Source organism: Onishia niordana, from assembly GCF_004798965.1.
Lineage (GTDB): Bacteria > Pseudomonadota > Gammaproteobacteria > Pseudomonadales > Halomonadaceae > Onishia > Onishia niordana.
In genome coordinates, this window is the sequence record NZ_SDSD01000006.1 from 1 (window position 1) to 54,575 (window position 54,575).

Consider the following 54,575-nt stretch of genomic DNA (forward strand, 5'->3'; position numbering starts at 1 on the left):
CAGCCTGATGGGCGGCTTAGTCCAACAGGCATTTATACGCCATGCTCCGCACGGCGAAGAAATGCTGAACAGTTAGGTTCTTTTCTATGAAACTAAGCGTCAGCAACGTCATTATTGGCCTGGGGGGCGGGCTTGCGGGTGTCGGTGGCATGGTAGGGGGAGTACTTGTTTTCGGCGAGTCCGAGGCCATCCGGGTGATTCAGGCGCTCGGTTCTCTTGCGGTCGCATGTAGTGCCGTGGTGGCTTACAGACTCTATGTAGCAAATACCAAACGTCACGAGCAAGAAGATGCGCGCGCTCATTCAGGGGCATTTCTTGAAGAGTCGAAACAGATTCTTGAGCGCGCCTATGAGGTTTTCTCTGGTTCGGGGAAGCTTGTGCCAGCCAACGATCGGCTCATTTGGCTATCGATTGCCAGAATGCTGCTGCGATACCAAGCCTTGAAGGTCCACATAACCGAGCTGGACCATAGGCAGATCATGGGAGAAAATGAAGAATATCAAAGACTACGCTTTTATGTGTTGCTAGATCGGTGCAAGGATGAGCTCGATCGAGACTATTTCCAAGGGCGAGAAGACCACCCGCATGGTGGTGAAGAAATTGATAAACGGTCTATAGCTATTATCTTTAACTTCACAAAATGGCCTGATGATCGGCCCGATCCAATAGATGATGTCGATGATATTGAATTGTTCGCTCAAGGCTCAGTTCCCATTGCTTTTCACGGTGTAGAGGCTCACTTGAGCCGGCGCCAAGAGTATTGGGAGGCTATTCAGGCCAGAAAACGTGAGCTTCGTGATGTGAGAACCTAACAAATCGCTGCAGTTGACCGTCCAAACCGCTGTCGCACTTCGGACGGCAACTTAGCTTAGGCGTTAAACGGATGAGGCTCGTGTCGAAGAAACTGCCAAGTTATAAAGGAAAGTTAAGTTTCTCGCAGATAGCCGAAGGCATGACTGCTGCGTCGGAAAATGCGGCGCGCTTGGCGCAAGATGCCAAGTTTCTTCTTGAAGCTGGACGGCTTCCGACAGCTTGTTCTCTAGCAGCCCTTTCTATCGAAGAGTCAGGAAAGGTCTCAATACTTCGTGCCATGTCGCTGGCGCGTGACGACAATGACCGCAAGGAAGAATGGAAGCGGTACCGCTCTCACACCAACAAGAATGTGCAGTGGATTTTTCCGCAGCTAGTGGCTGAAGGAGCAAGAAGGCTAGACGACTTTCGTCCACTATTCGATAAAGATGCGGAGCATCCATACCTTTTGGATCAGGTTAAGCAGCTCGGGTTTTATACGGACTGTCTTGGTAATAAGGGACATTGGTCAATTCCTGACGAAGTGATTGATGGTGAGTTGGCCGACCAGTTGGTTTCTACGGCCGAGCTGCTGTCTTCGGCGTCGCCTACGTCGGAGCGTGAGATTGAATTGTGGGTCGAGCATGTCGGTCCTGTCTGGAAAAAAGACCTGAACTGGATGAAGCGTGCAGTGGCAAATTGGTACGAAGCCATTCAGCGGGAAGGCTTAAAACCGGAAGGTGCAAGTAGTATGGAGAATTTTCTACATGGCGGGATTGATCCAGAAGACGTTTAACTAGGCGGTCAACCGGACCGCTTTTTCGCTGGCGCTACAAAGCGTCCGATTACCTCTGCTTTATGCAGATGCATAGGAGAATACATGGACAAAATGTTGGAAAAAGCCTTTGAGTCACTATCTGTTTCATGTAATAAGTCAGGATTGCATGCTTTAGACGAGGATAATATCAAGGTAACGTTGCGAACTCTTCAAAAAAACGGGGTGCCCATCGACATTAATTCTCTAGATTCTTGGTTGGTTGACAATAACTGGCAACAGACTCCTCGAAAAGCCATTGTTTTCTGGGCAAAAGCAGTTTCGAGAGGTGGTCGTGTCCAAGTAAAAAACAAAGAAAGTGCTCCCACGGAAAAAGAAGTTTGGGAACGGCTAAATGCATAACAAATGCAGGCATGGCGACGCCCATTACATTGCGCCTTCGGCTTCATTCCATGGGCGCGCATGCTGCAAGCGGTCGCCGTCACACTGGCAACATCATTGTTGATCAACGGAGTGCATCATGAGCAACGGACCCTTCTACCAGGGCGGCTGTGGCTGTGGCGCGGTGTCGCTGATGGCCACCGGCACGCCGCTTGGTACAGTGAATTGCGACTGTGGGGATTGCCGCAAGGCCGATGGTTCAGCCACAGCTTTGATGTTCTGGCCGGAGGTCGCCGTGCAGTTTGCCGCAGGGCTCGATGAGCTTGAGCGGCACCATGCGAGCCACGGCGGCGACCAGTATCGATGCAGGCACTGTGAAGAATGGGTGCTTACTGTCCACGAGCAGGCCTGCATCATGGAGCTGCCGCGCGAGGTGTTGCCCGAGGTGACCGAACCTGTGGTCGATGGTACGGCCTTGCTGGTTCGGCTCGGCCACCGTCGGGGTAAGCCTGCGGTCAACTAGCCCTGTGTGGCGCCGACGGCCTGACGCTCTAGCTCGGCGCTCATCTCGGCATCCAGCCCCAAGGCCGCGGCCAACTGATCGAGCCAGGCGCGCTCCATGGGGTTCTGGTCGTCGATGATCGCCACGCTGGCAAGATAGATCTCCCGGGCGGCCTGGGGCGAGTCGGCCTGCTGGGCCAGCGCTTCGGCATCCAGCGGGGCCTGAAACTGTCGTTCGACCCAGGCTTGCAGCTCAGCGTCGGCGCCCAGCGCTTCTATCTGTTCACTGATCTGGCTGCGTTCGGCCTCGTCGATATGACCATCGGCGCGGGCCGCCATGATCATTGCCTGCAGGATCTCCAGGCTGCGCTGTTCCTGGGCCCGGCCATCCAGGTCGTCGATGGGAGCGCCTTCTTGAGCGGCATCGCCACCGGCCTGGCGATTCTGCCACGCCTTCCAGGCGAGCACGCCGACGCCGGCAATGGCGCCGTACTTGAGTGCCTTGCCGCCCATCTTGCGGCCGCGTTTGGAACCGATCAGCGCGCCCATGGCGCCGCCACCGAGCAGGCTCTTGACGTCGAAGCCGCCGCTGGATGCGCCATCCTTGCCGCTATTGCCGCCGAACTGAGAGGACAGCCCCTTCACCAGTTGCTGGGCGTCGAAGCCACCGCCGCCGCTGGCGTTGCTCTGGCCGCCGGCCTGCTTCATCAGTTGATCGAGGATTCCCTTGGCATTCATGGTCGTCTCCATTTCCGAATGGGGCCAGCTCGGCCTGTGAGGCGAGGGCATCGTCATGTCTGAGCCGCAGACAGCAAGAAAGTTCGTGGCTCAGTAGTCGATGCCGCGACGCGCCTTTAGGCCTGCATTGAAGGCGTGGCGTGTCTCCTGCATCTCGGTAATCGTATCGGCCATCGCCACCACGTCGCGATTGGCGTTGCGCCCTGTGACGATCACCGTCTGCTCCGCTGGGCGGTTCTTGAGCGCGGTGATTACCTCGGCGACATCCAGATAGCCGAACTTGAGCATGTAGGTAATCTCGTCAAGGACGACCAGATAAACCTCGGGATCCTCGAGCATGCGCTTCGCTTCCTGCCAGACTTCCTGGCAGGCCTTCGTATCGCTCTCTCGGTTCTGCGTGTCCCAGGTGAAACCGGTGGCCATGATGGCGACTTCGAGGTTGGCATCGGCCTCAAGCCGCTCGCGCTCGCCACATTCCCACAGCCCCTTGATGAACTGGATCACACCGACCTTATACCCGTAGCCCAGCGCGCGGGTGACGGTCCCCCAGGCGGCTGTGGTCTTGCCTTTGCCGTTGCCGGTGAACACCAGCAAGAGGCCACGCTCTTCGGTCGCGCTGGCGACCTTGTCGTCCACATGGTCCTTGAGTTTCTGCATCGACTGCTGATGGCGCGTATCGCGATCGGTCATGAAGTCTCCGGCGGTAAAGGTAAGTCCTGAAGCTTACGCGAGCACTGACATGGCGTCAGCCGTCCCGTCTTCTAGCTGGCCCCGTCCTGATCGGTCTGGCATGCGTCGGTGTATGCCCTAGAATGGAGAATCCGGTGGATGCCGGTTGTCTTCCTTCACGGTCAGGAGTGCGCATGTCCAAGGAATCTGATGTCAGCGATACGATTGTTCTGGGGGCTGGCATGGTCGGGGTCTCGATTGCCTACCATCTGGCCAAGCGGGGGCGCTCAGTGGTGCTGGTCGACCGCCGGGAGCCGGGCCATGAGACCTCGTTCGGCAATGCCGGCATCATCCAGCGTGAAGCCGTGGCGCCTTATCCCTTCCCGCGTGACGCCAAGACCCTGATGCAGGTCGTGCCCAACCGGCGCGTGGACATTCGCTATCGGCCCACCGGCATGCTGGAGTCGGCCAGCGCGTTATTTCATTACTGGCAGAACTCGGCGCCTGCGCCTTACGCCCGCATCCTGCCGGAATATGCCTCCCTGATCGGATTGTCGACCCAGGAACATGCGCCGATGATCGCCGCGGCCGGGGCCGATGCCCTGGTCAGCCGTGATGGCTGGCTGGAACTCTATCGTACACACGAGGCCTTTGAGTCACGTCTGGCCAAGGTCGAGCCGCTCGCCAAGCGCTTTGGCCTCACCTATGAGCGGCTCGATCGGGCGGCACTCGTCGAGCAGGAGCCGGATCTTTCCCAGGATGCCATCGGCGCGATTCTGTGGCGGGATAGCTGGACCGTCGCCGACCCTGGTGGCTTGGTCGCCGCCTATGCCGAGGCCTTCAAGGCGTTAGGGGGCCGGGTCATCAAGGCTAGCGTCGAATCGGTCGAACAGAGCGCTGAAGGCTGGCAAGTGGAGACTGACGCTGGCTCCCTGGAGGCCGCTGAGCTGGTGATGGCGATGGGCCCCTGGTCGGGAGACTGGCTGAGTCGCCTGGGCTATCGGCTGCCACTGTTCGTCAAGCGCGGCTACCACATGCATTACGCGCTAAAGGAAGGGCACACACTCAAGCATTGGGTCATGGATGCCGAGGTCGGCTATCTGCTGGCGCCGATGCGTGCCGGCGTGCGCCTGACCACCGGCGCCGAGTTGGCGAACCGCGATGCGCCGCCGGATCTCGACCAGTTGGGCGCCGCCGAGGCCGTAGCCCGCCAGCTGGTGCCATTGGGAGAAAGGCGCGACGAGACGCCCTGGAAGGGCGCCCGGCCCTGTACCTCGGACATGAAGCCGGTGATCGGCCCGGCGCCGTCGCACAAGGGGCTGTGGTTCGCCTTCGGCCATGGGCATCAGGGCTTCACCCTGGGGCCAGCTACCGGGCGGCTGCTCGGCGAGATGATGGATGGTGAATCGCCGGCCATCGACATGGCGCCTTTTCGTGCGGATCGCTTCTAGAAGAATCGCTCGGCGAAGAAATGAGTACCCACTGAGCCGGGCGCTTCCGTTCCCGGTTTCCAGTTCCCCGTTATCTGCCGTCAGGCTCAGGGGTAGCCCAGTGCCGTCTTGATGGCCGCTTGATGACGGGCGACCCACTCGGGATCGATGGCGCCCCAGTCACGGATCACGTAGCGACCGATATTATGGCGCTCGCCTGCGCCTGGCTCGAACTGGCAGTCAATGTCCAGTTCGGCCAGGGCCGTAATGGTGTCCTGGGCCGTTCGCCTTGGCATGCCGGTGGCCTCGGTGAGGGCGGGTACGCTGGCGACGCCCTGGTCGATCAGGTAGGCCACGTAGAGGCGGCGATAGAAACTGGTCTTGGTCTTGCTTAGGGATGTGGCTGACATCGGTACTCCTGGCAACGAGTGGCTTGCTTATCCTACCCGAGGTGCTAAGCGCGTAAAGCGCTTCACTCGACGCACGGCGCTCTTCACTGAACTTACGTCTCTTGCGCTTCCCTCAGCCAACTGTCTTCGGCCACCTGACTCATGGTATGGGCGTGGGGCATCTGTCGCGTCGCGAGCGAGGGCGAGCGATCATGGATAGCCCTGCCTTGAGGTATGAGGAAGGGGCATGCTGGTGTCGCTCATTGCGGTAAGGAGGCCGCAATGAGCGACACCATGCTACCCGTCGGGCATCGTCGGCCTTGAGCACCGTGAATGCCGAGCGTGAGGGCGGCTCACAGATGCGCCGGGTTGTGCAGGTCCCGCTCATCAGCGGGCGGTGGCGTCCATTGATAGATCCAGGTCTCGGTCAGCGGCTGGCCATCGCCCTCCAGGTAGAGGCGCAGGTTGATGGGCTCGGTACCGTCATCCGGAGGCACGACATCGAACATGGCGCGGTAGCCCTGAATTTCCTCGAGAGGGCGCGCTGAGGTGATCTCGACACGCCCGGCTGAGGCTTCGATGACTGGCTCGACATTGATGTTGGCGTGCTCATCCAAGGGGAAGGGCCCGCCCTGGAATTCGACCACGAAGCGCCAGCTGAAGTATTCACGGGGCTGGCCAACGACGCCGCCCAGGCCGGTGCGGGTCGCGGTGCAGCGCGCCAGTGGTGACTGATGCGGAGGCAAAGGCTGCCAGTAGATGCGATATCCGAAGCGCATTTCCTGGCCGGGCTGTACGGGAGCTTCGGGATGCCAGAAGGCGGCGATGTTGTCGAAGGTTTCGTCGAGAGCCGGTATCTCGACCAGCTGCACTGAACCGGCTCCCCAGTCGCTCTTGGGCTCGATCCATACACTGGGGCGCCGGTTATAGAAGACCCCGTCGTCCTGGTAATGGTCGAAGTCATGATCACGTTGGACCAGCCCGAAGCCGCGGGGGTTAGCGTCGGCATAGGCGTTGAAGCGCAGCTGACGCGGGTTGGTCAGTGGGCGCCACAGCCATTCGCCTTCGCCGGTGTGTATCGCCAGCCCGTCTGAGTCGTGGATCTCGGGGCGCCAGTCCCAGCCAGCGTCACGGTCGTTCTCGCCGATCAGGTACATGCTGGTCAGCGGGGCGATGCCCAGGCGCTCGATGCCCTGTCGCGGATAGAGGGCGGCGTCCACGTCCATGACCACGCCGGCCTCCGGGTTACTGATGCGAAACCGGTAGGCGCCAGTGATGCTTTTGGACTCGAGTAGCGCATAGACATTGACGACGTCATCGTCCCCTTCGGGTTGCTCGAGCCAGAAGCGCGTGAAGTCCGGAAACTCCTCGGGGCGGTTCATGGCGGTATTGATCGCCAGGCCGCGCGCCGACATGCCGTACTGCAGAGAGTCGCTGACGGCACGGAAGTAGCTGGCGCCCAGGAAGGCCGCGATATCGCGCTTCCAGTTGTCACGGTGGTGGAGCCGAAAGCCGGCAAAGCCCAAGTCTTCGGACAGCGCATCGCTGTTGATGCCCGAGCCCTTGAACTCGAACATTTCTGGGTCATAGGAAATCTCCCGGGCCCGGCCATCGCGGAGGGTGTAGATCCTGACGGGTTTCTTGAAACCGCGCCCCAGATGGAAGAGTTGTGCCTGGAAGGTCGCGTCGTCGGTGTCGCTCCAGAGGGCCTTGTCTGGTCGAAAGCCGATGGCCTGGTACTGATCCCAGTTCAGGCCCTGAAGCGTGGTTGGCAACTCGGCCGTGGTGGTTCGCGGAGGCTGCTCGGCAAGGTGGCGGGCCAGGCCTTTTAGCCACGCATAGTCGAAGTTTTCCTCGGGGCCAAGGGAAGCACCACTTTGCTCGACGGCAGCGAACAGGGTAGATACGGGCAGAAAGGCGCCACCGAGTACGGTAGCGGTCTTCAAGAAATCGCGTCGGTTCATCCTCGTCTTCCTGAAAAGTCGTGAATTCCATTCGTCGCTAAGCGTTGCCGAGCGGACAGGGTCGCGGGGCAATGCTCCCATCCAACCGCCGGCAGTCTCAGTGACAGACGAATAAACGCTTGGGTTCCGCGCGGCGCTGGACGAATTCAGCGCCGCGCGGCAAGGAGCGGCTGATGAGGAAGGCCTGGGTAGCCGAATTTTCTTGTGATTATGTGGATCTTAAACAGAGTAGTGGCTGGCGAGCAGGCTGAGCGGACGGGCCGAGCCGGCAGGCCTCTGGTAAGATGCGGGGCCCGAAAAGGACGTCCGGAGATGCCCCGTGAATGATCTATCGCCGCTGATCCCGCCCCTCGACACGGCTTGTGCCGAGCGGGTCGGCCGCTATCTCGATACCCTCACCAAGCCCCCGGGGAGCCTTGGCCGTCTCGAGTCGCTGGCGGTCGAGCTGGCCGGCATGACCGGCGACGACTTTCCGAGCGTGACGCCACCCGGCGTGGTGGTCTTCGCCGCCGATCATGGTGTGGCGCATGAAGGCGTCTCGGCCTTTCCCCAGGCCGTGACCGCCCAGATGGTCGCCAACTTCGTCGCCGGCGGCGCGGCCATCAACGTCTTTGCGCGGCAGATCAGCGCCCGGCTCGAGGTGGTCGATGTCGGGGTGACGGAAGACCTGTCACACGTGACGTCCGAGGCGCTATCGGCGCCGAGCATCGTGCATGACAAGGTGCGCCCGGGAACCGGCAACCTGGCGCGTGAAGACGCCATGTCGCGCGACGAGGCGCGCTCGGCCATCGAGGTCGGCCGGCGCGCCGCCGAACGTGCCGTCCAGAGCGGCTGTCGCTGCCTGATCGTCGGCGAGATGGGCATCGCCAACACTACCGCCAGCAGCGCCATGCTGGCGGTCCTGAGTGGCCTGCCGGTGGCCGAGCTGGTGGGGCCGGGGACCGGCGTGGTTGGGAAGGCCCTGGCCCACAAGCGCTCGGTCATCGAGGCGGCGATCGTTGCCCGCGCTGCCGACCCCGACGATCCTCTGGACGTGCTGGCGCGCCTCGGCGGGCTCGAGATCGCGGCCATGGTGGGCGCCTACCTGGGCGCCGCCGCCAACCGCCTGCCGATCCTCGTCGATGGTTTCATCGCCACCGTCGCGGCCCTCACCGCCTGTCGCCTCGAGCCGGCATTGCGCCCCTACCTGATATTTGGCCACCGCTCCCACGAGCCCGGGCATGCGCTGGCGCTTGGGGCACTTGACGCCGAGCCGCTGCTGGACCTTTCCCTGCGGCTGGGCGAGGGCAGCGGCGCGGCCCTGGCGTTCCCCTTGCTCGAGGCGGCGAGCGCCATGCTCTGCGAGATGGCGACCTTCTCCGATGCTGGCGTCGATAACCGTGAGGCCCGCTGAGCCGATGGCGGCCGCGTGCCGCTCGCCCGGCTCGTGGCTGGAGGTGGGAGGCGGCCTCGCGCTTGCTCGAGATGCCGGCTGCGTGCACTTCCATCATGAGACGCCGCTGCGCACCCTGAGCAGTGCCCTGGTCGGGCTGGGACTCGGCTGGTCGCGAGACATCTGCAATTTTTACGTCGACAAGGACTATGCCGGTCAGGCGCCCCGGGCCGATTTGCAGGGCTGGCTGACCGCGCGTGGTCTTGAGGCCGAGGACTGCGTGGCGATGATGACCGCGGTACCCCTGGCGCATCTGGCCCTCGAGGAGGCCCACGCCGGCGAGCGACGGGTGCTGGTCGCGGTCACCGCGGGAGTCGGCAATGCCGTGGATATCACCGCCCCGGTGCGGGACGACCCGCGCCTGGTCGCCGGCACCATCAACATCCAGGTGTTCATCGATGGCCATCTCGACGATGGCGCCCTGGTCAATGCCGTCCAGTCGGCCAGCGAGGCCAAGGTGCGGGCCCTTGATGCGCTGGGCATCCGGGATCCGCTCTCAGATACGCCGGCCACCGGCACCTCCACCGATTGCCTGGTCATCGCCGCCACCCAGCGCGGGGGTGTGACGCCCTATGCGGGCTCGGGCACGCTGCTAGGGCGGGCCATCGGGGGCGGTGTGTTTCGGGCCATTCAGGCGTCTCTGGCCATGGCGGGGGAGGCCGCGCCATGAGCCTGGCGCTTCCGGCCTTCGAGCCCCTGTCCCAGGCTCTGCTGGCCCTTGTCATTGCGGCGATGCTGCTCGATCTGGTGCTTGGCGACCCTGCCTGGCTGCCGCATCCGGTGGTCGGTATCGGTCGGGTAATCGCTCGGCTCGAGCGGGCCTGGAACCACTGGCCCGCCGCCGATCGCCGGCGCCACGGCCGCTGGTTGACGGTGCTGGTGGTGGGCGGTACCTGGAGCATCACCTGGAGCCTGTTGGCGGCTCTCGCCTGGGCAAGCCCCTGGTTGGCCGTGGTCACGGAGCTTGGCCTCTTGGCCACGACCTTGGCGGCGAAGGGGCTCGCCCAGGCCGCCCGAGCGGTGGCCGAGCCCCTGACGCGGGGCGATATGGCCGCGGCCCGCCAGGCGCTTGCCATGATCGTCGGTCGCGATACGGCGACGCTCGACGAGAGCGAGCTTGCTCGGGGCGCGGTGGAGACCGTCGCCGAGAACACCGTGGATGGCATCACCGCGCCGCTGTTCTGGGCGCTGCTCGGCGGCGCGCCGCTGGCGCTTGCCTACAAGGCCACCAATACGCTGGATTCCATGGTTGGCTATCGCAACCCGCGCTTTGAAGATTTCGGCCGCGCCTCGGCCCGCCTCGACGATGCCGTCAACTGGCTGCCGGCCCGCCTGACAGTGCTGTCACTGTGGCTGGCCGCCTGGCTGATTCCCGGCAGCCGCCTGGCCGGGGCGCTGGCGACCACGCGTCGCGAGGCGCCACGCCACCCGAGCCCCAATGCGGGCTGGCCGGAAGCCATGGTGGCTAACCTGATGGGCGTGCGGCTTGGCGGCCTTAACCACTACGCCGGCCGTCCCTCGCCGCGTGCCACCCTGGGCACGCCCCAGGAGACGCTTACCGCTGGCCATATCGAGCGGGCGATCACGTATATGCACGGCGCCTGGCTGGTCTTCCTGCTGCTAGCCACGCCTCTGGTGTTGCTGCGGGAGTGGTTGATATGAAGGCGGCGAACCCGCAAGACTGGCCTGAGCACGGCGGCCGCCGGACGGCCTTGCTCAAGCACTTTGGCCTGCCGCCAGATCAGCCGCTGATCGATTTCAGCGCCAACCTCAATCCGCTGGGCCCGCCGGCCTGGCTGGGAGAGTGGCTGAGCGGTGCCGCCCCTCGGCTTGCCGCTTATCCGAATCCGGATGATGAGGCGCCGGCGCGGGCCATCGCCGAGCGCGAAGGGCTCACGCCCGAGCAGGTGTTGGTGACCAATGGCGGTGCCGAGGCGATCTATCTGGCGGCGGCTCTGCATGCCGGCGGCCATGCCTTGATCGTCGAGCCGACCTTCAGCGAGTACCGCCTCGCCTGTGCGCATTATGGCCTTACGGTCGAGTCGCTTGCGCTGTATGGCGAAGACTTCGCGCTCGACCTCGGCGCGGCAGAGCGCGCCATGCAGGGGGCCGCGGTGCTCTTCCTGTGTCGCCCCAACAATCCGACCGGTACGCTGATGCCTCGCGAGTCCCTCGAGCGCCTGCTGGCGAGAGGCCGTGAAACGGGCACGACCCTGGTGGTCGATGAGGCCTTCATCGATTTCAGTGATGAGGCGTCGCTCACGCCGCTGCTGGCCGGGGCGTCGAATCTTCTGCTGCTGCGCTCGCTGACCAAGCTCTATGATCTGCCGGGCCTGCGGCTTGGCTACCTGCTCGGTGCGCCAGGCTTGGTGCGAAAGGCGCGTGAGCGCCAGATGCCCTGGAGCGTCAATGCCCTGGCGCTGGGGCTGGTGGCGCCGCTGCTGGCCGATGCCGATTACCTGAGCCGCACCCGGGCCTGGCTTGCCGGAGTGCGCCCGGCCGTGCCCGAGGCGGTGCGCGTGCTGGGCTATGCGGTGCCGGCCACCCAGGCCAACTTTTTTCTGTTACGCAGCGGGCAAGACGCGACCGAGGCGGAGGCACTGTTCGCCTTCCTGCTGTGCCGTGGCCTGCTGGCCCGACATACTCACAATTTTCCCGGCCTCGACGGCCACTGGCTGCGCCTGGCCATGCGCGACGGCCCGGATAACGCACGCTTGCTCGAGGCGCTGGCCGCCTGGAGACGGCCATGATTGCTTTTGTTTCGGGTGGCGCGCGCTCCGGCAAGAGTGCGGTGGCCGAGGAACTGGCCCGGGCGTGGCGATCGCCCGCGCCCGGCGGCCTGGTCTATCTTGCCACGGCGCGGGTCGGTGACGACGAGATGGCAGCCCGCGTGGCCCGTCATCGTCGCGAGCGGGGAGCGGGCTGGCTGACGCTGGAGGCCCCGCTGGAGCTCGCTGCCGCCCTGGAGCGGGTCCCCGACGGCGCCAGCGTGCTGCTCGATTGCCTGACCCTGTGGTCAAGCCAGCTGATGTTCGAAGCCGGCCTGACAGAGGCGCAGGGGCGCGCGAGGCTCCAACGCCTGCTCGATTTAGCCCGCCGCCGGGGTATCACGCTGGTGGTGGTCTCCAACGACCTCAACGAGGACTTGCCGCCCTCGGATGCGCTGGTGTGGCGCTACCTGGCCTTCCTGCAGCGCCTGCACCGAGACCTCGCCGGCCAAGCCGACCGGGTGATCGAGGTGATGGCCGGCCAATCGATCGAATGGAAGCCCCTCATTGAGGGCGAAGGAGAACGTGCATGAAGGAGGCGCTCTTCGGCACACTGCTGGCGATCCAGTTCCTGACGCGAGTGCCGGTGCCAGTGGTCTGTCCTTGGACGCCGGGCACCCGGCGCTGGGCGGCCCGGGCCTATCCGCTGGTGGGGGTGCTGCTCGGCGGCCTGGTGGCCGCGATCGGCGTCGCCTTGCAGCCGCTGCTGCCCACCCCGATGCTGGCCCTCTTGCTGCTCAGCCTGTGGGTGGCGCTGAGTGGAGGGCTGCATCTGGATGGCCTGATGGATCTCGCGGATGCCCTGGGCAGTAACGCGCCGCTGGAGCGGCGCTGGGCCATCATGAAAGATTCACAGATCGGCAGCTTCGCCATGCTGGCGCTGATTTTTCAGCTGGCCTGGAAGGCCATGCTGCTATGGGCGCTGCTCGAGGCGGGCGCCAGCCCCTGGTGGCTGGTGCCGATCGCGGCCCTGGGACGCTTGGGCGGCGTCTGCCTGCTGGTTTGTATGCCGGCGGCCCGCCCCGAGGGCCTGGCTCACGCTTGGCAGCAGAGCCTCGGCGGGCGCGATCTCGTTCTGGCGGCGTTGCTGCCACTGTTGGGACTCCTCGTCATCTCGGGGATGGCCTGGCTGGTAGCAGGCCTCGCCATCTTTATCATCATCTATGGCCTGGCGGTGCGCCGGGCTTTCGGCGGCATCAACGGCGATATCGTTGGCGCCGCCATCGAGGGAGGAGAGTTATGGCTGCTGCTGATCGCCTGGAGCTGGTGGTCGTTCGTCATGGCCTGACGAGTTGGAACCTGGAGCGTCGCTATCAGGGCCATCAGGACATTCCGCTGCTGCTGCCCGAGGCAGTGCCCGACCTGGACCGGCTGCGCGATGCCCTGGCAGCGCTCGAGTTCGATGCCGTGCATTGCAGCGACCTGACCCGCTGTCGCCAGACGCTTACCCATCTGCGCGAGGGCCTTGTCCATGATGGCCAGCGGGAGACGCCGCGCGTCGATGCGCGCCTGCGTGAGCTGAACTTCGGCGACTACGAAGGCCGTACCTGGGCCGCACTGAAGGACGCCCCCGACTACCGGGCCTGGGTCGACAGCCATGGTCGGCTGCCCACCCCGGGCGGCGAGTCGGCGGATGATCTCTGGGCGCGGCTATCCACCTGGCTCGAGGAGGTGTTGGCCGAGGCCCGCGAGGCCCGGCATCGTCGCGTGTTGGCCGTCAGCCATGGCGGTGCCATCCGCGAGCTGCGTCATCGCCTTGAGGCGACAGACTTCTGGGACGGCGTAGTCGGCCAAGCCCAGGGGCGCTGCTTCATTTTCACTCACGAGGAGGACGGCTGGACATGCAGCTCTTCATCGGTGGTGCCTGCGCCGGCAAAGGCGACATCGTAACGACGCGCTTTCCCGGTGCCCTATGGCTAAAGGCGGGTGAGGGCGGTGGGCTTAGCGGCTGGCGCGACCGGCTCACGCCGGGCCGACCCCTGGTGATAAGCGGATGGAGTGGCTGGCTGTCCAACGCCCTGGCCGATGAAGGCGACGGCGACCGGCTACGAGGGCGGTTGGTCGATGAGCTCAAGGCGATGGTCGAGTCCGAGAGACAGGGGCATGGCGAGATCGTGCTGATCCTGCCGGAGATGGGGCGGGGCATCGTGCCTATGGCGGTCGAGGATCGACGCCTGCGCGACCTGGCCGGCTGGCTGTCTCAGGACGCCGCGGCCCATGCCGAGGCGGTCTGGTATGTGCGCCACGGGCTGGCGCGCTGCCTCTACCAGAGCGCCCCGGCGGGGAATTCGCGTTGACTCGCCTACCCCCGGTTGCTAGCTTACGCGCACTCAAAGGTGACCCAGGGCCGCGCAGACGGGCCGGGTTTAAACGGGAAGTTGGTGACACCTTCGTCAATCCGACGCTGCCCCCGCAACGGTGATCGAGTCAAGGCCCGCCACTATCGTAAGCGATAGGCCACTGTGCTCAAGCATGGGAAGGCGGCGGTCTCGAGGTGTTCGCGCCTCACTCGTCAGCCCGGAGACCGGCCTTCGAGCGCATGCCAGGACGCGGAGGGCGATCCGGGGGCAAGGGTGACTCGCCGCCGACAGGCCGCCGACCGTTCTTCCTCTGATCCCATCCCGCCCGGCCTTCAAGGGTTCTCGTCGCACGGGTGCGTGCGGCCCCAGGGTACACGATCATGATCACGACATTCTCCCGCCGTCAGGGCCTCGCCGCCCTGTGTCTCGGCGTGGCGCCGCTGGCCAGCGCCGCCGATACCGTCACCGCCGAGAGCGGCTCTGCCGATTCTCAACAGGAGCTGAACTCCCTGGTGGTGACCGCCACTCTGACGCCGCGCACCGCCGATCAGAGCCTGGCCTCGGTCACGGTGCTCGATGAGGCCGATCTGCGCCGCCAAGACCCCAAGGACATCACCGATATGCTGCGCGCCCAGCCCGGCGTGGATGTCACCTCCAACGGTGGCTTCGGCAAGACCAGCAACGTCAATATCCGCGGGGCCGGCGGTGAGTCGACGCTGTTGCTGATCGACGGCATTCGGCTGCGTTCTGCCACTGCCGGTAGCCCGACCTGGCAGTTTCTCGAGCCGCGGATGTTCGAGCGGGTCGAAGTGGTGCGCGGGCCACGTGGCAGTCTCTATGGGGCCGATGCCGTGGGCGGTGTGGTGCAGTTGTTCACTCGTGAGGGAGAGGCCGAGGGCGCGCATCCCAGTATCACCGCTGGCGGCGGTTCGTTCGGCACCGAGCGCTATAGTGCCAGCCTGTCGGGGCGTGCCGATGACACCCGCTATGCGTTCTCCGCCAGTCACCTGAGCACCGATGGCACCGAGATCAAATCGGGTGATGGCGACAAGGGCTATGACAACACCACGGGTTTCGTGCGGTTGTCTCAGGGATTCGACAATGGCAGCGAGGTCGGCTTGCTGGGGCTACGGACTCGAGGCAACACCGAATATGTCGGCGGTAACATCGATTATGGACAGCAGGTGGCCGGCGTCTATGGCGAGTTGCCGGTGACGGAGCGCTGGACGAGCCGCGTGACGCTCAGCGAGGCGCGCGACGAGAGCGAGGATGATGCCAACGGCAGTCTTACTCACTTCGATACCGTGACCCACAGCGCCCGCTGGGAAAATACCCTGATAGTAGGCGACCACGACCTGACCGCCGGCGCCGAATACAGTCAGGATAAGATCGATAGCAGTTCGGATTACAACGAAGATAGCCGCGACAACGCTGCCCTGTTTGCCCAGGCCCTGCTCGATTTTTCTCCTCTTAACCTGCAGGCGGGGATGCGCTTCGATGATAACGAGGCTTTTGGCGAAGAAGTCACCGGCCATCTGGGCATCAGCTACGCCCTGGATGGGGTGCATACCCTGCGGGCGAGCTACGGCACCGCCTTTCGTGCCCCGACCTTCAACGAGCTCTACTTTCCGAACTATGGCAATGACGCCCTCGATCCCGAGCGCTCCAGAACAACCGAGCTTGGTCTGCGTGCCCAGTTCGGTCAGGGATTCTGGGACCTGTCGGTCTACCAGACCGAGATCAAGGATATGATCGCGACCACCTTGCGCAATGGCCGTTTTGCTCCTTTCAATGTTAATCAGGCCCGTATCCGCGGGGCGGAGCTCGCCACCGGCGCCGAGGTGAACGACTGGAGCCTGCGTGCCGCTCTGACCTATACCGATCCCGAAGACCGCAACACCGGCAACCAGTTGGTACGTCGGGCCACGCGAAGCCTGCGCCTGGATGCCGACCGGGCCTTGGGCGACTGGACCCTTGGCGGTTCCTTTATCGCCCAGAACCATCGTTACAACGACACCGACAATAACGAGCGCCTGCCGGGCTTCGGGCTCGTCAATCTGCGAGCCGGTTGGCAGTTTGCTCCGCTATGGTCGACTCGCCTTACGCTCGAGAACGTGCTCGACAAGGAGTACGCAACGGCGCGCGCCTCGGCGTTTCAGGGGGGCTGGGACTATCTCAATCCCGGCCGGGCAGCCTTCCTCAGCGTGACCTTCGGCGAGTGATGAGCTGGCGCGCGCGGCTCCTCACGCTGACGGCCCTGGTCCTCGCGGGCCTGGCCAGCCCGGCCCCGGCGGCCGAGCTCTGCGTCACGGACGATGCCGGCCACGAGGTGTGTCTGGATGCCCCGGCGCGGCGCATCGTGGCGCTCTCGCCCGGCGTCACCGAGCTGTTGTATGCCGCGGGCGCCGGCGAGCGGGTAGTGGGGGCGGTCAGCTTCAGCGACTATCCGCCCGAGGCGCAAGCCCTCCCTCGCGTGGGCAGCTATGACCGTCTCGACCTCGAGGCGCTGCTGGCCCTCGAGCCCGACCTGGTAGTGGCCTGGCAAGGCGGCAATCCCCAGGAGCAGCTCGCCCGTCTGCCGACGCTCGGCCTGCCGGTGTTCTTCTCCGATGTCGACGACTTCGCCGGCATCGCCGAGAGCCTCGAGCGCTTCGGTGAGCTGGCGGATACTAGCGCCATCGCCGACCCCGTGGCGACGGCGCTGCGGGCGGAGGTGGCGGCGCTGCGCAAGGACTACGCCGATGCCGACCCGGTGCCGGTCTTCTACGAGGTCTGGGAGCAGCCGCTGATGACCATCAATGGCGAGCACTGGATCAGTCGCTCGCTTAAGCTATGCGGTGGCGAGAACCTGTTCGCTGATGCCTCTGCCCTGGTGCCACGAATAGGCGTCGAGGCGGTGCTCGCCCGCGACCCTGAGGCGATCATCACCGGTGGCATGGGCAAGGCCGACTCCGGTTGGCTCGAGGCCTGGCGCGACTATCCTCGGCTGACGGCGGTGCAGCAGGATAACCTCTTCTTCATCGATCCCAACCTGGTGCAGCGGGCCGCCCCCAGGCTGGTCGAGGGCACCCGGCGGCTCTGCGAGCACCTGGAGGTCGCCCGTGAGCGACGCTAGTGCTCAACCGGTCGGTCGTGGGCTGCGCCTTCGCCCCCTTGGCTTGCTGGCGCTGGCCGCGCTGCTTTCGCTTGCGGTGTCGCTGGCGCTAGGCAGCGTCGCCATCGGGCCAGATGAGCTCCTGGCGGTGCTCGCCGGCGGCGGCGATGCCCTGCATCAGACGCTGGTGCTGGAGCTCAGGTTGCCGCGGGCACTGGCCGCCTTCGGCACCGGGGCCTTGCTGGCGCTGGCCGGCGCCCTGATGCAGATACTGCTGCGAAATCCCCTGGCCGATCCTTATGTGCTGGGGCTCTCCGGCGGCGCCTCTGTGGCCGCACTCGCCGCGATGCTGGCCGGCCTTGGCGTGGCGCTGGTTACCGGGGCCGCCTTCGCCGGTGCCTTGGCCTCGACCCTGATCGTTTTCGGACTGGCGCACGGTACCGGTAGCTGGACGCCGACCCGCCTGCTGCTCACCGGCGTCGTAATGGCTGCCGGGTGGGGCGCGCTGATCAGCTTTCTGCTGGCGGTGAGCCCAGTGGAGCGGCTGCCCGGCATGCTCTACTGGCTGATGGGGGATATGGCCTATGCCGGCAGCCCCTGGCCGGTGCTGGGGGTGGCCGTTGTGAGCCTGCTGGTGGTGATGCCGCTGGGACGCACCCTCAATGTGCTGGCCCGCGGCGGGCTTCAGGCCGCAGCCCTGGGCGTGGCGGTGCGACCGCTGGAGTGGACGCTCTATCTGCTGGCCAGCCTGCTCACCGCGGTGGCGGTCACCACCGCCGGCAGCGTCGGCTTCGTTGGGCTGATGGTACCGCACATGCTGCGCCTGCGGCTCGGCAACGATCAGCGGCTGATCCTGCCGGCGAGCCTCTTGGCCGGGGGCACCCTGCTGACGCTTGCCGACACCCTGGCGCGCACCCTGATCGCCCCCCAGCAGCTACCGGTCGGGGTGATTACCGCGCTGCTCGGGGTACCGAGCTTCCTCTACCTGCTCTATCGGAGTCGCTGATGGAGACCCTGGACGCGCATCGGCTGGTCATCGATATCCCCGGACGCGGCGCGGGAAGGCCGCTGGATTTCGCTGTGGCGCCCGGCGAGCGTTGGGGGGTGCTGGGCCCCAACGGCGCCGGCAAGACGACGCTGATGCATACGCTCGCCGGCCTGCGCGCGCCGCGCTCCGGCGAGGTGCGTCTCGCTGGCGTGCCATTGTCGCGCCTCAAGCGTCGTGCATTGGCGCGTCGGCTGGGCATCGTCTTTCAGTCACAGCATGACGACTTCCCGGCCACCGTCCGCGAGACGGCGCTGATCGGTCGCCATCCCTTCATCGCGCCCTGGCAACAGGAGGGGCCGGAGGATATTGCGCGGGCCGAGGCCGCGCTTGAGCGCCTCGACCTGAAACATCTCGCCGAACGCGAGCTCTCGACCCTCTCCGGTGGCGAGCGTCAGCGGGTCAGCCTTGCCACGCTGCTGACGCAGTCGCCTCAGCTATGGCTCGCCGACGAACCCACTAATCACCTCGATCTTCACCACCAGGTCGCGGTCATGGAGCTGCTGACCGAGCAGGCCCAGCGCGGCTGCGGTGTGATGATGTGCCTGCATGACCTCAACCTGGCCGCCCGCTGGTGCAGCCACCTGCTGCTGCTCTACCCCGACGGCGAAGCCTGCTGGGGCGCGGCGGATACCATGCTGGTGCCTGACGCTCTCGAGCGGCTCTACGGCCAGGCCCTGACGACTGCCATGGTCGATGGTGCCCCGGTCTTCGTCCCCAGGCGTTAAGGGACGCGGGCGTTCAGTTCGTGTCGAGCGTCTTGAGCCGCTGTTCCGCCCGCCGGTTGGTGGCCATGCGCTCCGGGCGCTTCATCGAGCGCCAGCGGGTGATCTCATCGGTGGTGCGCCCGCAGCCGACGCATAGCCCGCTCTTCAGCTTGCAGATCGAGATGCAGGGACTTTCGATGCGCTCGGCCATTTAATGGCGCTCCATGATGGATAGCCGGCGTTGCCAGTCGCCGCCGTGCACGCGCCGGCATTCCTCCTCGCTGTCGGCGTCCAGATGGACGTCGATATCGGCGATCTCGATCCCGGCGTCGAAGAAGGCGGCCTCGGTCAGCTCGCGCATGCGGCGGCGGCCGTCGCCCTTGAGGGCACGGGCCAGCTCGTCCTGAGTCTCGAACACCCAGACCACCCGCAGGCTGTCCGGAAAGCGGCGGTAGTCCACCAGGTGAGTCAGCCAGGCGAAGCCGGGAAGCATCGGCTTGGCGGTTTCGCAGGCGTCGGTCAGGGCCTTTGTCAGCTGGCGCTCCATGCGGGCGCTGGCTTTCTTATCGAGCATGAAGGGTCTCCTGCTGAGTATGTCGTCGTGACTCCCTGCGTGAATCAGCCGGCAGGGGCACATTTTACGGAAAGGGCGGCTGTCACCGAGGACCTCGAGCACTTCGGCGAGCATGCCGAAGGTACGCGGCAGTCGGTCGGTTGTCAGCACCTTCCGGAGCGCCAGGCCGTTGTCAGGCATCGCCAGGCGTTGCGCCGAGCGGCGCGAAGGTCACAGCTGGATCATGGACATCTATTTACTGTCACGAACGCCTAGCTGAAGGCCGTTCTCACATTTTCTCACTGGAGATCTCGATGAAGCACGTCGACCCCGAGCGCCATGCGGCTCGCATGGCCCACAAACAGCGCATCATGAACGAGCGGATCGCCGCCGCCGACAAGGAGCAGGGCGTGCTGCTGGTGCTCACCGGCCCCGGTAAGGGCAAGAGCAGCTCCGGCTTCGGCATGGTTGCCCGCGCCCTGGGCCATGGCATGAAGGTCGGTGTGGTGCAGTTCATCAAGGGCGCCTTCAGCACCGGCGAGGAGGCCTTCTTTCGTGACCTGCCGGGCGTTGATTACCACGTGATGGGCGAGGGCTATACCTGGGACACCCAGGACCGGGAGCGCGACGTGCGCGCCGCCGAGGCGGCCTGGGCCGAGGCCCGGCGCATGCTAGCCGACCCAAGCTACGCGCTGGTGCTGTTCGACGAGCTCAACATCGCCCTGCACCATGGCTACATGGAACTCGATAGGGTGCTTGACGACCTCCAGGGGCGTCCGGCCATGCAGCATGCGGTGGTCACCGGCCGCTACGCGCCCGAGGCGCTGATCGAGCTGGCCGACACCGTGACCGAGATGAAGGTGGTCAAGCACGCCTTCAAGGACCAAGGCATCAAGGCGCAGAAGGGAATCGAACTGTAGTAGCCCCGGCTATGAGCTCTCCGGATGAGCGCCGGGGACAAGCCGAAGCGAGGGTCTTTTGCCATGGATGGCAAAAGTAGCGCCCAGGGATGGGTTCACAGCGCCCTCGCGGAGGTCCGGCTCCCCGGGGCTTGGCGCCGGGCAAGCTCATCATCCTGCGAGATCAGCGTAATCCCCCACCTTTCTAGGAGACCGACGCATGGCAGATCCGAACGGGCGACCCGACCACGCCTTCCCCGAGACGCAGCGCGAGGGCCTCTACCGGGCCATCTTCGAACGCCGCGACGTGCGCGCCCAGTTTCGCCCGGACCCGATCCCGCCCGAAGTACTGGCGCGGCTGCTCGAGGCCGCCCACCACGCGCCCTCGGTGGGTTTCATGCAGCCCTGGGATTTCCTGCTGATCGACGACCGCGAGGTGCGCGAGCGCGTGCAAGCCATCTTCGAGCGCGAGAACGCCAAGGCGGCCGAGGCGCATACCGGCGAGCGCGGTGCCCTGTATCGCCGCCTCAAGCTGGAGGGCATCCTCGAGAGCCCGCTCAACCTGTGCATCACTTGCGATCGCAGCCGAGGCGGCGAGCACGTCCTGGGGCGCCAGAGCATCGTCGAAATGGATCTGTTCAGCACCTGCCTGGCGGTCCAGAACCTATGGTTGGCCGCCCGGGCCGAGGGCATCGGCGTCGGTTGGGTCAGCATCCTCGACCAGTTTGATCTGGCCGAGGTGCTGGGCCTGCCGGAGAACGTCTATCCGCTCGCCTACCTGTGCCTTGGCTACGTCGACGACTTTCTCGACCGCCCGGAACTGGCCCGAGCCGGCTGGCGACAGCGCCTGCCATTGGCCGAGCGGGTGCACGGCAACGGCTGGCAAACGCCGCCGGCGGATGAGGCGTTGGCCTCGGCCATCGACGCCTTGCCACTCCACCCATGAGGACACCGCCATGCCGACCCTGATGATCCAGGGCACGACCTCTGACGCTGGCAAGAGCACGGTGGTTGCGGCGCTGTGCCGAGCGCTTGCCCGCCGAGGCATCTCGGTGGCGCCCTTCAAGGCCCAGAACATGGCGCTGAACAGCGCCGTGACCCCCGAGGGCGGCGAGATCGGCCGCTCCACGGCGCTACAGGCCCGCGCCGCCGGGGTCGATCCGCATACCGACATGAACCCGGTGCTGCTCAAGCCCGAGACCGACCGCGGCGCTCAGGTGATCCTCGATGGTCAGGTGCATGGCCACATGGATGCGCTGGACTACCACGCCTTCAAGCACCAGGCGCGGGCCACGGTACTGGCGGCCTGGCAGCGGCTGTCGAGCCGCTTCGATGTCGTCATCGCCGAGGGGGCGGGCAGTCCCGCCGAGATCAACCTGCGCGAGGGTGATATCGCCAACATGGGCTTCGCCGAGGCCATCGACTGCCCGGTGCTGTTGGTCGGCGACATTGATCGCGGCGGCGTCTTCGCCCAGCTGGTCGGCACCCTGGCGCTCCTCGCGGAGTCCGAGCAGACCCGCACCAAGGGCTTCATCATCAATCGCTTTCGTGGCGATATCGCCCTGCTCGAATCCGGCCTCGACTGGCTCACGGCCTACAGCGGCAAGCCAGTGTTCGGTGTGCTGCCACACCTAAATGGATTGCTGCTCGACGCCGAGGATGGCGTGGGCCTCGCCACTCAACAAACGCAGGCTCCCGAGCTTCATATCGTGGTGCCGATGCTGCCGCGTATCAGCAACCATACCGATCTTGATCCGCTGCGCCTGCATCCGCGGGTTGCGCTGACTCTGGTGGGGCCGGATCGGCCGATTCCCCCCGCCGATGTGATCCTGCTGCCGGGCAGCAAGTCGACGGCAAGTGACCTTGCCTGGCTGCGCGCCCAGGGCTGGGAGCCGGCCATCCGCCGCCACCTGCGCTACGGCGGCAAGGTGCTGGGTATCTGCGGCGGCTTCCAGATGCTCGGCGAGTCGATCGACGACCCGGAGAGCCTGGAGGGCGAGCCGGGCAGTGTGCCGGGTCTGGGACTGCTGGCGATGCGCACCCGCATGGTGGCGGGCAAGCAGTTGCGCAACGTGTGCGGCACTCTTGTAGGCACTATCACCGCCACTCTCTCAGACACCCCGGCCGGCGAAGACGTGGCGGTGAGCGGCTACGAGATTCACAACGGCATCAGCGAGGGGCCGGCCCTCGATAGGCCGTTGATGCATCTCGAGGGCCATCCGGACGGCGCGGTCAGCGAGGACGGTCAGGTGCTGGGCACCTATCTGCATGGGCTCTTCGACGAGGCCGGCGCCTTGAGCGCACTGCTCGCTCGGTTGGGGCTCGATGCCGATGGCGCGGCGGTCGATTACGCGGCCCACCGTGAGCGTGAGCTCGACCGCCTCGCTGATACCGTTGAGGCGCATCTCGACATGGACCAGCTGCTGTCGCTGCTGAGACCCGCCGGCGGCTGAGACCTGGGGGCTTGAACTTCAGTCGTCGTGTAGCACCAGTTCCACCCGGCGGTTGCTGGCTCGGCCTTCGGCCATCTCGTTGCCTGCGAGCGGCTGGGTATCGGCATAGCCGATGGCACGCAGGCGTGTGGCGTCGATACCTTGTTCGGTCAGGAATCGCAGCACGGCGCTGGCGCGGGCACTGGACAGCTCCCAGTTGGAGGGATAGCGCGCCGTAGTGATGGGGCGGCTGTCGGAGTGGCCCTCCACCGAGATACTTCCCGGAAAGGCCGTCAGCTTGTCGGTTAGTTGGGCGAGGGTGGTCTCGCCTCTGGATGTGAGGGCGGCGCTAGCGCTGTCGAACAGCAGGTGATCGGCAATACGCAGCATCGTGCCTTGGGCGTGGCGCGCCACTACCACGCCATCTACCGACAGGTCGTCGAAGGCAGCGCTCACGCCATCACCCTGGCGCGGCAGTATGCCAGGTTGTCGCTCACCCATCTGGACCAGGCCGGGGAAGGCGCTCTCATGAGGCGTGGTGGGATCGCTTGCCTTACCCCCGGTCATCGAGATCAGCAGCACGAACAGCGTGATCAACAGCGTCAGCACGTCCAGGTAGCTGGTCAGCCAGCTCTCGCCGTCGCTTTCCTGGCTGGCGTTGCCGGTGCCTGGCAGCAGGGGATCCTGGACATCAGCCATCCTGGCGCGCCTCCTGGTTGCCTGGTGCGGGTGGTCCTTGCTCGTCGCCACTTGTATCGAGGCGTGGCGGTACATCGCGAATCTCGTCGCGGTAGTTGGCCATGAAGGAGTTTAGGGTTTCCTCGATGAAGGAGGGCAGGCGACGTCTGCAGATCAGCGAGATGCCCTCGAGCACCATGTTCATGGCGATCAGGCGTTCCTCGGTACGGCGTTCGAGTTTCACAGCGATCGGCTTGAACACCAGGTTGGCGAGCAGAATCCCGTAGAAGGTGGTCAGCAGGGCGATCGCCATGCGCGGCCCGATCACTCCGATGTCGCCGGCCTCCATGACCTCGAGCATGTTCACCAGCCCCACCAGGGTGCCGATCATGCCGAAGGCCGGTGCATAAGTGGCCATGGTGCGAAAGATCTGTGCCTCGGCGAATTCCTGGGCCTTGAGTCGGGCGATTCGCCAGCGCAGCAGCTCGAGAATATCTTCTTCCTTGCTGTTGGCGATGACCAGCTGCACGCCGGTGCGCAGAAAAGGATTGCTGGCTTTCGCCAGCGCTTCTTCCACGGCGCGCACGTCGCCCTTGAACCACAGCCGTGAGATGGCAACGAGCTCTCGAATATCGTCATGGGCATAGGTATTTTCGCGACGAAACACCAGGCCCACCAGGCGTACCACCCGCAGGACTTCCTTGAGCGGATAGCTGATGAAGGTGGCCGCCAATGTGCCGGTGACGACGATGGCAAGCCCCGGCAGGTTGAGGAAGCTCTGGGGCGATTCGGCGGTAAACAGCAGCACGATGCCGAGCAGGCCCATGCTGGCCAGCATGCCGATCAGCGTCGACGGGTTCATGAAAGTCTCCGGTCCGGGGAAGTCATTATCTTTCATCGGCATGTGGCCAATGACCTTGATGCCTGTGTCGGGCTTGGTTGATTCAGATCAATTCTTGCCGGGGAGTCACTTCGGTTCAGACAGATTCTCCGTTTTGGGTCGATGGGTCAGGCAGGCTCGGACAGCCAGCCGGCAAAGCGCCGGGGGTCGTCGCTTATCGCGGCATCGACACCCCACTGCCAGAGAGGAGCAAAGGCGGCCGGATCGTTGGCGGTATAGCAGATCAATCGATAACCGGCGGCCTTGATCGCTCGTGCTCGGGACTGGGTTAATCGCGTCCAGTCGCCGTGCACGCTGAAGGCGGAGAGCCGATGGGCATCCTTCTCCCAGCCACTGGGGATCTTGTCATAGAGCCGACCCAGCCTCAGGCGGCTTGGGTCTGGTTCAAGCGCTCGGGCGGCGTCCAGGGCTGGGCCCGAGAAGGAAGAGACCATCAGTTTGCTTGTGGGAAGTGCCGCGACCGCCTTTGGCACGGAGGCTTCGGCCAGCGCCTGTGGGTCACGACCGCGGGCGAGCTTGAGTTCCAGGTTGAGGCCCATGCCAAGTTCGTCGAGCAGGACAAGCATTTCATCAAGCGTTGCCATGCCCTCACCGGCGAAGCCCTCCTCAAACCAGCTGCCCACATCCAAGCGCCGGGCCTCACTGAGCGTCAGCTTCGCCAGTCGTTCGCGCCCGTTGGAGCAGCGCTTGACGGTGGCGTCGTGCCAGATGACCGGGGTGTTGTCGGCGAGCAGTTGCACATCGAGCTCTACCCAATCGATCCTGGCCGCACGGGCGGCGCGCACTGCAGCCAGGGTATTCTCCGGTGCTATGGCTGATAGGCCACGATGGGCGATCAGTCGCGGCGATGACTCGGCATGCGAAGGAGAGAGGGCTGACGTTGCTGATGTCTCTGATGTGGCATCGGAAGAGGCGGCCATGGCAACGGCTCCTGAACGAGATGAGAATGCCGACAGACTAAACGAGATCGGTGGTGTGCCGTAGCCTCGTTGGCGATTATTGCTATCAAGCGCTGAGAGGGCGGCGACGCAGATGTCAGATGCCAGGCGTCATTCGCCGGCGATAGGGGAGGACGGGGCCATCGGCGCCTGACTGTGCTAGGCTGCGGCTTTTTTACATCAAGGCCCGCGTCGGCGGGCACCGCGATAGAGGTAAGTCGATGAGAGTCGTGCACGTCAAGAACGCCCAGCATCTTGAGGCCTGTCTCGCTCGGTTGTGCGCCGAGGTCTACGGTCATCAGGCAGGACTGGCGCCACTGGCCACCTTCGCCGGCACTATGGGTGTGCTGGTCAAGCAGGAAGCCGCGCGCGTGTTGGCCCTGGTCGACAATCAGTCTCAGCCGGTGGCGCTGGCGCTGTTGGTGCTGGATGAGGCGGGTCAGGGAATGGAGGTCTCGCTGCTGACTTCACTCGAGGATGCAAGCGTCTCGAATGCAGCTCAGCGCCTGATCCAGGAGCTCGCGCTCAGGGCGCCGCTGAAGGTCGTGGCAGCGGATGACGATCAGGAAACGATGTTTCGCGAGGCGGGTATCGAGCGCTGGTTCGACGGCGAGCAGGGGCGGCGCATCGGGCTCGGTGCCCAGCATCCCGCCGAAGGGCTTGATGACCTGACACGCACCCTGGCCTTCGACGAAGGCTCGGTAATCGCTTCCTTCAAGCAGGATAAGGATGCCTTCGAGAGCTACAAGTCCCGCTTCGTACGCGGTCTGGAATCCTTCCCGATCAACCTCTAGTGGCAAGTCGATACGCAGCATTGATGTCTTAGGCCAATGACGGGCTTGACCCCCTGAGGGACGGGCGCTTGGATAGACATGATGCTTACACTCGACTCACGCAGGTTTCTGCAGAAGGAATGGTGTCATGGCCAAGCGTATTCAGTTCACCCGCACTGGCGGCCCCGAGGTACTCGAGTTTGTCGACTTCACGCCTGCTGACCCAGGCGCCGGTGAGGTTCGGGTTCGCCATCAGGCGGTGGGACTCAACTTTATCGATATCTACGTGCGTACCGGCCTCTATCCGGTACCATCACTGCCCTCGGGCCTTGGCACCGAGGGCGCGGGTGTGGTCGATGCCGTGGGAGATGGCGTGACACACCTCAAGGTCGGCGATCGGGTGGCCTATGCACAAGGGCCGCTGGGTGCCTACTCAGAGCTTCACACCCTGCCCGCCGAGAAAGTCGTCAGCCTACCTGATGAGGTGGCTGCAGAGACCGCCGCGGCCTCAATGCTCAAGGGACTCACGGTTCAGTACTTGCTGCGCCAGACCTACCCGCTGAAAGGCGGTGAGACCATCCTCTTTCATGCTGCTGCGGGTGGCGTTGGCTCGATCGCTTGCCAGTGGGCCAAGGCACTGGGCGTCAAGCTGATCGGCACCGTCAGTTCCTCCGAGAAGGCCGCGCTTGCGAAGCGTAACGGCGCCTGGGCCACCATCGATTACACTAAGGAAGATGTGATCGAGAGGGTGCGCGAACTCACGGGTGGCGAGATGGTGGATGTGGTCTATGACTCGGTGGGCAAGGACACTTGGGAGACCTCACTCGATTGCCTCAAGAAGCGTGGCCTGATGGTCAGCTTCGGCAACGCCTCCGGCCCAGTGGAGGGCGTCAATGTCGGCATCCTCAATCAAAAGGGCTCGCTGTTCTTGACCCGGCCAAGCCTCAATGGCTATGCCGATACACGTGAACGTCTGGAAGCCATGAGCGAGGAGCTCTTCTCGATGCTTGCCAGCGGCAAGATCCGCATTGATATTTCCCATCGCTACCCACTCGCTGATGCCGGCAAGGCGCAAGAGGCCCTGGCGGGTCGCCTGACAACCGGGTCGACCATACTGCTGCCCTGATCGGCGCTGACGATACGATGTCACGCCTGACGCCCGCCATTGTATGGCGGGCGTCGGCGTTTGGGCTGGTGTTTTGCCTCACTTGCTGGTGTGCTTGAGGGCATGCAGGGTGCTTATGTCGAGGCGCCGCCACAGGGAGGTGAGGTTTCATGTCGGACAGCACGCAGGTATTCCTGATCATTGGCCTGACCCTGGTGGCTTTCATATGGGGGCGCTTCCGTTACGACCTGGTAGCGTTGGCGGCCTTGCTGGTCAGCACTCTGGTCGGCCTGGTGCCGGCCAATGAGGCCTTTCTCGGCTTTGGTCACCCGGCGGTGATTACTGTCGTGGCGGTACTGGTGCTCAGCCGTGGCTTCGAACGCTCGGGGCTTGTCGATGTGATTGCCGAGCAGACACTGAAAGTCGGTGAGCAGCTTGTGTGGCAAGTATTGGTGCTTACCGGCACGGTGCTGGTGCTCTCGGCGGTCATGAACAACGTGGGTGCCCTGGCCCTCATGCTACCGGTGGCGATGCGCATGGCCCGCAAGCATGAGCGCTCGCCATCACTGCTGCTGATGCCGCTGGCCTTCGGCTCGTTGCTCGGCGGTTTGACGACCCTGATAGGCACGCCGCCCAACATCATCATTTCGAGCTATCGCGCGAGCCAGACCGGTGAGGCCTTCGGCATGTTCGCCTTCTCGCCGGTGGGTATCGGGGTCGCGCTGGCAGGACTTGGCTTCATCGTGCTGCTGGGTTGGCGGCTAAGCCCGCAGCGCGAGGGACAGTCCTCGGCGGATGAACTCTTCGATACCGCAAACTATCTGGTCGAGGTGCGCGTTGAGGAGGACAGCAAAGCCCGAGGCTGGACCTTGCGTGATCTTCATTCTGAGCTTGAAGAGACGGTGCCAGTGCTGGCGGTGGTGCGCGGCGAGACTCGCCACGCTGCTCATGACTTCATGGGGAGCTTGAAGGAGGACGACATTCTGCTGCTTGAGGCCGGTCCCGATGAGATGAAATTGCTCGAGGACAAGGCCGGTTTGCATCTGGGTGCCGAGCCTGAGGGCGCGAATGACGATGACAAAGAAAATGACGTCGAGGAGCGTTCGGCGGCATCGGATGATGAGGCGTCCAGCAACGCCAAGGCTGAAAGGGAAAAAGAGCGTAAACGACACCTGGACCCGGAAGGCCTGCAGCTGGTCGAAGCGGTGGTACGCAACGACTCGATGATGATTCATCGCACGGTGACACAGCTGCGCCTGCTCAACCAGCACGGTCTGCATTTGGTAGCGGTGGCAAGAGATGGTGCTCGTCTCAAGCAGCGCCTGAGAGATATTCGCTTCCGCGCGGGTGACGTGCTGCTGTTACAGGGTGACGAAGGCGGCTTGGGCGAGAGCCTTGCGACGCTGGGTTGCCTACCGTTGGCTAGCCGTAATCTGACCATCGGCCAGCCTCGTATGTTGGCGCTGTCACTTGGGATCTTTGCGCTAGCGATTGTTGCCATGCTGCTTGACTGGCTACCGGCGGCGGTTGCTTTGTCGACAGCGGCATTAGGCTCCTTGCTGGTCGGCGTGCTGCCATTACGCGAGGCCTATCAGGCCATCGACGGTCCGGTGATTGTGTTGCTAGGGGCGATGTTGCCTGTGGGCCATGCGCTGGATACCAGTGGCGGCGCTGCGCTGATTGCCGATCAGTTGTTGGCGATGGGGAGCGACTGGCCTGTTGTGGCTACGCTGGCGGGGCTCTTCATGCTGAGTATGCTGCTCTCCAACATCATCAACAATGCGGCAGCGGCGTTGCTGATGGCGCCTATCGCCGCGAGCCTCGCCCAGGGCTTCAGCGTTTCGCTTGATCCCTTCCTGATGGCAGTGGCAGTGAGTGCTTCCTGTGCCTTCCTGACCCCCATCGGGCATCAGTCCAATACCCTGGTGATGGGACCTGGCGGTTATCAATTTAGCGACTACTGGAAGCTGGGCTTGCCGTTGTCGCTGGTGGTGATGATGACCGCGATTCCGATGATCTTATGGGTTTGGCCGCTTTAAACGTGGCCGTACAGGGCGCAAAAACATCGCCCCGCTCAGGAGGAGCAGGGCGATGAGGGCCGGCAATCGACCGAGTGGAGCAGGTGGCCGTATCTAGGCGGCGGTGTCGGTGTGCCAGGTGACATTTTCCTTGGCGCTGGCGAAGGCGTCGAACGCGAAATCATCGACGCTGAGCATCGCCAGCACCTCGGCCTCATGCTCGCGCATGAACTGAGCGTCATCTTCGCTGAGCAGGCCCGCGGCCAAGCCGGCTTCGATGCGCTGCTCGGGATGCAGGGCCTCGGCAGGCAGTTCGCCCTTGGCATAGGCCTTGTTGAGGTTGCGATAGATGGGCTCTGCCCGTTCCTGATCGGCGAGCAGGGCGTTGTAGCGCGCCAACGGGTTGTCCTGCTGCCCCTCTTCCTGAGTATCCCATGTATAGGCGAGTAGCTTGGTGCGCAGCGCCGAGTCGGTCGAGACGTTTTGAGCGATACCGCGTGTCAGGGTGTCTTGCGGGCGGGCCCAGCGACGCCCCAACGGCATCACGATCGGCTTCAATACTCGAGCGAGGGCACGGTTCGGCAAATTGTCGAACAACTCGACGAAGGCCTGTTCAGCGCGCTGGAGCAGGAAGCGGCAGCTGTAGTGCAACAACTCGTCCTCACCCTCGACCTTGTCACCTTCCTGCCAGCCCTTGAGTACCATGGAGGTCAGGTAGAGGTTCGACAGTACGTCGCCGAGCCGTGCCGAGAGCATCTCGCGTAGCTTGAGGCTGGCGCCGAGACTGGCCATGGCAGCATCGGCAGCGAGCCCGAAACCGGCGGACAGACGAGCAACATCCTGGGCATAAGGCGCGGCGGTTGCATCGAAGGGTACCGACGGCCGACCGATGCCAAGTCCCAGGGTCAGGGCGCGAGCCGCGTTGCCCAGGATCAGGCCGGTATGTGAGAAGAACGCCTTGTCGAAGGCCTTGATGTCGTCGGCATCCTTGGCAGCCAGTTCCTCGAGTACGTAGGGGTGACAGCGAATCGCCCCCTGGCCGAAGATCATCAGGTTGCGCGTCATGATGTTGGCGCCTTCCACGGTGATCGCCACCGGGTTGGCCGCGTAGCCGATGCCAATATAGTTGCGGGGCCCGAGGGTCACGGCGCGTCCACCGTGGATGTCCATGGCGTCGCCAAGCAGGCTGCGCTGGAACTCGGTCAGCTGACTCTTGAGAATGGCCGAGGGCACCGCCGGCTTCTGTCCGTGGTCGATCATGTTCGCTGTTTGACGGACGGTGGCCTGGGCGATATAGGCCATTGAAGCGATACGGGCCAGCGGCTCCTGCACACCCTCCATTTCTGCGACGGGAAGGTTGAACTGACGACGAATGCGGGCGAAGCCGCCGCTCCAACCCAGCGCATAGCGTGCGGTGCCGGTCGCTCCCGAGGGCAGGGTGATGCAGCGACCCACCGACAGGCATTCGACCAGCATGCGCCATCCCTCGCCTGCCATCTCGGGACCGCCGATGATGGTATCCAGTGGTACGAAGACATCCTTGCCCTTGATAGGACCGTTCATGAAGGGGCTACCGATGGGATGGTGGCGGCGGCCTATCTCCATGCCCTCGGTATCGCGGGGAATCAGCGCACAGGTGATGCCCAGATTCTCTTCATCACCCAGCAGGTGGTCTGGGTCAAACATGCGAAATGCCAGGCCGACCACGCTGGCGATTGGCGCCAGGGTGATCCAGCGTTTCTCAAAATTAAGCCTGAGGCCCAGAACTTCCTGGCCGTCGATTACCCGCTTGCACACCACACCGGTGTCCGGCAGAGCGGTCGCATCCGAGCCCGCTCGCGGACCGGTGAGGCCGAAGCAGGGAATCTCCCGACCGTCGGCGAGCCGCGGCAGGTAGTGGTCTTTCTGCGCATCGGTGCCGTACTTCAGCAGTAGTTCGCCTGGGCCTAGCGAATTGGGCACGCCCACGGTGACCATCAGGGTCTCGTTGACCGAGAGCTTCTGCAGCACCAGCGACTGCGCCTTGGCCGAGAAGCCCAAGCCACCATAGGCTTCGGGGATGATCATGCCGAAGAAGCCTTCTTTCTTCAGATAGGCCCATAGTTCGGGGGGCAAGTCGGCCCGTTCCCGGGCAATATCCCAAGCGTTGCACATGCCGGCCGCCACCGAGCACTGGTGATCGAGGAAGGCCTGCTCCTTGTCCGTCAGGCCGTCATCGTTCATGTCCATCAGGTTCTGCCAGTCTGGCTTCCCGGAAAAAAGCTCGCCATCCCAGCCGACACTGCCAGCCTCAAGCGCGGTGCGCTCTGTATCAGACACCTTGGGCGCCACTTTTTTGAACATGGCGAAGAGCCGCGGGGAAAGCCATCGACGACGCAGCAGCGGCAGGCCGCATGCTGCCACACAGGCACCGGCAATAAGCAGCACCAAGCCAAGCAGAGGTGCGCCGAGGACAAGCCCTGCGATACCCAGCACGGTGAGCACACCAAGGGCAGCGGGGGCACCGGCCTCGCGTCTAAGCACTGCGATAAGGCCTGCCAGGGCCAGAACGATCAGTAAGAGGTGGATCATGGGTCAGGCTCCGTGACGTGTGATACCAGTATTCTAACAAGCGTTTGAATACTGGTAGCCTAGACCATTGATCAGTCGATGACCAGTCCCTGAAGTGACGTGACGATGGCTGTTGTTCCTAGGCCTGTATCAATAAAAATTGCTGAGCCTGAGTCAATAAAAAACCCCGCGGGTGCGGGGCTTATTATGTGTTCACTGCGCAGGTCATGTAGTTTCGAGGGGCTAAGAGCCTCGGGCCTGTCTTACGCCCTGTGGCGCCCGATAACCCGATAAAGAGCGACGTGTGACTAGATATCCTGTGTTTCCTGGTCATGAACCGGATAGGGCATGCCTGCGACGCGTTCCTGGAACGTCTTGATGGCAGCTTGACCCTGTTGGGCATCAGCAAATCCCCACGTGTCGCGCTCCGCACCTTCGATAATGGCTGTATAGACGGCCAGCTCGATGGCTTCGCGTACCGCGAGTTGTGGTGGATCGTTACGTGTATATCCCGCTTCAAGTTCGAGGATCTCATCGGCCGCTATGTATTTGAATACGGAGCCTTGAACCAGAACGGAGTAGATCTTTTTGGTGGTGGTAATGCTATTGAGGATGCGCCCCGTCTGCACGCTGACCAAGCGCAAGTTGATGGTGACCAGGTCGGTACGGTATTCCGAGTTAACGCCTATGCCCAGGTATCGAGCACCTGCACCACCGGTCGATAAATTCGTTTCGTAGGCGATGATGCCACCTTCGATAATGACGCCGGCAAACGTCAGCGGGGGGAGAGGTGCTGCAGCCTGGCCGTTGAACTGCTGGCGCGTGGCCTGGATGACCTGCCGTTCACGAAGCAGGTTGGGGAGGCCACGGCGCTCCACGACATTGAACCAGCGGCCCTGTCCGGCATCGGCCAGCACGTCGACCAGAATCGCATCGGCCCCTTGTGTGACCGCGCGAGAGTATTCCGCAAAGCCTTCATTGGGCTTGTATTGTCCCGTCAGGTCAGAAAACTCATACACTGCGATGTCCACAGGTCTAGCTGCCGCAGGCAATTTCTTTAGGAGTGCAGACGTGCTGGTGTCACTGACGTAGGAAGCCGGCTCTGACATGGGGCCAGCGCCTGTCGTCACACATCCTGAAAGCATGACGCTGGCCAGCAGGCATAGGGCTTGAGTTAGGATTTTCATGATATTCCCTGCGCGAAAATGATGATTAATTAATGTTGGGCTTAGGAATGTCAAAAGAGTTAGTCGTTATGCCGTCTGACACTTTTACTAGCACGCGATTGTTGACCGTTTCATATGTCACGGTGGCACCATTCAATGTGAATGTGCCTGAGGGTGGCGCTCCATCTTCAAAAATCGCCTGCCTTAGCTGTGAAGACGCTCCGGAAATCATGGTGCCTTGCATCGAAGAAATGAACTGGTCCGCGGCGCTGTCTTCAGCGAAAAGTGAATCAAGATCGCTGCCATCATCCTTGTGCTGATTTTGTATGTCAGCCATTTGAAGTAGGTGAGAGCTATTGAAGGGGTCGCCTCCAAAGGAGGGGTTGATAGGCCGATAGGTGAGATCACCTGCGGAAACACTAATGGGAGAGAGCAGGGTGGCCGCCATCGTAGCAAATAATGAGAACGTAAATGACCAATTAGTTTTCATTTAATTAACTTCCTCTCAGAGTGGTTGTCAGTTGCTTATTGATTTGGTCAGTCGTCCCTTGGGGGTGTCTAGTATGACCTGTGCTTCTCGCTGGCTCCCCGTATAGATTAAAGGCTGCTGCTGATAACTCTGACCAGTGCCACGCTGAAAGTGGAAGATGACCTTGTTGCTACCCACTACCTGTATATCTGAATCTAGCTGGTTGCCTCGCTGGTCGACAGAAATGGCATTTTGTTGGCCTTCAAGCGTTATGTCTGAAGTGTTACCAATTCCCTGCTGTTGTTGCAGGGTGATGTTTTTTCTTCCTACGGCGACGACTGAAAGACGGTTATCTCTTCCCTTCTGATTAGCAATGGAAAGAGTCCCGTGACTGTTATGTTCTGATGCTTTTGATAATGCTAGTCTGTCGATATCCAAGGAACCGAGTTGGCCGGTGCCGGGCGTTGAGAAACTGGCGACTTGACGTTCGTTTTCCTGTGGCGGTGAGTCACTTTCTGTAATCTGCGTGATAAAAGCACTGCTGTCGTTTGCTGATGCGAGTGCTGGTAAAAGGGTAAATACCAGCGCAGTAAGATAGTAGTTGAGTACTGATTGCATGGCATTTATCTCTTTAGTTGGTACGTTAGTGCGTAGCACCTTTATTCAATGCTACATCGGGCTAACGATTTCCTCGGCTTCACACGAGGTTCCTGTCAATCGCTCTGTAACGCGCAAATGAAATTCAAGCCATCCTGTTTTAGCCAAGAGGTGGGTCGTCTGTGCAGTGGCAGCTGACTCGCCGGGTAGCAGGGAAATAGAGCCGGATTGCTCGCTGGTTCCCGAGCCGGCAGCATCGATCTTTAATGTCCGAAGCACATAGTCGGCACGAGTCGGCCTGTTCGCTTCGATGATGCTCATTGCCCTTACGGTTTCACCTTCGCGCTCGATGACAATTCGGCAGTTGAGCTGGGTGAAAACCTGCTGCGCCATGACAGTGGTGGCAATGCCGAGAGCGATGAAACCAGCAACGAGTGCTTTTGGTATCGTTCCCGTGCGCTTGCGGTTCCATTTTTTGCCAGGGTTCGTCATTTATTGGCCCTTGAGACAAACCCGGGCATCCTGTTGGATGCCCGGCAGCGCTTTTAGCATTGCTGCTGCGCTTGGTTAGTGCTGAACTACATGCGCGTGGTTTGAAGCACCTTGCTGGCTGAGATGGGCCAGGTTGTTATCGCCGTGCTGATGTGAGCGGATGCTATTGAAAGCACCACTCTGTGATGAGGTCAGCGTGTTTTCTTCGCCGAGTTGTTTGGCACGAAGCGAGTTTACCAAGCCTACCTGGCTAGCATCGATCATGTTTTCGTCGCCAATTTGCTTAGTGCTAGAGCGGTTTCCGGCAACATACTGCTCGACGTTAGATTCGTTTTTATTGCCATTCTGGTAGGTGTCTGATTTGTTGGCGTAGCCGACCTGATCAATGTCTGCCTGGTTACGGTTACCATCCTGGAGGAATCGGTCGATGCTGTTGCGAGTTCCATATTGATCCAGGTCTGCGTAGTTGCCGACACCATCTTGGGTAGCCGCATTGTGGGTAGAGCCAATGGTGTTGCCATCCCCACTTTGGTCTGAATAGAACTGGTTATAGCCGCCAACTTGGTCCATGTAGACTTCGTTGTTGTCCGCCAGAGCCGGAGTGGACATGAGGGCCATAATGCTTGCGGAGAGGAGAAGTTTCTTCATGTTAATCACCCTTGCTGTAATGCGATGAGATACCGTCGTAATTCCATCCACTGGGTCGACGATGTGGCGAGCACTTACGTTTTGTTACTTTTTCTTACGCTCGGACTCATACTGGCATTCGCTTGTTGTAGCGTCAATTTTCCTTTGATGTGGTTTTTATAATCTATAAGAGTATTAAAAATCTAATGTATAGAGTATTAGATACCTAATTGTTTTCAGGGCGAGAGTGCGAGATGAAGAATTCCTTGGTCAGTATTTATTCTGATGGCTGTTGTAATGGCAGATCTAAGCTAATGAAAAATAGCTAAAAAATAGCCCCGGCAGGATTCACCTGTCGGGGCTATTAAGGCATTGTGTCAGCCAGTCATTGTGGCTGTTCGCGCTACGATACTACTTTTGGCGACGCTTGGGCTCGGCCTGGGCCGGTGCGTCTTTGGCGACGTAGTAGGGCGCCTCGGAGCGGGCCAGAGGCTCGCGCTCGCGGATCTTGTCGGCGATCTTCTCGGCCAGCATGATCGTCGGCGCATTGAGATTGCCGGTGGGGATCAGCGGGAACAGTGAGGCGTCTACCACTCGCAGGCCCTCGAGACCGTGCACTCGGCCGGCGCCGTCGACCACAGCGTCCTCGCCCTCACCCATGCGGCAGGTACCGCAAGGGTGGTAGGCGGTCTCGGCATGCTCACGCACGAAGGCGTCGAGCTCCGCATCGCTTGAGACGTCTGGGCCCGGTGATATTTCGCGGCCGCGGTAGGGATCCATGGTCGGCTGAGCGATGATCTCACGGGTCAGGCGGATGGCATCGCGGAATTCCTGCCAGTCCTTGTCGGTGGACATGTAGTTGAACAGGATGCTCGGCGCTGCCTTGGGGTCGCGGGAGGTCAGCTGTACGCGGCCGCGGCTGTCCGAGCGCATCGAACCGACATGGGCCTGGAAGCCATGGGCTTGCACGGCGCTCTTGCCGTTGTAGCTGATGGCGATCGGCAGGAAGTGATACTGCAGGTTCGGCCACTCCTCGTCGTCGTTCGAGCGGATGAAGCCGGCCGCCTCGAACTGGTTGCTGGCGCCGATGCCGGTGCCCTGGAGCATCCATTCCAGGCCGATCTTCGGCTGGTTGTACCACTTTAGGGCCGGGTACAGGGAGATCGGCTGCTTGCACTCGTACTGGATGTACATCTCCAGGTGATCCTGAAGGTTCTCGCCCACCCCCTTGAGGTCATGAACCACCGGGATGTCGAACTGCTTGAGCAGTTTGGCATTGCCGACGCCGGAGCGCTGCAGGAGCTGTGGCGAGGCGATGGCACCCGAGCAGACCAGTACCTCGCGGCGAGCGCGGACCTCGACTTCCTGATTCTTGTGCAGGTAGCTGACGCCTACGGCGCGCTTGCTTTCGAAGAGGATGCGGTCGGAAGTGGCACGCGTGACGATGGTCAGATTGTCGCGCTGCTTGGCGGTGTCCAGGTAACCCCTGGCGGTCGAGGCGCGACGCCCGTTGGGGGTCACGAAACGGTCCATCGGGCCGAAGCCTTCCTGCTGGTAGCCGTTGACGTCCTCAGTGCGTGGATAGCCAGCTTCGACGCCTGCGTCGATGAAGGCCTGGTAAAGCGGGTTGTTGTCTTGCTTCGGGGTCGTTACCGAGACCGGGCCGTCACCACCGTGATAGTCGTTAGGGCCGATGTCACGAGTCTCGGCCTTACGGAAGTAGGGCAGACAGTCGGCATAGGTCCAGTCCTCAAGCCCGGTACCCTTGGCCCAGTTGTCGTAGTCCAGGGCGTTGCCGCGGATATAGCACATGCCGTTGATCAGCGAAGAACCGCCGAGGCCCTTGCCGCGGCCACATTCCATGCGGCGGTTGTCCATGTGCGGTTCAGGGTCGGTCTCGAAGGCCCAGTTGTAGCGCTTGCCTTGCAGGGGATAGGCGAGTGCCGCTGGCATCTGGGTGCGGAAGTCAAAACGGTGGTCGCGGCCACCGGCTTCGAGCAGCAGTACCGAGACGTCGGCGTCTTCGGTCAGTCGGGTGGCGAGCACATTGCCGGCTGATCCGGCGCCAACGATGATGTAATCGAACTCTTGAGCCTGTGTCATCGACAAGCCCTCCTGATTCAGTGAATAGGGGTGACGAAGGTCATGCTGAGATGGTGCGAGGCAACAACGGCTAATGAGACGCAGGGCGCCTTGCCATGCCCAATGGGGCATGGCAGGCGAGGGTCGTGCCGTCGTCGGAAGCTAGGTCAGACTTAAATCAGAAGACTGATTCGAAGGGCGCCATCTCGATCTGTACGGATTTGATCTGGGTGTAGTGCGCCAGGGTCGAGATGCCGTTTTCGCGGCCCACACCGGACTGCTTGTAACCGCCCACCGGCATTTCGGATGGGGAGTCGCCCCAGGTGTTGACCCAGCAGATGCCCGCTTCGAGACGGTGGATGTTGCGATGCGCGCGGTTCAGGTTCTCGGTAAAGACGCCTGCGGCCAAGCCGTACTCGGTGTCGTTGGCGCGGCGGATCACTTCGTCCTCGTCCTCGAAGGAAAGCACCGACATCACCGGGCCGAAGATTTCCTCACGCACGATGCGCATCTCGTCGGTGCAGTCGGTGAACACGGTCGGGGCTGCCCAGGCACCTTTAGCGTATTCTCCCTGATCCCAGGCGTCGCCGCCGACCAGCAGGCGCGCGCCTTCTTCCTTGCCGAGGGCAATGTAGGCAAGGACCTTTTCCTGGTGCTCAAAGCTGACCAGCGGGCCAAAGTTGACCGTCGGGTCCAGCGGGTCTCCTGCCTTGATGCGGGCGACACGCTCGGTGAGCTTGGCCTCGAAGGCTTCCTTGACGCTTGAATGCACGAATACCCGCGTACCGTTGGTGCAGACCTGCCCGCTGGAATAGAAGTTGGCCATCATCGCGGCGTCGGCGGCGCGATCAAGGTCGGCATCCTCGAAGACAATCAGCGGTGATTTGCCGCCGAGCTCCATGGTGACGTCCTTGAGGGTCGAACTAGCCGAGGCGGACATGACTTTCTTGCCGGTCTCGGCTTCGCCGGTGAACGAGACCTTGTCGATGCCCGGGTGCTCGGTGAGCATCTGACCGACACGGCCATCACCCTGCACCACGTTGAAGACTCCATTTGGCAGGCCAGCTTCGGTGAAGATTTCGGCAAGCTTCAGGGTGGTCAGCGGGGTCACTTCACTGGGCTTGAAGACGATAGCGTTGCCGGTCGCCAGGGCCGGTGCCGCCTTCCAGCAGGCGATCTGGATCGGGTAGTTCCAGGCGCCAATCGAGCCGATCACGCCCAGCGGCTCACGACGAGTGTAGACGAAGGAATCTTCACGCAAGGGGATCTGTGTGCCTTCGACGGTAGGCGCCAGACCGGCGAAGTACTCGAGCGCGTCGGCGCCGGTGACGATATCGACCGCCGCGGTCTCGCTGATCGGCTTGCCCGTGTTGCGAGTTTCGAGCTCGGCCAGTTCGTCATTGCGCTCTCTCAGGAGTGCCACGGCCTTGAGCATGATGCGTGAACGCTCCATGCCGCTCATGGCCGCCCACACTTTCTGTCCTTCGCGGGCCGCGGCCACGGCGGCATCCACGTCAGCCTGAGACGCCTGCTGGATGTCGGCGAGGTGCGAGCCGTCAACCGGGTTGGTGACGGTAAAGGTTTCGCCAGAGGTGGCGTCGGTCAGCTGTCCGTTGATATAGAGTTGCTGAAGGGGAAGCGTCTTCATGAGAACCTCCTTGAAGTGTTCGTTAGGCGTTGCGCAGGGCAGTGTGCTCGGCGCTATGGGCGAGTTTTTCGTCCAGGTAGTCGTAGGCCAGCTTGCAAGCGCGGTCCACGTCGAGGCCTTCGGGCGCAAGGGCGCCGCGTAGCCAGAGTCCGTCGATCATGGCCGCAAGTCCGCCAGCGGCCTCACGCGCTTGCTGCTTGGGCAAGCATTGACGGAATTGGTGGCAAAGATTGGAGTATAGACGGCGGTCGTTGACATGCTGGAGCCGGTGCAGCGATCGCTGGTGCATGCTGCTGGCCCAGAAGGCCAGCCAGGTCTTTACCACCGCTCTGTTGACCTGACTGCGATCGAAGTTGCCGTCGATAATGGCCCGCATGTGATCCCGAGGCGCATGTTCGGGCAGGACTTTGCGGCGTTCATGTACCGCCTGGCCCAGGTCTTTCAGAATCTGGCGCATGGTCGCTTCCAGCAGCCCGTCCTTGCCGCCGAAATAGTGGCTGATGATGCCTGCCGATACGCCGGCCAACCGTGCGATGCGCACGACAGTGGCATCGGCCAGGCCCGCTTCGTCAATCGCTTCCATGGTGGCCTGGATCAGCTGACGGCGGCGGATGGGTTCCATTCCAACTTTCGGCACCGTGTCGACTCCTGTTCTGAGGCTTCCTCGTGCCAGGTGGGCAGGAGAAGGCAAATGTTCTATGGTGTTAAGTATGCATCTTTTTTATTGAACGTTCAATCAACAAAAAGATGTTGGCCAACTGGCCCTATTATCCGGAGTAGCTGGCTTGCGGTTGCAGGGGTTGTCTCACCCGCTATTGCATGTACGGGTCACTCCATGTCGAAGATCAACAAGAGGTTCGCCCCCATGACCAAGACGATTCCTACGCTCAAGATGTCCATGATGGCCCTGAGTGCCGGCGTGCTGACCCTGGCCGCGACCCAGGGTCAGGCAGCGGTTCCAGAATCGTGCCAGAACGTGCGTTTCGCCGAAGTTGGCTGGACCGATATTACCGCGACGACCGCTTTGACCACTGAGGTGCTTGAGGCGCTGGGCTACGACACTCGTATCGATACGGTGTCGGTGCCGATTGCCTATTCCGGCATGAAGAACGGCGACTTCGATGTATTTCTGGGTAACTGGATGCCATCCATGGCATCGATCAGCGACCCCTACGTTGAGCAGGGCACCGTGGATCGCCTGGCAGCGAACCTTGAGGGCGCTAAGTACACGCTGGCGGTGCCGCAGTATGTTTATGACGCTGGCATCACCAGCGTTGCCGACCTGGTCGAGCATGCTGAGAAGTTCGACAGTGAGATCTACGGTATTGAAGCCGGTAATGACGGCAACATGCTGATTCAGGACATGATTGATGACGAGGCCTTTGGTCTTGGCGAGTGGGAGCTGATCGATTCCAGTGAGGCAGGCATGCTGGCTGAGTTGCGCTCGCGTTCCAGTCGTGATGAGTGGATGGTGTTCTTGGGTTGGGAGCCGCATCCGATGAACACCAACTTCGACATCGCCTACCTGGAAGGGGCCGATGATTATTTCGGTCCTAACCTGGGGGGCGCCACCGTCTATACCAATACGCGTGCTGACTTTGCTCAAGAGTGCGCCAATGTGGGGACGCTCCTCAACAATCTGACCTTTACCCTCGAGATGGAAAACCAGTTGATGAGCACCATCATGGATGACGGGGAGCGTCCGAGTGATGCAGCGCGCGCTTATCTACAGGCGAACCCGGAAGTGCTCGAGGGCTGGCTCGAAGGCGTCACCACCGTTGAGGGTGAGCCCGGTATCACTGCTGTGAAGCATGAACTGGAGATTTAACCCCGTTCTCTGTCACGCAAGGCTTGCCAGCTTCATCGGGGGTGTGCATAATATGCCCCCGTTGCCGAGCGCTAAGTCGTTCAGTGGCAGCGTGGCTACGTAGCTCAGCTGGTTAGAGCACATCACTCATAATGATGGGGTCCCCTGTTCGAATCAGGGCGTAGCCACCAGAATCAAGCTAACAGGCCCGCATCCAAGATGCGGGCCTGTTTTGTTTGAGGGGCTGATTGCCTGCTAATGGGTCTGGAGCGGGGAAGACCTCCCGGCCATGATTCGCCGCCACTCCCTCATGATAGTGTCAGTGATGACGTCAGGTAATTGATTCACCATGGGTTCTGGCGAGAATTTGCAGGCTGGTCTTGACCTTGTGCCATCAATCCTTATACTACGTCGCGTGTTCCGGTCATTCCCCGATAGCTCAGTTGGTAGAGCAAATGACTGTTAATCATTGGGTCACAGGTTCGAGTCCTGTTCGGGGAGCCACACGGAACATCACGATCGATAGGGTCATTCCCCGATAGCTCAGTTGGTAGAGCAAATGACTGTTAATCATTGGGTCACAGGTTCGAGTCCTGTTCGGGGAGCCATCCCTACCCTGATCGATCAATGACGTAAAACGTCATGTTTGCCCAATACGGCCACGTATCGCGCGGCAAGCACATAGCAGTAGGTACATCGTTGTTCCCCGATAGCTCAGTTGGTAGAGCAAATGACTGTTAATCATTGGGTCACAGGTTCGAGTCCTGTTCGGGGAGCCAATATGTTTATTGACTGTCGCTAGTGCCAATCTCCTTCCTGTTTTTTCCTCCTGTATCCGATTGTCTATCCAGTGCCTGATCCGGGGTGCGGTTTTCTTGTGTCCGATTTTCATTGACCGAGCTGCTGTATGTCTTCTGCCCATTCGCTTGCGCTTGCCTGCATGGCTGTCGGCGACCGATGCCCCGTACGCATCACTTCAGCGATGTTGCCGGCATCGATTCTTGTGACGCCTAGGCCTGTCAGCAGGCGCTGAATCTCTGGATGGTGAAAGAAGTCGTGGAGTGCTTGCGCAGTCACGGGGCCGATGCCATCGACTGTTTGCCAGTCACCTATCGTTCGCGCTTGTAGAGTCGCGAGGTCAATACCTGATGTCAGGCTGTCGTCAGCGGCGGGAGGCATGCCCAAGGCCTTGAGCCAAGTGCCAAGCCGCCAGTCCTCGGTTGGATGAAAGGCATTCAGCCACTGAGCAGCGCGTGCTTTGCCTACCCCCGGAAGTTGGCGGAGCTGCTCCTTGTCGAGTTCCTGCCAGTCGCTGAGGCCTTGAATCAGGCCGGCATCCAGTAGCGTTTCCCAACTGCCCTCGCCGATACCGGCCATGTCGAGTCCCTTATCGCTGGATAGCCACGTCAGTCTGGCCAGGAATTGCTCATGGCATCTGTCACTTAGCCTGAGACAGCTCAGGGCGTTGTAGTCTCTTGGGTTCGGGGGCGACACGGGAGGACGTGGCTGAATGCGCACTAGCATTCGCTCGAATTGAGGAATGATGCCGCCGGCCAGGTGGACGATGACTTGATCTCCCGGGCGTATGTCGGCGGCTTGCCAGGTCTCCAGGGAGCCGAGGCTTACACGACTGACTTGTCGGTCGTCCAGCTCGACGGGCTTAAGGATGAGAAGCGGTGTGATGCGCCCGGTACGCCCGATAGAGAACTCGATCTCGGTTACCAGTGCATGAGCGCTGCGTGAGGGGTGTTTCCAGGCGACAGCCCAGTCAGGTGGTGTGGTGGGTGGCTCGATGGACGATGCCCCGGCAGCCAAGCGATGCGACTGACGAATCACCACGCCGTCGGTGGCGAAGGGGGCGGGCTTGCGATACCAGCGCTGCCTGGCTTTGGCGACGTCCGCGGCTGTGTCGATGCTCTCGCTGAAACGCTGGCTATCTGAGAAGCCCCAGGCGTCGAGTTGGTGTAGCCGTGCTTCCATTTCCTCGGGGCCATCCGGCCAACCCCAGATAAAGAGTCCTATTTTCGCGCCGGCCTCGGGACTCAGGTCATGGCGTGCCATCAGGCCCGCGATTTGGCTGCGGGCGCCAGCGCTGCCGGATTCGGCCTGCACATGATTGTCGAGGCGAAGATAGAGCTCGCCTTGCAGGCTGACGAGTCCCTTGGTTGGCGAGGGGAGTCGTTGTGGGATGCTCGGGATGGAGGCCGCCTTGCCCCGCCAATTCTGCCCACTGATGTCATTGCCACGGCTGACCACCCGAGTGAGCTTGCCGGCCTCATAGACCAGTGTGACGGCAACACCGTCGACCTTGGGTTGAACCCATAGAGACTGTTCGCCGCGCAGAGACATCCAGTCACGCAGCGCGTTTTCGTCCTCGAGCTTGTTGAGTCCCGTCAGGGGGAAGGGGTGTCGAATGGTCGAGCTGTCGGTAGGGGTGGGCAGTGCTGAGGGGGCGCGAATGTCGAAGCAGGACTGCCATTCGCGGTAGTGCCGGCGAGCCTGATCATAGGTGGCATCATCGACCAGGCGTATACCCTGGCGGTAATACGCATCATTCCACTCGGCAAGTCGTTCCCCAAGTGACTCAATGGCGCTTGCGGCGGCTTGTGTGGACCAGTTCGGACAGTCACCTGCCGCAGATATAGGTGCTGCCAGCCATAGTAGGCAAAGCAGAAGTGATAAGCGCCACATGCGATTAGGCATCTGAAGCCTCCCTGGCATTAAGCGAACACTCGATCCGTGAGTGTCCTGTCAGCATAGCCTGTTATATCAGCGATTGACGATGCTTTGAGGGTCAGCAGCGAATTAGATCCAATGCGAGGAGCGAAGACAGTATTGTTGCCCCGATTGATGTAAAACCAAGCAGGGGGCAGGGAAGGCTGGAGCTTTAGAGTATCAGGCGCGTGAAGAAAGCTGGCTGCGGCGGGGTTTAGCCTGACCGTCAGGTCCATAGAGGCTGTTGCCGGAGGCTTCACGGAGCGCATTGAGCATGCGCTGATTCTGTTCGAGGCGCTGGCGGATCATGTCACCATTCATGGCATTGAGGCGTGCCGTGCGTTGGGCGTCCTCGAGCAGTGCCTGCCAGATAGCCAGGCAGTCGGCATCGGCGGCGGCCTTGGAGGCTCCAGCAAGACCTGCCTCATAGCCAAGGCGTTGCTGTACCTGGCTGCGCTGCGTCTCGAAGCGCTCGATTTGAGCCAGCATCTCCTGCTTATCGGCGGCAATGCGGTTAAGCAGTTCGCCATCGACGCGTCCTTCGAAGAGCGCTTGCCTTTCATGGTTCAAGAGCGTTTCCAGCGACGCGATTCGTTGCCGCTGGCGCTCAAGGGATGCTCCCAGGCTCATGAAGATTCGCCGTCCAGAATATCTTGTACGCTGGCGATGAGTCCGTCGGCGATCTTATTGGCGTCGATTTCCATGCGACCCTCGCTGATGGCGAGTCGTAGTTCCTCAACACGCGCCGTATCAATGTCACCGCTGGCGTTCTGATTGCCCTGGTTCAGGTGAGCAACCGAGGCAGAATTCGGTGCTGCCGATGTCTGCGCGTTGCCAGCAGGTGCGGTTTTGGCTGATGTGGGCTGATCCGACGATTGGAGTCGGATCAAAGATTGTGAGCTGTCGATTTTCAAGGGAGCGGCCTCGTCAGTGGTGCTTGCCCAAGGTATCGGCCAGTTGGGCGGTATCTTTAATCGTAGAAGGCATTTTCTGATAGTGCAGAAGGCGGCCTTAGAAATCGATGGCGACGCGACCGGCGCCAACGACACGGCCAGTGATGATCTCACGCCGTGATAGTCGAATTCTAACATCTTCGCCAAGACCACCATCTTCCAATGCTTCGCCCTCTCGAGAAACGCGAAATCCTGTGCCCTGCGCCTCGACCGACACCGTCTGACGACGCTCTACCAATGGGATGGTGCGCAGTTGATGTTCTCGCAGCGTCGACCCCGCCGTAATCGTGCGTCGGGCAAGCATGCCCACCGCCTCACTGGACTTTCGAATCGTGCTTGAAGGAAGGCGATCCAGGTTTCCCTCGCGCATGGTCAGCATGCCTTGGTCGATGACGGTATTGGCCTCAATCCGCTCTGCAGCCGTGACGTAGGTGCCGATCGCATTTACCTCGGCCTGAAGGTAGCGGTCCTGGGACCCTGCGCACTCCACTCCTACCGACACTCGCCCCCACTGGCGCTGGTGTCCGTTACGCAGGAAAGGCCGCGGTGACAGGCAGTCACCAAATTGTGCTGAGGGCGGAAATACCTCGACGCTGACGTTCTGAGCATCACTGGGCGCCTGCTCCAGTAAAAAACGCTCAACCGCGTCTACCAGCGCCAGATCCTGAGCAACAGTCGGCGCCGTGACCATGGCGGACCACACCATTAAGCACAGTGACAGTAAGTAGCGAAGGCTGTTGCCACGAACCAGGGACGTGTTGCTCGCGTAGCGGGCTCCTGAAGGAGTAACTGGTGTGCGGGGCGCTATAGGCATGACATTCACTGACTCAAGGAGGCGGGGTGTCGGTTCCTTGACAATTCTACTCGGCTGCCTCGCAGGTCAATAACGGAATTGGGTGTGAAATGCGGGTCTGTTTGATCCTTTGAGATGACGGCTGCATGGCTATTCTTCACTCTCAACATTTCCCCATTTCGCGACTATGGGTGCTCGAATGATCGATAAGCTTGGAGCGGCGCTGAACTTCCAGCAAGAAGTCCTCAGTCTTCGCCAGCAACGTCATGAGGTCTTGGCAAGCAACGTAGCCAATGCCGATACGCCTAATTACAAGGCCCGCGATTTTGATTTTTCCCAGGAGCTGTCGCGCGCCATGGACCGCGGCTCAGCAGGGCAGGGCGGTCTTTCTCTGGCGACGACAGCCTCGGGCCACATAGCGGGCCATGGCGGCTCTGGTAGCAAGGTGCATGACCTCATGTATCGCGTGCCGGCCCAGCCAAGTCTGGATGGCAATACGGTCGATATGGATCGTGAGCGGGCGGAGTTCGCCGATAACGCTGTCCGTTACCAAGCCTCCCTGACGATGCTTAATAGCCGCATTCAGGGCCTCAAGTCAGCCATGCAACCGGAATGACCCGCTAGTTGATGGTCTGCCCCGAGCCTAAGGAGTGAGCTTAGCATGTCGATGTTCTCGATCTTTGATATATCCGCCTCCGCCATGAGCGCGCAGGCGCAGCGGATGAACGTGACCGCCAGCAACCTTGCCAACGCCGATAGCGTGGCGGGGCCTGACGGTGAGGCATATCGCGCTAAACAGGTCTGGTTCGAAGCCCAACAGCAGGGTGGTTCGGAAGTCGGAGGCGTACGCGTATCCCGTGTCGCTGATGACCCGTCGCCAATGCGCATGGAATATCGCCCGGAGCATGCGCTGGCGGATGACGATGGCTATGTGACGATGCCCAACGTGGATCCGACCAGTGAGATGGTCAACATGATCTCGGCATCACGCTCTTACCAGGCAAATATCGAAGTGATGAATACCAGCAAACAGCTGATGACCAAAACGCTGACGCTTGGGGAGAACTGATTACATGGCTAGCGGCATCGATTCCAGTGTCTTGAGTGGTATCAACGGCACCATTGGACAAACCGGCAAGGCGGCGAATACCCAGTCTGGCGAAATGAATGACCAGTTCATGACCCTGCTGGTCACGCAATTGAAGAACCAGGATCCCATGAACCCCATGGAAAACGCCGAGATGACCTCGCAGCTGGCGCAAATCAATACCGTCAGCGGCATCGAGAAGCTCAACTCGACGCTTTCCTCTATCACCGATCAGATCAACCAGGGGCAAGCGCTCGAGGCGGCGGGCCTGGTGGGTTCGGGGGTGATGGTGCCAGGCAATAAGGTGCTGGCGAGTCAGGTGGATGGCGATGTTAGCACAACACCGTTCGGCATTGAGCTGGACCAGCCGGCAGATAACGTGCGCGTCACCATCACCAATGGCGCCGGCCAGGTAGTCAATCAGTACGATGCAGGCCCTGTCAGCGCAGGGGTATCTTCGTTCAGCTGGGATGGTCAGTTGACCTCGGGTGAGCAGGCCCCGGACGGTGCCTACACCGTGTCCATGCAAGCTACGCGAGATGAAAAGCCCATCGATTTCCAGTCTCTCAACTATGCACAGGTGGGGGCGGTGACGCCTCAGCAAAACGGTAGTGTTCTGCTCGACCTCGGTGCCGTCTATGGACAGATCGGCATGAATGACGTCAAGCAGATTCTCTGAGCCAACCGGGGCTGAGTCGGTTCTATTCAATCTGGAACTCGCTTTATTCAGTCCCCATCAGCTCTATTGAGTTTGAATGAGTTTGAATAAGTACCCGTCTCTCACAACGCATTTTCACATCGCATAAAGGAAATGAATCATGGGCTTTTCACAAGCGTTGAGCGGCCTTAACGCGGCCAAGGCCAACCTCGACACCCTGGGCAATAACATCGCCAACTCCCAGACTGTCGGTTTCAAGGCATCCAACACCCTGTTCGCGGATGTCTTCGCCAATGCCGACGTGGGTCTCGGCACCCAAGTCTCCTCAGTTTTGCAGAACTTTAGTGAAGGTAACCTGGAAGCCACCAATCGTGAGCTGGATCTGGCGGTCAGCGGTGAAGGGTTTTTCCGCATGCAGCAGAACGGCGAGACCGTCTATTCGCGTAACGGCCAGCTGACCATGGATGCCGAAGGCTATCTCACCAACGCGCAGGGCGCGCGGTTGATGGGGTACGGGTTGAACGACGCCAATAATCCTTTCTCGGAAGTCGTGGCAGGCGGCCAGCCTGAAGTACTGCGTGTGCCTTCAGCGGCCATGCCCGCTCAGGCGACCAATGAAATCAATGCCGTCTATAACCTGGATGCCAGCATCGTCGATTCTGGTAGCGCAAATCCCACCCCGTTGGAGACCGCGACGGTCGAAAACGATGCAGGTGGTACCCAGCCCATTAATTATCACTATTCTAATAGTTTCACGACGTTCGACTCACTGGGTACGGCTCGCAATGTGACGGTCTATTACCAGAAGACCGGGGTGAACGAATGGCAGGGTAATGTAGCCCTCGATGGTCGTATTAATGACTCGACGACTGCAGGTACCGACGACAACCAGTTTACTCTGCAGTTCAATAGTAGTGGCGCTTTGACAAACGTAACGCCCGCGTCAGCCGGCGGCACTAATAATGCGACGGACTTCACCTTCACACAGGACCAACTGGGTGGTGAGGCCGAGAATCTGAATACGGAATTCAGACTCGCCGGTACGACTCAGTTTTCCAATGACTCGACCGCCAGTTCCCTGACCCAGAATGGTTACACGGCGGGCACGCTGGTGGGTATCGAAATCGAGGATGATGGCAACATCACCCGTAATTTTTCCAACGAACAGTCTCAGTCGGCAGGGCAAATCGCACTGGCCAACTTCCGTAACCCTGAAGGTCTGAAGTCCGCTGGTGACAACGCCTGGACTGAAACGGCTGCCTCTGGTGGTGAACTGGTGGGGGCGCCGGGTACTGGAGTTTTGGGAGGTATTACGGCGGGGGCGGTCGAGACTTCCAACGTTGATATGGCTTCCGAGCTGGTCGACATGATCGTTGCTCAGCGCGCGTACCAGGCCAATTCTCAGACCATCAAGGTCGAAGATGAGATTCTGCAGAGTGCCGTTAACCTGCGTTAACGGATGAGGGGAAGCCGATAATGGATCGCATGCTTTATACCGCCATGAGCGGTGCCAGCCAGAGTCTTCAGCAGCAGGCGGTGGTCAGCAATAACCTGGCCAATGCCTCGACGTCGGGTTTTCGCGCCCAGCTTCACGCCATGCGCGCGGTGCCGGTTCAGGGCGATGGTGTTCTCGACACGCGCGCCTCGGTAGCCGCGAGTACGCCGGGCTCTGATTTTAGCCCTGGGCCGATCAACGCTACCGGGCGTGATCTCGACGTGGCCATGCATGGTAATGGCTGGCTTGCCGTGCAGGATGCCGGTGGCAATGAGGCCTATACCCGGCGGGGTGATTTGCAGGTGGATGGCAATGGCGTGCTGACCAGTGGAGGACGCCCGGTACTCGGCGATGGCGGTCCCATTGCGGTACCGATGGAAGCCAAACTGGCGGTGGGCGCCGATGGCACAATCAGTGCCATCGGCGCCGGCCAAGGTCCCGATGCCATCGTCAATGTCGCCCGCCTGAAGCTCGTGACTCCCGGTGAGGCTGGCATGACGCGTGGCGAAGATGGCCTCTTTCGTTCCGGACCTCCCGGTCAGCCGCAAGTACTGGGGCGCGACGAGGCTGTCCGCGTTGCCTCCGGTGCATTGGAAGGCAGTAACGTCAGCGCCATCGAGTCGATGGTGTCGATGATCGACACAGCGCGTCGTTTTGAAATGCAGATGAAAGTCATCAGCAGCGCCGACGAGAATGCCCAGCGAGCCACGAGTCTACTGTCGCTCAGTTGATAGTCACTCAGTTGATAGCCGCGTCAGTAGATAGCGAAATATTTCAGGAGAGAACACCATGATTCGATCGTTGTGGACCGCCAAGACAGGGCTCGAGGCGCAACAGGTCCAGATGGACGTCATCTCGAACAACCTGGCTAACGTCAGCACCAACGGCTTCAAGAAATCCCGCGCCGTGTTCGAAGACCTCATGTACCAGAACCTGCGTCAGCCGGGCGCCCAGAACGATGCCCAGAACGCCTTGCCCTCTGGCATGCAGGTGGGTAGCGGTGTGCGTCCCGTTGCCAATGAGCGGTTGCATAGCCAGGGCGGGCTGGAACAGACCGAGAACTCCCGTGACCTGGCCATCAATGGCAATGGGTTTTTCAACGTGCTTCGTCCCGACGGCAGTACGGCATATACCCGCGATGGCAGCTTTCAGCTCGATGCCAATGGCCAGATGGTGACCTCGAGCGGTTATCCCGTCGAGCCTGCGATCGTCGTTCCAGACAATGCGCTATCCGTTAGCATCGGTCAGGACGGTATTGTCTCGATTACCGAACCGGGTGTGGCAGGCAACCGTGAAATAGGTCAGCTGACGCTATCCAGTTTCGTCAATCCCGCGGGTCTGGAAAGCATCGGCGAAAACCAGTATCTCGAGACGGCATCCTCTGGGCCGCGTAACGAGAACATTCCCGGTGCCAATGGTCTGGGCACGATCTATCAAGGCTACGTGGAAACCTCCAACGTCAATGTGGTTGAAGAAATGGTCAGCATGATTCAGACCCAGCGGGCCTATGAAATCAACAGCAAGGCGGTCTCGACCTCCGATGAAATGCTGAGCCGGCTGGCGCAGCTGTAACCAAGGGGCGGTCACGATGCTAAAGGGGTGTATGCCGGTTCGGCATGGGGTGCTTGCGGGGTTGCTGTGTCTGCTGGTGTCCGGCTGTGCTCAGCTACCACGAGCCTCCGTCGTCGGCGAGCAGGAACAGATTAACATCGCCGAGCCGCGTCCTCCGGCGCCCAATGGCTCTATCTACCAGAGTGATGCGGGATACGCCTATCAGCCGCTTTTTGAAGATCGCAGGCCGCGTGCGGTTGGTGACATTCTGACCATTGTGCTCGATGAAGAAGTCAATGCCAGCAAGAGTTCACAAAGTAGTGCCGATCGTTCCGGTTCCGCGGGCCTGACCGTCGATACTGTCCCCGATGCACTTGAGCAGTTGGCCGAGTATGGGTTCGATATTTCCGGGAACAGCGATTTTTCCGGTGGCGGTGGCTCCGAGGCCAACAATACCTTCACCGGGACCATCACCGTATCGGTGCTTGACGTCATGTCCAACGGCAACTTGCGGGTGAGGGGGGAGAAGCAGATCGCCATCAACCAGGGAACCGAGTTCATTCGCTTCTCCGGTGTGGTCAACCCTCGCACCATCACCGGCCAGAATACCGTGCCGTCGACGCAGGTCGCTGATGCGCGAATCGAGTATGTGGGCGATGGCTATATCAATGAGGCGCAGCATATGGGTTGGCTGCAACGCTTTTTCCTCAATATTTCGCCCTTCTAATGGTTATCCGGTCTCCTTGGCCAAGGTCTGAATGATGCGCGCATTTTTCGTTTCTCGAGAGTTTTTTAGTCTCCGGCAAGGCCTGATGCTCGCCCTGCTTTTGCTGTGGTCGCTCTCTGCTCGTGGCGAGCAGCTGCGGGAACTGGCTGATTTTGCCGGCGTGCGGGATAACGCTCTCGTGGGTTACGGGTTGGTCGTGGGCCTGGATGGCTCCGGCGATCAGACGACTCAGGCACCGTTCACCAGCCAGAGCCTGACGAACATGCTGTCGCAGTTGGGCATCACGGTGCCCCAGGGGACGAACCTGCAGTTGCGCAATGTGGCGGCCGTCATGGTCACCGCCAATTTGCCGGCCTTCGCACGCCCGGGTCAGCAGCTGGATATCGTGGTGTCTTCGGTCGGTAATGCGCAGAGCCTGCGGGGTGGCACGCTCTTGATGACACCCCTGAAGGGCGCTGATGGGCAGACCTATGCCATGGCGCAGGGCAACTTGCTAGTCTCCGGAGCGGGTGCGCAAGCCGGGGGCAGCAGTGTACAGATCAACCAGCAGGCCGCGGGTCGCATCACCGGCGGGGCGACCGTCGAGAGGCAGGTGCCGCTCGAGCTTGGCCGCCAAGGCGGTATGCTGGAGTTGTTGCTCAAGCAAACGGACTTTGGCACCGCGCAGCGAGCGGTTTCGGCGATTAACAGGGAGTTTGGTCGTCCGGTGGCTGCCGCTCTCAACGGACGCGTCATTCAGTTGCAGGGGCCCTACAACGATAATGCGCGCGTCAGTTTCATGGCGCGGGTGGAAAACATCGATATCAGCCCGCGCGAAGCAGCCGCCAAGGTGATACTCAATGCACGGACTGGCTCGGTCGTCATGAATAGCCGTGTCACGTTGCGCCAGGCGGCGGTAGCCCATGGCAGTCTGTCGATCATCATTGATACCGACTTCCAGGTCAGCCAGCCAAACGCCTTTAGTGAAGGCGGCCAGACCGCGGTGGTACCGGATACGGATATTGGTATCCAGCAGCAGGAAGCCTATCTGCGTGTCGTCGAGGGAGCGGATCTTACGGAGGTCGTGGATGCCCTGAATTCGTTGGGGGCAACGCCACAGGATCTGATGTCTATCCTTCAGGCCCTGAAGGCGGCCGGCTCCCTGCGCGCCGAACTGGAGATCATCTGATGGCGATTGACGATCTGGGCGGTCGGTTTGCCCTCGACATGCAAGGCCTGCAGCGCCTCAAGCACACGGCGCGGGTAGACGAGAATGCTGGCAAACAGGCAGCCGCCAAGCAGTTCGAGGCGATGTTCCTGCAAAAGATGATGACCAGTATGCGCGATGCCATTCCTAAGGGCGATCTCTTGAACAGCAAGCAAACCGAGATGTTTACCTCCATGCTCGATCAGCAGTGGTCACAGCACCTTGCCGGACAGGGCATGGGGCTTGCTGAAATGCTGGTCGAGCAATTGGGTGGTACTCAGGGGCGTCGCGTGGAGGCGCGCAGCGATAGCCTGATTTCCGGGATTCCGCGAGGCGAACCTCAGCCCTTGGTGGCCAAAGAGCCCGCTCAGCACTCGGCGAGCATGGCGGGTGCCGAACGCAGCGCAATGCCGCAGAGCTTCCTGGATGCCCTGGACGCCAGGCTGCCCGCTGAGGCGTTGCCAGAGCGTGCACAGGAGAAGGTTAATAATCCGCTGGAACAGCGTCGTGAGCCGTCTCGCCTGTCGCATGTGGAGGCATTCCGTGCCGAGCTTCAGGAACCTGCCCAGCGGGCTAGTCGTGCGACCGGGGTGCCAGCCGAGTTGATTCTCTCCCAGGCGGCCCTTGAAACCGGGTGGGGGCGTTATTCGATCCCGACGGCAACAGGCGAAAATAGCCACAACCTTTTCGGTATCAAGGCGGGAAGTGGTTGGCAGGGTGAGACGACGAATGTGAGGACGCATGAAGTGCTCGATGGCAAGCGTGTGGCGATCAACGACCATTTCCGGGTATACGATTCCTATGAGGCCGCTTTCACCGATTATGCGCGCCTGATTGGTGACAATCCGCGTTATGCGGGTGTATTGACCGCCCCGAATGCCGCTCAAGCTGCCCAGGCACTGCAGGAAGGCGGCTATGCCACTGATCCTCGCTATGCCGATAAGTTGATTGCGGTCATGGATACCCTGGGCCCTCTGGCGTCCCCTGGTCAGCGCGCTGTAGCAGCGGGGTCTGGTAATGAACGCTAGCGCGATTGCCCCGCGCTTTGATATTGCGCATCACCGCTATCAAGTCTCTGGTCCCTTGGCCGATATGTTGGTTATTGATGTAAAGGATCCCCGTCATGAGCATGTTTTCGATCGGCCTTAGCGGCCTGAATGCCGCGCAGAATGCCCTGAATACGACCAGTAATAACATCAGCAATGTCTATACGCCGGGCTACAACCGGGAGCTGACGATCCTTTCCGAGGGCAACGCCTCTGGCGGCGTCGACGTCGACGATATTCAGCGCCAGTTCGATCGTTATGTGGCCGATCAGCTTAACGATGCGACCAGCACCTCGACCGCGCTTGAGGCCTATCAGACCCAGATCACCCAGATCGATAATCTACTGGCCGATGACGGCGCGGGTCTTTCGCCCCTGGTGCAGGACTTTTTCTCCTCTGTGAGTGATCTTGCCGGCGCCCCTTCTGATCCGGCCGCGCGTCAGGGAGTGCTCGGCAACGCCGACACTCTGAGTGCTCAGGTGCGCTCTTTTGATACCTATCTTCAGGATATGCAAAAGGGCATCAACGCTCAGATCGGCGATGAAGTCACCCAGATCAATAACACCTCCAAGCAGCTTGCCACCCTCAATCGCGAGATCGTGCTCGCCGAAGCCAAGAATGGTGAAGCGCCCAACAGCTTGCTGAATCAGCGAGACAAGTTGGTGAATGATCTTAGCGGTCGACTGAATATTGAGCTCAATATTCAGGACGGCAGCACCTACAACGTAACGCTCTCCAACGGCCAGCCGCTGGTAGCGGGTACCAAGAACTTCCAGCTGCAGGCCATCGACTCAAACGCTGACCCTCAGCGCACCGTGGTGGGATATAAGGATTCCGGCGGCAATCTGATCGAGTTCAGTGAAGATCGGATTAGTGGTGGTAGCCTGGGTGGCTTGATGAACTTTCGTAGCGAAACCTTGGACAAGACACAGAACCAAATCGGCCAGATCGCCGTGTCTATGGCGACGGGTTTCAATGAACAGCATGCTGCCGGTGTCGATCTCGACGGCAATGCCGGCGAGGCATTCTTCAGCATCGGCGCGCCACGTGCCTATGCCCATAGTGATAATGAGGGCACGGCAGAGATCGCCTCGGCGTCCTTTGATGATATCGACAACCTGCGTGCCACCGATTATGAAATTCGCGTGGAGACCTCGTCTCCTACCACGGCCAGCGATTTCACCATCACGCGCCGGGATTCCGGCGAGGAACTCGCGGCAGGCAGTGACTTCACCTTCAATGGCTCTGATGAGTTGACGTTTGGCGGTGTCGTGATCGCGTTCGATGGGGGATCGCTTGATCAAGGCGATCGTTTTGAGGTGCAGCCGGTGCGCCGTGCGGGCCGCGATATGCAGACCGCCATCAGTGATCTGGACAAGATCGCCGCGGGCAGCCTGGTTCACGGCGATACCGAGGCGATTACCTCTTTCAAGGCCGAGCCTGGTAACGCCCTTGCTTCAGGGGATGCCCCCTGGTCGCTAAGCGTCAGCGATACCGGGGGTGGCAACTTCGATATCGTGGCCACTGACGATACCGGTGCCGATCAAACCTTCAGCGTGCAGTCGGGTGACGAGATTACCGTTGATGGCGTGACGCTGACCCTCGGTGCGCTAGAGGATGGACAGACCCTGAGCCTGGACATCAATG

The 54,575-nt window shown here is 61.4% G+C and carries 56 protein-coding genes, 4 tRNA genes and 1 riboswitch (1 of these 61 running past the window's edge); of the genes, 38 read left to right on the top strand and 22 right to left on the bottom strand.

Features of this window, described 5'->3' with window-relative positions; all coding sequences use genetic code 11:
- Positions 1 to 86 precede the first annotated feature (86 nt).
- The 4 genes from ETC27_RS11785 to ETC27_RS11800 all read left to right on the top strand — a co-directional run bounded on the left by ETC27_RS11785 (position 87) and on the right by ETC27_RS11800 (position 2,468).
- On the top strand, positions 87 to 812 hold the full coding sequence (locus ETC27_RS11785; protein WP_136255209.1) for a hypothetical protein: 726 nt from the start codon (positions 87 to 89) through the stop codon (positions 810 to 812).
- Positions 813 to 892: 80 nt separating this feature from the next.
- A complete protein-coding gene (locus ETC27_RS11790; RefSeq protein WP_205742732.1) occupies positions 893 to 1,585 on the top strand; it encodes an AbiV family abortive infection protein in 693 nt (230 codons plus the stop codon).
- A gap of 84 nt (positions 1,586 to 1,669) precedes the next feature.
- Positions 1,670 to 1,966 (top strand): DUF1889 family protein, encoded by a 297-nt coding sequence (locus ETC27_RS11795; protein WP_136255210.1) that lies wholly within the window; start codon positions 1,670 to 1,672, stop codon positions 1,964 to 1,966.
- A gap of 118 nt (positions 1,967 to 2,084) precedes the next feature.
- Positions 2,085 to 2,468 carry a GFA family protein gene (locus ETC27_RS11800; RefSeq protein ID WP_136255211.1) on the top strand — a complete coding sequence of 128 codons (384 nt, stop codon included), beginning with the start codon at positions 2,085 to 2,087 and terminating at the stop codon, positions 2,466 to 2,468.
- Here the strand turns inward: ETC27_RS11800 and ETC27_RS11805 are convergent.
- Positions 2,465 to 3,184 carry a tellurite resistance TerB family protein gene (locus ETC27_RS11805; protein WP_136255212.1) on the bottom strand — a complete coding sequence of 240 codons (720 nt, stop codon included), beginning with the start codon at positions 3,182 to 3,184 and terminating at the stop codon, positions 2,465 to 2,467. The two genes, ETC27_RS11800 and ETC27_RS11805, sit on opposite strands and share 4 nt — an antisense overlap.
- 90 nt (positions 3,185 to 3,274) lie before the next feature.
- Complete coding sequence (cobO, locus tag ETC27_RS11810) at positions 3,275 to 3,874, bottom strand: cob(I)yrinic acid a,c-diamide adenosyltransferase (RefSeq protein ID WP_136255213.1); 600 nt, start codon at positions 3,872 to 3,874, stop codon at positions 3,275 to 3,277.
- Positions 3,875 to 4,047: 173 nt separating this feature from the next.
- On the opposite strand from cobO (ETC27_RS11810), the gene ETC27_RS11815 reads away from it, so the two are divergent.
- On the top strand, positions 4,048 to 5,304 hold the full coding sequence (locus ETC27_RS11815; protein ID WP_136255214.1) for an NAD(P)/FAD-dependent oxidoreductase: 1,257 nt from the start codon (positions 4,048 to 4,050) through the stop codon (positions 5,302 to 5,304).
- 86 nt (positions 5,305 to 5,390) lie between these two features.
- Here ETC27_RS11815 and ETC27_RS11820 read toward each other — a convergent pair whose 3' ends face one another.
- On the bottom strand, positions 5,391 to 5,693 hold the full coding sequence (locus tag ETC27_RS11820; RefSeq protein WP_136255215.1) for a winged helix-turn-helix domain-containing protein: 303 nt from the start codon (positions 5,691 to 5,693) through the stop codon (positions 5,391 to 5,393).
- Between the two features lie 332 nt (positions 5,694 to 6,025).
- Positions 6,026 to 7,636: an OpgD/OpgG family glucan biosynthesis protein gene (locus tag ETC27_RS11825; RefSeq protein ID WP_136255216.1), complete on the bottom strand. Its 1,611-nt coding sequence runs from the start codon at positions 7,634 to 7,636 to the stop codon at positions 6,026 to 6,028.
- 319 nt (positions 7,637 to 7,955) lie between these two features.
- On the opposite strand from ETC27_RS11825, the gene cobT reads away from it, so the two are divergent.
- The 12 genes from cobT (at position 7,956) to ETC27_RS11885 (ending at position 19,003) form a co-directional block, all read left to right on the top strand.
- The gene (gene cobT / locus ETC27_RS11830) at positions 7,956 to 9,029 is read left to right on the top strand and encodes a nicotinate-nucleotide--dimethylbenzimidazole phosphoribosyltransferase (RefSeq protein ID WP_136255217.1); all 1,074 of its coding nucleotides are present in this window, start codon (positions 7,956 to 7,958) and stop codon (positions 9,027 to 9,029) included.
- A gap of 4 nt (positions 9,030 to 9,033) precedes the next feature.
- On the top strand, positions 9,034 to 9,738 hold the full coding sequence (locus tag ETC27_RS11835) for an adenosylcobinamide amidohydrolase (RefSeq protein ID WP_136255218.1): 705 nt from the start codon (positions 9,034 to 9,036) through the stop codon (positions 9,736 to 9,738).
- Positions 9,735 to 10,730, top strand: coding sequence for an adenosylcobinamide-phosphate synthase CbiB (cbiB, locus tag ETC27_RS11840; protein ID WP_136255219.1), 996 nt, complete (start codon positions 9,735 to 9,737; stop codon positions 10,728 to 10,730). The genes ETC27_RS11835 and cbiB overlap by 4 nt, the downstream gene beginning before the upstream one ends.
- Positions 10,727 to 11,818: a threonine-phosphate decarboxylase CobD gene (cobD, locus tag ETC27_RS11845; protein ID WP_136255220.1), complete on the top strand. Its 1,092-nt coding sequence runs from the start codon at positions 10,727 to 10,729 to the stop codon at positions 11,816 to 11,818. Before cbiB ends, cobD begins: the two co-directional genes overlap by 4 nt.
- Complete coding sequence (locus ETC27_RS11850; protein WP_136255221.1) at positions 11,815 to 12,369, top strand: bifunctional adenosylcobinamide kinase/adenosylcobinamide-phosphate guanylyltransferase; 555 nt, start codon at positions 11,815 to 11,817, stop codon at positions 12,367 to 12,369. The genes cobD and ETC27_RS11850 overlap by 4 nt, the downstream gene beginning before the upstream one ends.
- On the top strand, positions 12,366 to 13,124 hold the full coding sequence (cobS, locus tag ETC27_RS11855; protein ID WP_136255222.1) for an adenosylcobinamide-GDP ribazoletransferase: 759 nt from the start codon (positions 12,366 to 12,368) through the stop codon (positions 13,122 to 13,124). The genes ETC27_RS11850 and cobS overlap by 4 nt, the downstream gene beginning before the upstream one ends.
- On the top strand, positions 13,076 to 13,726 hold the full coding sequence (locus ETC27_RS11860; protein ID WP_136255223.1) for a histidine phosphatase family protein: 651 nt from the start codon (positions 13,076 to 13,078) through the stop codon (positions 13,724 to 13,726). The genes cobS and ETC27_RS11860 overlap by 49 nt, the downstream gene beginning before the upstream one ends.
- Complete coding sequence (locus tag ETC27_RS11865; RefSeq protein ID WP_136255224.1) at positions 13,678 to 14,133, top strand: bifunctional adenosylcobinamide kinase/adenosylcobinamide-phosphate guanylyltransferase; 456 nt, start codon at positions 13,678 to 13,680, stop codon at positions 14,131 to 14,133. The genes ETC27_RS11860 and ETC27_RS11865 overlap by 49 nt, the downstream gene beginning before the upstream one ends.
- A 20-nt stretch (positions 14,134 to 14,153) precedes the next feature.
- Positions 14,154 to 14,383: riboswitch (cobalamin riboswitch) on the top strand.
- 133 nt (positions 14,384 to 14,516) lie between these two features.
- The gene (locus ETC27_RS11870; protein ID WP_136255225.1) at positions 14,517 to 16,358 is read left to right on the top strand and encodes a TonB-dependent receptor domain-containing protein; all 1,842 of its coding nucleotides are present in this window, start codon (positions 14,517 to 14,519) and stop codon (positions 16,356 to 16,358) included.
- Entirely contained in the window at positions 16,358 to 17,251 is an 894-nt protein-coding gene (locus tag ETC27_RS11875; RefSeq protein ID WP_136255226.1) for a cobalamin-binding protein, read from the top strand. Before ETC27_RS11870 ends, ETC27_RS11875 begins: the two co-directional genes overlap by 1 nt.
- Entirely contained in the window at positions 17,238 to 18,236 is a 999-nt protein-coding gene (locus ETC27_RS11880; RefSeq protein WP_240724900.1) for a FecCD family ABC transporter permease, read from the top strand. The genes ETC27_RS11875 and ETC27_RS11880 overlap by 14 nt, the downstream gene beginning before the upstream one ends.
- Positions 18,236 to 19,003 carry an ABC transporter ATP-binding protein gene (locus tag ETC27_RS11885; RefSeq protein WP_136255227.1) on the top strand — a complete coding sequence of 256 codons (768 nt, stop codon included), beginning with the start codon at positions 18,236 to 18,238 and terminating at the stop codon, positions 19,001 to 19,003. Before ETC27_RS11880 ends, ETC27_RS11885 begins: the two co-directional genes overlap by 1 nt.
- 13 nt (positions 19,004 to 19,016) lie before the next feature.
- Here the strand turns inward: ETC27_RS11885 and ETC27_RS11890 are convergent, their stop codons facing one another.
- Both ETC27_RS11890 and ETC27_RS11895 read right to left on the bottom strand, forming a co-directional pair.
- Entirely contained in the window at positions 19,017 to 19,193 is a 177-nt protein-coding gene (locus ETC27_RS11890; RefSeq protein ID WP_136255228.1) for a DUF1289 domain-containing protein, read from the bottom strand.
- Positions 19,194 to 19,556 (bottom strand): hypothetical protein, encoded by a 363-nt coding sequence (locus ETC27_RS11895; protein ID WP_136255229.1) that lies wholly within the window; start codon positions 19,554 to 19,556, stop codon positions 19,194 to 19,196.
- A gap of 293 nt (positions 19,557 to 19,849) precedes the next feature.
- Here ETC27_RS11895 and cobO (ETC27_RS11900) point away from each other — a divergent pair, with 293 nt between their 5' ends.
- The 3 genes from cobO (ETC27_RS11900) (at position 19,850) to ETC27_RS11910 (ending at position 22,887) form a co-directional block, all read left to right on the top strand.
- Positions 19,850 to 20,455, top strand: coding sequence for a cob(I)yrinic acid a,c-diamide adenosyltransferase (cobO, locus tag ETC27_RS11900; RefSeq protein ID WP_136255230.1), 606 nt, complete (start codon positions 19,850 to 19,852; stop codon positions 20,453 to 20,455).
- 199 nt (positions 20,456 to 20,654) lie between these two features.
- Positions 20,655 to 21,380 (top strand): 5,6-dimethylbenzimidazole synthase, encoded by a 726-nt coding sequence (gene bluB / locus ETC27_RS11905; RefSeq protein ID WP_136255231.1) that lies wholly within the window; start codon positions 20,655 to 20,657, stop codon positions 21,378 to 21,380.
- 10 nt (positions 21,381 to 21,390) lie between these two features.
- Complete coding sequence (locus ETC27_RS11910; protein WP_136255232.1) at positions 21,391 to 22,887, top strand: cobyric acid synthase; 1,497 nt, start codon at positions 21,391 to 21,393, stop codon at positions 22,885 to 22,887.
- A gap of 18 nt (positions 22,888 to 22,905) precedes the next feature.
- Here the strand turns inward: ETC27_RS11910 and ETC27_RS11915 are convergent, their stop codons facing one another.
- The 3 genes from ETC27_RS11915 to ETC27_RS11925 all read right to left on the bottom strand — a co-directional run bounded on the left by ETC27_RS11915 (position 22,906) and on the right by ETC27_RS11925 (position 25,365).
- Positions 22,906 to 23,565: an OmpA/MotB family protein gene (locus ETC27_RS11915; RefSeq protein ID WP_136255233.1), complete on the bottom strand. Its 660-nt coding sequence runs from the start codon at positions 23,563 to 23,565 to the stop codon at positions 22,906 to 22,908.
- Entirely contained in the window at positions 23,558 to 24,406 is an 849-nt protein-coding gene (locus tag ETC27_RS11920) for a motility protein A (RefSeq protein ID WP_136255234.1), read from the bottom strand. The genes ETC27_RS11915 and ETC27_RS11920 overlap by 8 nt, the downstream gene beginning before the upstream one ends.
- Positions 24,407 to 24,552: 146 nt before the next feature.
- Complete coding sequence (locus tag ETC27_RS11925; protein ID WP_136255235.1) at positions 24,553 to 25,365, bottom strand: glycerophosphodiester phosphodiesterase family protein; 813 nt, start codon at positions 25,363 to 25,365, stop codon at positions 24,553 to 24,555.
- A gap of 239 nt (positions 25,366 to 25,604) precedes the next feature.
- On the opposite strand from ETC27_RS11925, the gene ETC27_RS11930 reads away from it, so the two are divergent.
- The 3 genes from ETC27_RS11930 (at position 25,605) to ETC27_RS11940 (ending at position 29,300) form a co-directional block, all read left to right on the top strand.
- Positions 25,605 to 26,177, top strand: coding sequence for a hypothetical protein (locus ETC27_RS11930; RefSeq protein WP_136255236.1), 573 nt, complete (start codon positions 25,605 to 25,607; stop codon positions 26,175 to 26,177).
- A gap of 127 nt (positions 26,178 to 26,304) precedes the next feature.
- Complete coding sequence (locus ETC27_RS11935; RefSeq protein ID WP_136255237.1) at positions 26,305 to 27,282, top strand: NADPH:quinone reductase; 978 nt, start codon at positions 26,305 to 26,307, stop codon at positions 27,280 to 27,282.
- Between the two features lie 149 nt (positions 27,283 to 27,431).
- Entirely contained in the window at positions 27,432 to 29,300 is a 1,869-nt protein-coding gene (locus ETC27_RS11940; protein WP_136255238.1) for an SLC13 family permease, read from the top strand.
- Between the two features lie 93 nt (positions 29,301 to 29,393).
- Here ETC27_RS11940 and ETC27_RS11945 read toward each other — a convergent pair whose 3' ends face one another.
- From ETC27_RS11945 to betI, 9 genes are all read right to left on the bottom strand, one after another.
- A complete protein-coding gene (locus ETC27_RS11945) occupies positions 29,394 to 31,850 on the bottom strand; it encodes an acyl-CoA dehydrogenase (protein ID WP_136255239.1) in 2,457 nt (818 codons plus the stop codon).
- A gap of 287 nt (positions 31,851 to 32,137) precedes the next feature.
- Positions 32,138 to 33,016, bottom strand: coding sequence for a CsgG/HfaB family protein (locus ETC27_RS11950; RefSeq protein WP_136255240.1), 879 nt, complete (start codon positions 33,014 to 33,016; stop codon positions 32,138 to 32,140).
- 25 nt (positions 33,017 to 33,041) lie between these two features.
- Positions 33,042 to 33,485 (bottom strand): curli assembly protein CsgF, encoded by a 444-nt coding sequence (locus ETC27_RS11955; protein WP_136255241.1) that lies wholly within the window; start codon positions 33,483 to 33,485, stop codon positions 33,042 to 33,044.
- A 27-nt stretch (positions 33,486 to 33,512) separates the two neighbouring features.
- Complete coding sequence (locus ETC27_RS11960; protein ID WP_136255242.1) at positions 33,513 to 34,082, bottom strand: hypothetical protein; 570 nt, start codon at positions 34,080 to 34,082, stop codon at positions 33,513 to 33,515.
- A 51-nt stretch (positions 34,083 to 34,133) separates the two neighbouring features.
- Positions 34,134 to 34,553 carry a curli-like amyloid fiber formation chaperone CsgH gene (gene csgH, locus ETC27_RS11965; RefSeq protein ID WP_136255243.1) on the bottom strand — a complete coding sequence of 140 codons (420 nt, stop codon included), beginning with the start codon at positions 34,551 to 34,553 and terminating at the stop codon, positions 34,134 to 34,136.
- Between the two features lie 75 nt (positions 34,554 to 34,628).
- A complete protein-coding gene (locus ETC27_RS11970) occupies positions 34,629 to 35,201 on the bottom strand; it encodes a hypothetical protein (protein WP_136255244.1) in 573 nt (190 codons plus the stop codon).
- Positions 35,202 to 35,591: 390 nt separating this feature from the next.
- Entirely contained in the window at positions 35,592 to 37,283 is a 1,692-nt protein-coding gene (gene betA, locus ETC27_RS11975) for a choline dehydrogenase (protein ID WP_136255245.1), read from the bottom strand.
- Between the two features lie 157 nt (positions 37,284 to 37,440).
- A complete protein-coding gene (betB, locus tag ETC27_RS11980) occupies positions 37,441 to 38,910 on the bottom strand; it encodes a betaine-aldehyde dehydrogenase (protein ID WP_136255246.1) in 1,470 nt (489 codons plus the stop codon).
- Positions 38,911 to 38,932: 22 nt separating this feature from the next.
- Positions 38,933 to 39,547, bottom strand: a complete 615-nt coding sequence (gene betI, locus ETC27_RS11985) for a transcriptional regulator BetI (protein ID WP_205742733.1) — start codon at positions 39,545 to 39,547, stop codon at positions 38,933 to 38,935.
- A gap of 228 nt (positions 39,548 to 39,775) precedes the next feature.
- On the opposite strand from betI, the gene ETC27_RS11990 reads away from it, so the two are divergent.
- From ETC27_RS11990 to ETC27_RS12010, 5 genes are all read left to right on the top strand, one after another.
- Positions 39,776 to 40,738: a choline ABC transporter substrate-binding protein gene (locus ETC27_RS11990; RefSeq protein WP_439331808.1), complete on the top strand. Its 963-nt coding sequence runs from the start codon at positions 39,776 to 39,778 to the stop codon at positions 40,736 to 40,738.
- 93 nt (positions 40,739 to 40,831) lie between these two features.
- A tRNA-Met gene (locus ETC27_RS11995) sits at positions 40,832 to 40,908 on the top strand.
- A 237-nt stretch (positions 40,909 to 41,145) separates the two neighbouring features.
- Positions 41,146 to 41,221, top strand: a tRNA-Asn gene (locus ETC27_RS12000).
- Positions 41,222 to 41,249: 28 nt separating this feature from the next.
- A tRNA-Asn gene (locus ETC27_RS12005) sits at positions 41,250 to 41,325 on the top strand.
- A 95-nt stretch (positions 41,326 to 41,420) separates the two neighbouring features.
- Positions 41,421 to 41,496: transfer RNA gene (locus ETC27_RS12010), tRNA-Asn, on the top strand.
- Between the two features lie 109 nt (positions 41,497 to 41,605).
- Here the strand turns inward: ETC27_RS12010 and ligB are convergent.
- The 4 genes from ligB to flgA all read right to left on the bottom strand — a co-directional run bounded on the left by ligB (position 41,606) and on the right by flgA (position 45,076).
- Positions 41,606 to 43,420, bottom strand: coding sequence for an NAD-dependent DNA ligase LigB (gene ligB / locus ETC27_RS12015; RefSeq protein WP_168709060.1), 1,815 nt, complete (start codon positions 43,418 to 43,420; stop codon positions 41,606 to 41,608).
- A 192-nt stretch (positions 43,421 to 43,612) separates the two neighbouring features.
- Positions 43,613 to 44,062 carry a flagella synthesis protein FlgN gene (locus ETC27_RS12020; protein ID WP_136255248.1) on the bottom strand — a complete coding sequence of 150 codons (450 nt, stop codon included), beginning with the start codon at positions 44,060 to 44,062 and terminating at the stop codon, positions 43,613 to 43,615.
- Positions 44,059 to 44,346 carry a flagellar biosynthesis anti-sigma factor FlgM gene (gene flgM, locus ETC27_RS17435; RefSeq protein ID WP_205742734.1) on the bottom strand — a complete coding sequence of 96 codons (288 nt, stop codon included), beginning with the start codon at positions 44,344 to 44,346 and terminating at the stop codon, positions 44,059 to 44,061. Before flgM ends, ETC27_RS12020 begins: the two co-directional genes overlap by 4 nt.
- A gap of 97 nt (positions 44,347 to 44,443) precedes the next feature.
- Positions 44,444 to 45,076 (bottom strand): flagellar basal body P-ring formation chaperone FlgA, encoded by a 633-nt coding sequence (flgA, locus tag ETC27_RS12030; RefSeq protein WP_168709061.1) that lies wholly within the window; start codon positions 45,074 to 45,076, stop codon positions 44,444 to 44,446.
- 301 nt (positions 45,077 to 45,377) lie between these two features.
- Between flgA and flgB the strand changes: the two genes are divergently transcribed.
- The 10 genes from flgB to flgK form a co-directional block, all read left to right on the top strand.
- Positions 45,378 to 45,794: a flagellar basal body rod protein FlgB gene (gene flgB / locus ETC27_RS12035; RefSeq protein ID WP_136255251.1), complete on the top strand. Its 417-nt coding sequence runs from the start codon at positions 45,378 to 45,380 to the stop codon at positions 45,792 to 45,794.
- Between the two features lie 45 nt (positions 45,795 to 45,839).
- Positions 45,840 to 46,247 carry a flagellar basal body rod protein FlgC gene (gene flgC, locus ETC27_RS12040; RefSeq protein WP_136255252.1) on the top strand — a complete coding sequence of 136 codons (408 nt, stop codon included), beginning with the start codon at positions 45,840 to 45,842 and terminating at the stop codon, positions 46,245 to 46,247.
- A gap of 4 nt (positions 46,248 to 46,251) precedes the next feature.
- Positions 46,252 to 46,944 carry a flagellar hook assembly protein FlgD gene (locus ETC27_RS12045; RefSeq protein WP_136255253.1) on the top strand — a complete coding sequence of 231 codons (693 nt, stop codon included), beginning with the start codon at positions 46,252 to 46,254 and terminating at the stop codon, positions 46,942 to 46,944.
- A 139-nt stretch (positions 46,945 to 47,083) separates the two neighbouring features.
- Positions 47,084 to 48,379, top strand: coding sequence for a flagellar hook protein FlgE (flgE, locus tag ETC27_RS12050; RefSeq protein WP_136255254.1), 1,296 nt, complete (start codon positions 47,084 to 47,086; stop codon positions 48,377 to 48,379).
- A gap of 20 nt (positions 48,380 to 48,399) precedes the next feature.
- Positions 48,400 to 49,149, top strand: a complete 750-nt coding sequence (locus ETC27_RS12055) for a flagellar basal body rod protein FlgF (RefSeq protein WP_136255255.1) — start codon at positions 48,400 to 48,402, stop codon at positions 49,147 to 49,149.
- A 58-nt stretch (positions 49,150 to 49,207) separates the two neighbouring features.
- Positions 49,208 to 49,990 (top strand): flagellar basal-body rod protein FlgG, encoded by a 783-nt coding sequence (gene flgG, locus ETC27_RS12060; RefSeq protein WP_136255256.1) that lies wholly within the window; start codon positions 49,208 to 49,210, stop codon positions 49,988 to 49,990.
- A gap of 16 nt (positions 49,991 to 50,006) precedes the next feature.
- Positions 50,007 to 50,696 (top strand): flagellar basal body L-ring protein FlgH, encoded by a 690-nt coding sequence (locus ETC27_RS12065; protein WP_136255257.1) that lies wholly within the window; start codon positions 50,007 to 50,009, stop codon positions 50,694 to 50,696.
- Between the two features lie 85 nt (positions 50,697 to 50,781).
- Positions 50,782 to 51,864: a flagellar basal body P-ring protein FlgI gene (locus tag ETC27_RS12070; protein WP_205742735.1), complete on the top strand. Its 1,083-nt coding sequence runs from the start codon at positions 50,782 to 50,784 to the stop codon at positions 51,862 to 51,864.
- On the top strand, positions 51,864 to 52,910 hold the full coding sequence (flgJ, locus tag ETC27_RS12075) for a flagellar assembly peptidoglycan hydrolase FlgJ (protein ID WP_136255259.1): 1,047 nt from the start codon (positions 51,864 to 51,866) through the stop codon (positions 52,908 to 52,910). Before ETC27_RS12070 ends, flgJ begins: the two co-directional genes overlap by 1 nt.
- Before the next feature lie 95 nt (positions 52,911 to 53,005).
- Positions 53,006 to 54,575 carry the 5' portion of a flagellar hook-associated protein FlgK gene (gene flgK, locus ETC27_RS12080; RefSeq protein ID WP_136255260.1) on the top strand. It continues 326 nt past the right edge of the window, so only the first 1,570 of its 1,896 coding nucleotides appear in the window; the start codon lies at positions 53,006 to 53,008; its stop codon lies beyond the right edge, outside the window.

What these genes read in the sequence shown, in the direction of transcription:
- csgH (WP_136255243.1), bottom strand. Translation starts at nt 34,553, where the DNA reads ATGACGAACCCTGGCAAAAAATGGAACCGCAAGCGCACGGGAACGATA.
- flgB (WP_136255251.1), top strand. Translation starts at nt 45,378, where the DNA reads ATGATCGATAAGCTTGGAGCGGCGCTGAACTTCCAGCAAGAAGTCCTC.
- ETC27_RS11820 (WP_136255215.1), bottom strand. Translation starts at nt 5,693, where the DNA reads ATGTCAGCCACATCCCTAAGCAAGACCAAGACCAGTTTCTATCGCCGC.
- ETC27_RS11825 (WP_136255216.1), bottom strand. Translation starts at nt 7,636, where the DNA reads ATGAACCGACGCGATTTCTTGAAGACCGCTACCGTACTCGGTGGCGCC.
- ETC27_RS11800 (WP_136255211.1), top strand. Translation starts at nt 2,085, where the DNA reads ATGAGCAACGGACCCTTCTACCAGGGCGGCTGTGGCTGTGGCGCGGTG.
- cobS (WP_136255222.1), top strand. Translation starts at nt 12,366, where the DNA reads ATGAAGGAGGCGCTCTTCGGCACACTGCTGGCGATCCAGTTCCTGACG.
- ligB (WP_168709060.1), bottom strand. Translation starts at nt 43,420, where the DNA reads ATGCCTAATCGCATGTGGCGCTTATCACTTCTGCTTTGCCTACTATGG.
- cobO (WP_136255213.1), bottom strand. Translation starts at nt 3,874, where the DNA reads ATGACCGATCGCGATACGCGCCATCAGCAGTCGATGCAGAAACTCAAG.
- ETC27_RS12070 (WP_205742735.1), top strand. Translation starts at nt 50,782, where the DNA reads ATGCTCGCCCTGCTTTTGCTGTGGTCGCTCTCTGCTCGTGGCGAGCAG.
- ETC27_RS11940 (WP_136255238.1), top strand. Translation starts at nt 27,432, where the DNA reads ATGTCGGACAGCACGCAGGTATTCCTGATCATTGGCCTGACCCTGGTG.
- ETC27_RS11805 (WP_136255212.1), bottom strand. Translation starts at nt 3,184, where the DNA reads ATGAATGCCAAGGGAATCCTCGATCAACTGATGAAGCAGGCCGGCGGC.
- cobO (WP_136255230.1), top strand. Translation starts at nt 19,850, where the DNA reads ATGAAGCACGTCGACCCCGAGCGCCATGCGGCTCGCATGGCCCACAAA.
- ETC27_RS11935 (WP_136255237.1), top strand. Translation starts at nt 26,305, where the DNA reads ATGGCCAAGCGTATTCAGTTCACCCGCACTGGCGGCCCCGAGGTACTC.
- cobD (WP_136255220.1), top strand. Translation starts at nt 10,727, where the DNA reads ATGAAGGCGGCGAACCCGCAAGACTGGCCTGAGCACGGCGGCCGCCGG.
- ETC27_RS11815 (WP_136255214.1), top strand. Translation starts at nt 4,048, where the DNA reads ATGTCCAAGGAATCTGATGTCAGCGATACGATTGTTCTGGGGGCTGGC.
- ETC27_RS11945 (WP_136255239.1), bottom strand. Translation starts at nt 31,850, where the DNA reads ATGATCCACCTCTTACTGATCGTTCTGGCCCTGGCAGGCCTTATCGCA.
- betA (WP_136255245.1), bottom strand. Translation starts at nt 37,283, where the DNA reads ATGACACAGGCTCAAGAGTTCGATTACATCATCGTTGGCGCCGGATCA.
- ETC27_RS12045 (WP_136255253.1), top strand. Translation starts at nt 46,252, where the DNA reads ATGGCTAGCGGCATCGATTCCAGTGTCTTGAGTGGTATCAACGGCACC.
- flgE (WP_136255254.1), top strand. Translation starts at nt 47,084, where the DNA reads ATGGGCTTTTCACAAGCGTTGAGCGGCCTTAACGCGGCCAAGGCCAAC.
- ETC27_RS11795 (WP_136255210.1), top strand. Translation starts at nt 1,670, where the DNA reads ATGGACAAAATGTTGGAAAAAGCCTTTGAGTCACTATCTGTTTCATGT.
- ETC27_RS11960 (WP_136255242.1), bottom strand. Translation starts at nt 34,082, where the DNA reads ATGCAATCAGTACTCAACTACTATCTTACTGCGCTGGTATTTACCCTT.
- ETC27_RS12065 (WP_136255257.1), top strand. Translation starts at nt 50,007, where the DNA reads ATGCTAAAGGGGTGTATGCCGGTTCGGCATGGGGTGCTTGCGGGGTTG.
- ETC27_RS11835 (WP_136255218.1), top strand. Translation starts at nt 9,034, where the DNA reads ATGGCGGCCGCGTGCCGCTCGCCCGGCTCGTGGCTGGAGGTGGGAGGC.
- ETC27_RS11915 (WP_136255233.1), bottom strand. Translation starts at nt 23,565, where the DNA reads ATGGCTGATGTCCAGGATCCCCTGCTGCCAGGCACCGGCAACGCCAGC.
- ETC27_RS11925 (WP_136255235.1), bottom strand. Translation starts at nt 25,365, where the DNA reads ATGGCCGCCTCTTCCGATGCCACATCAGAGACATCAGCAACGTCAGCC.
- ETC27_RS11865 (WP_136255224.1), top strand. Translation starts at nt 13,678, where the DNA reads ATGCAGCTCTTCATCGGTGGTGCCTGCGCCGGCAAAGGCGACATCGTA.
- flgJ (WP_136255259.1), top strand. Translation starts at nt 51,864, where the DNA reads ATGGCGATTGACGATCTGGGCGGTCGGTTTGCCCTCGACATGCAAGGC.
- ETC27_RS11870 (WP_136255225.1), top strand. Translation starts at nt 14,517, where the DNA reads ATGATCACGACATTCTCCCGCCGTCAGGGCCTCGCCGCCCTGTGTCTC.
- ETC27_RS11950 (WP_136255240.1), bottom strand. Translation starts at nt 33,016, where the DNA reads ATGAAAATCCTAACTCAAGCCCTATGCCTGCTGGCCAGCGTCATGCTT.
- ETC27_RS11850 (WP_136255221.1), top strand. Translation starts at nt 11,815, where the DNA reads ATGATTGCTTTTGTTTCGGGTGGCGCGCGCTCCGGCAAGAGTGCGGTG.
- cbiB (WP_136255219.1), top strand. Translation starts at nt 9,735, where the DNA reads ATGAGCCTGGCGCTTCCGGCCTTCGAGCCCCTGTCCCAGGCTCTGCTG.
- bluB (WP_136255231.1), top strand. Translation starts at nt 20,655, where the DNA reads ATGGCAGATCCGAACGGGCGACCCGACCACGCCTTCCCCGAGACGCAG.
- ETC27_RS11875 (WP_136255226.1), top strand. Translation starts at nt 16,358, where the DNA reads ATGAGCTGGCGCGCGCGGCTCCTCACGCTGACGGCCCTGGTCCTCGCG.
- ETC27_RS11930 (WP_136255236.1), top strand. Translation starts at nt 25,605, where the DNA reads ATGAGAGTCGTGCACGTCAAGAACGCCCAGCATCTTGAGGCCTGTCTC.
- ETC27_RS12020 (WP_136255248.1), bottom strand. Translation starts at nt 44,062, where the DNA reads ATGAGCCTGGGAGCATCCCTTGAGCGCCAGCGGCAACGAATCGCGTCG.
- ETC27_RS11910 (WP_136255232.1), top strand. Translation starts at nt 21,391, where the DNA reads ATGCCGACCCTGATGATCCAGGGCACGACCTCTGACGCTGGCAAGAGC.
- ETC27_RS11920 (WP_136255234.1), bottom strand. Translation starts at nt 24,406, where the DNA reads ATGAACCCGTCGACGCTGATCGGCATGCTGGCCAGCATGGGCCTGCTC.
- ETC27_RS11890 (WP_136255228.1), bottom strand. Translation starts at nt 19,193, where the DNA reads ATGGCCGAGCGCATCGAAAGTCCCTGCATCTCGATCTGCAAGCTGAAG.
- ETC27_RS11895 (WP_136255229.1), bottom strand. Translation starts at nt 19,556, where the DNA reads ATGCTCGATAAGAAAGCCAGCGCCCGCATGGAGCGCCAGCTGACAAAG.
- ETC27_RS12055 (WP_136255255.1), top strand. Translation starts at nt 48,400, where the DNA reads ATGGATCGCATGCTTTATACCGCCATGAGCGGTGCCAGCCAGAGTCTT.
- ETC27_RS11990 (WP_439331808.1), top strand. Translation starts at nt 39,776, where the DNA reads ATGACCAAGACGATTCCTACGCTCAAGATGTCCATGATGGCCCTGAGT.
- betB (WP_136255246.1), bottom strand. Translation starts at nt 38,910, where the DNA reads ATGAAGACGCTTCCCCTTCAGCAACTCTATATCAACGGACAGCTGACC.
- ETC27_RS11785 (WP_136255209.1), top strand. Translation starts at nt 87, where the DNA reads ATGAAACTAAGCGTCAGCAACGTCATTATTGGCCTGGGGGGCGGGCTT.
- flgG (WP_136255256.1), top strand. Translation starts at nt 49,208, where the DNA reads ATGATTCGATCGTTGTGGACCGCCAAGACAGGGCTCGAGGCGCAACAG.
- ETC27_RS11955 (WP_136255241.1), bottom strand. Translation starts at nt 33,485, where the DNA reads ATGAAAACTAATTGGTCATTTACGTTCTCATTATTTGCTACGATGGCG.
- ETC27_RS11860 (WP_136255223.1), top strand. Translation starts at nt 13,076, where the DNA reads ATGGCTGCTGCTGATCGCCTGGAGCTGGTGGTCGTTCGTCATGGCCTG.
- flgC (WP_136255252.1), top strand. Translation starts at nt 45,840, where the DNA reads ATGTCGATGTTCTCGATCTTTGATATATCCGCCTCCGCCATGAGCGCG.
- ETC27_RS11885 (WP_136255227.1), top strand. Translation starts at nt 18,236, where the DNA reads ATGGAGACCCTGGACGCGCATCGGCTGGTCATCGATATCCCCGGACGC.
- ETC27_RS11970 (WP_136255244.1), bottom strand. Translation starts at nt 35,201, where the DNA reads ATGAAGAAACTTCTCCTCTCCGCAAGCATTATGGCCCTCATGTCCACT.
- flgA (WP_168709061.1), bottom strand. Translation starts at nt 45,076, where the DNA reads ATGGTCACGGCGCCGACTGTTGCTCAGGATCTGGCGCTGGTAGACGCG.